A 57,671-nucleotide genomic window follows, 5' to 3' on the forward strand; every position below is an offset into this window, starting at 1 on the left:
ATGCTCGGCAGGGGCTCTAGCGGTAATGCCCCTGCCGAGCATGGCTCGGCACCACAGGTTTGGTTTTGCTGGTGAAGCCCCTGCCGAGCATGGCTCGGCACTACGGCTTCTGCCCCCTCACTTTCGCGCAGCGAAGGGGAGGGTTGGGGAGGGGTGCTTTTTTCCTGGTAACGCCCCTGCCGAGCATGGCTCGGCACTACAGATTGGCATTTCTGGTGAAGCTTCTGCCGAGCATGCCTCGGCACTACCGTGTTTTTCAGTGCTGCTTGCGGCTGTTCCAGCTGGCCAGGAATACTGCGGTGGCCGAGGCCACGTTGAGGCTTTCCACTGCGCCACTGCCCGGGATCGACAGGCGCAGATCGCAGCTGTGGGCGAAATCGCGGTCCATGCCTTCGCCTTCAGCGCCCATCACATACACCATGCGATCCGGCAACTCGGTGGTGAAAACATTGTCGCCATCGGCAACCAGGGTCGCAGCCAGCCCAAAGCCGGCATCACGCAGCTGCGCGACGGCCTGCGGCAAGGCCGGCAGGCGCACCAGCGGCACCGACTCGGCGCCACCTTCCGCCACGCGCGCGGCGGCGCCGGACAGGGCCAGCGTCGAGTCCGCCGGCAACAGGATTGCCTTGACCCCAAAATGCGCCGCCGAGCGCAGGATCGCGCCGAAGTTGTGGGGGTTACCTACGCCATCCAGCCACAAGGCCAACGCAGGACCGGCCTGCAACGAGGCCAGCCAGGTCGCCAAGGGCAGCGGCTCCTGCTTCTGCACATCGGCCACCAGGCCTTCGTGATGGGTGGTGGCGGCCAGCTTGTTGAGATCGCCGTCGCCGACCACGCGGTAACCCACGCGGTTGGCCACGCACCACTTCAGCACCGGCTGCAGGCGCGGGATCATGTCCTCGGCGAGGTACAGCTTGCGCAGCGCCTGCGGGCGCTTGGCAAACATCGCCTGCACGGCATTGAAGCCGTACAGGCGCATTTCATCGCCGCCGCGTACCGGTACACCGTCGCCTTCACGTGCGGCCGAGGGTGCAGCCGGAGTTGCGCGGGGTGGCCGCGAGGAAGGGCGACGGTTGTTCCAGGGGTTACTCACAGCGGTTCCTTTGGATTACTTGTTGCTACGCCAGAAATCGGCATTCTTGATGCCCAGTGCATCGGGGTCGAAGACCGGGTCCAGGCCCAGCTTCTTCTGCCGCTCATAGTCGGTCAGTGCAAGCATGGCAGGCTTTTGCAGGATCAGGATGGCGACCACGTTCAGCCAGGCCATCAAGCCCACGCCGATATCGCCCAGGGCCCAGGCCATTTTCGCATTGTGGTAGGCACCAAACACCACCATGCCCATGATGCCCAGGCGCAGCACCAGCATCGCCGCCGGATGCGTGCGGTTGCTGCCGGCCAGGTAGGTCAGGTTGGTTTCGGCCATGTAGTAATAGGCCATGATCGTGGTGAAGGCGAAGAAGAACAGCGCCAGTGCCACGAAGCCCGCGCCCCAACCCGGCAGCACCGATTCCACCGCCGCCTGGGTGAATAGGGCACCTTCGGAGGGCTGAACGCCCGGCACGCCGGTGACAATGGCCTCCAGCTTGGTCACGCCACCTTCGGTGACCGAACGGAACACGTTGTACATGCCGGTGGACAACAGCAGGAAGGCGGTCGAGGTGCAGACCAGCATGGTGTCGAAGTAGATGGCGAAGGCCTGCACATAACCCTGCTTGGCAGGGTGCGAGACCTCGGCGGCGGCGGCGGCATGCGGGCCGGTACCCTGGCCGGCTTCGTTGGCGTAGATGCCACGCTTCACGCCCCAGGCAATGGCCTGGCCGATGATGCCGCCGAAGGCCGCATGCGCACCGAAGGCACTGGAGAAGATGTCCGAGAACATCGCCGGCACCTTGCTGGCGTTGAGCATCATCACCACGATCGCCATCAGGATGAAGCCCAGCGCCATGAACGGCACGATCACTTCGGCGAAGCTGGCAATGCGCTTGACGCCACCAAAGATGATGATGCCAAGCAGCACCGCTACGCTCAGGCCGATCCACAGCTTCATGCTGGCGGCACCACCAACCGATGCGCAGGCATTGGCGCCGGTGCACAGCACGTTGACCGCGCTGTCGGCGATGGCATTGGCCTGCACGCCTGGCAGCAGGAAGCCTGCGGCGATCACGGTGGCCACGGCGAACACGGCCGCATACCACTTCAGGCCCATCGCTTTTTCAATGTAATAGGCCGGGCCACCGCGGTAGCGGCCTTCGGCATCCTTGGTCTTGTAGATCTGCGCCAGGGTCGATTCAACGTAGGAGGTGGAGGCGCCGAGGAAGCCCATCACCCACATCCAGAAGATCGCACCCGGGCCGCCGTAGGCAATGGCCGTGGCCACACCGGCGATGTTGCCGATACCCATGCGGCCGGCCATCGACATGGCAAGGGCCTGGAACGAGGACACGCCGGCCTCGGACTTCTCGCCGCGCACCGTCAGCCGGCACATTTCAGCGAAACCGCGGATCTGCATGAAGCGGGTGCGCAGGCTGAACCACAGGCCCGCCCCAAGACACATGAAGATGAGCGCATTGCTCCAGATGATGCCGTTTACGTATTCGACGATGGATTCCACGTAATTCCCCGGAAAGCTGAAAGGTAGCCAAAGCCCGGAATCCCGGGGCTGGCCGATTTTTCCACGATTGGGCCCGGTTGTGCAGGCTCCTACGTGGATTGCAGCCAAGTCCTGATAAGGGCGAAGCAGCGCATGTCATGCAACTGCCCGTCCTTGAGCACCGATTGGCGTTCGGTGCCCTCCTCCGCGAATCCATTCTTCAACAGCACCCGCGCCGAGGCCGGGTTCCCGGCCATCACCTGTGCGGACAGCCGTGCCAGTGCCAGGGTATCCATCACCCACGGCACATAGGCGCCGACCACCGTGGTCATGATGCCTTGCCCCCAGTAGCGCTGGCCCAGCCAATACCCCAGCGACGCCGAATGACGCCGTTCGTCCCTGCCCTGGGTTACCCCGATACCGCCACAGGCCAGGCCATCGATTTCCAGTGCGAATACCTGCCCCCGCAGGTCCAGCACCTGTCCCGCCAGAAAGGCCTCGCCATCGGCGCGGGTATACGGATAGGGAAAGCGCGTGCTCAGCCCCCGCGATACCGCTGCATCGTTGGCATGCTCGAGCAGCGCGTCCAGGTCCCCTGCCTGCCAGGGGCGCAACCGGACGCGACCGCCGAGCAGCGGCTCACGCATGGCCGCCAACCGCAGGTGTCTCGCGCTCGAGTTTCTCCAGCGCGTTGGCCACGGTTTCCGGCGACTTGGTATACGGCGCCAGCAAGGCATAGAACGCCGGCACCACGAACAGCGACAGGAAGGTGGACACGCTGACACCGAAGATCACCACGATGCCGATGGTGGCGCGGCTGGCCGAGCCCGGGCCACCGGCGACCACCAGCGGAACCGCACCAACCACGGTGGCGATCGAGGTCATCAGGATCGGTCGCAGCCGCACCATCGACGACTCGACGATGGCCTGGTGCACAGTACGGCCTTCGTCGCGCAGCTGGTTGGCGAACTCGACGATCAGGATGCCGTTCTTCGCCGCCAGGCCCACCAGCATGACGATGCCGATCTGGCTGAACAGGTTGAGGGTGCCGCCGCTGAGGTACAGGCCGACGAAGGCGCCAAGCACGCCCAGCGGCACGGTCAGCATGATCACCAGCGGATGGATGAAGCTCTCGAACTGTGCGGCCAGCACCAGGTAAACCACCAGCAAGGCCATGGCGAAGGTCAGCAGCACCGCACTGCCGGCACTCTGGTACTCGCGCGATTCGCCCTTCCAGTCGATCTGCGCGTACTCCGGCAGTTCCTCGGCGGCGACCTGTTTGGCCCAGTCGATGGTTTCGCCCAGCGTATGACCCGGCGCGACGTTGGCGCTGATGGTGATCGAGCGCAGGCGATTGAAACGGTTGAGGCTGCCGGCCTCGGCCACTTCACTGAGCGTGACCAGGTTGGACAGCGGCACCAGCTCACCCGAGCGTGCGCGCACCTGGATCGCCGACAGGTCGGCCGGCGACGCACGGCCTTCGCGACCGGCCTGCACCAATACGTCGTACTCCTCGCCGTTGTCGACGAAGGTGGTGACGCGGCGCGAGCCCATCATGGTTTCCAGCGCGCGGCCGATGTCGGTGACCGAGATGCCCAGGTCGGCCGCACGCTGGCGGTCGATGTTGACCCGCATCTGCGGGCGGGTTTCCTTGTAATCCGAATCGGCGCCGACCAGGCCGGGGTAATCGGCCATGCGTTCCAGCAGGCGATCACGCCACTGCGCGATTTCCGCGTACTCCGGACCACCCAGCACGATCTGGAACGGCTGGCCCATGCTGCGCACTAGACCTCCTCCGACCATGGTGCGCACACGCACGCCGCTGAGGTCGTTCAGTTCTTTCTGCAGGTCATTGGCCACATCCACCGTGGCCTCGCTGCGATTGCGCCAGGGCTGCAGGAACACGCTCATGCGGCCGGTATGCATTTCCTCGCTGTTGCCCCAACCACCGGGCACGCGCGGATTGGCGCGGACAATGGGTTCATCCGGGCCGACGAAACGCGAGACGATCTTCTCGACCTGCTGCACCTGCTCCACGGTGTAGTCGTAGCCCGCACCTTCCGGGCCATCGATCATGATCTGGAACGAGCCACGGTCTTCGGCCGGCGCAAGTTCGGAAGGAATCAGCTTGAACAGGCCCCAGCTGGCGCCGAGCGCGCCCAGCATCACCAGCCCGAATACCCAGCTGCGCTGCACGTGGCGATCCAGCACGCGGCCATAGGCTGCCGACAGCCGCTCCAACTGGCGGTTGATGAAGCCATGCAGGCGGCTGACCTTCTGCTCGCTGTGCGGCTTGAGCAGCTTGGACGCCATCATCGGCGTCAGCGTCAGTGCCACGAAGGCAGACAAGGCCACTGCTGCCGCCAGCGCCACTGCCAGCTCGCGGAACAGACGGCCGGTATTGCCCTCAAGGAAACCCACCGGCAGGAACACCGCCACCAGCACCGCCGTGGTCGCGATCACCGCGAACGCCACCTGCGCGGTACCGCGCTTGGCGGCCACCAACGGCGGCTCGCCCAGATCGATGCGTCGCTGCACGTTCTCGACCACGACGATGGCGTCATCCACCACCAGACCGATACACAGCACCAGCGCCAGCAGGGTGAACAGGTTGATCGAGAAGCCGAACGCGAACAGCGCGATGAAGGCCGCAACCAGACACACCGGCACCGTCACCGCCGGAATCACTGCTGCGCGCAGGCTGCCCAGGAACAGCCAGATCACGATCAGCACCAGGATCATCGCCTCGACCAGCGTGGCGTAAACGCGCTCCACGGCGGCTTCAATGAAGGTGGTGTTGTCGAAGGCGACGAAGATCTGCGTGCCTTTCGGCAAGGTCTGGGCGATGCGCTCGGCTTCGGCACGGGTATCACGCGCCACATCCAGCGCATTGGCCGTCGACGTCTTGACGATGCCCAGGCCGATACCCGGCTCGCCGTTGCTGCGGAAGTAGGCGCGACGCTCGGACGAGGCCAGTTCGACCTTGGCCACATCGCCCAAGCGCACCACGTAACCGTCATTGCCCTTGCCCAGCGGAATGCTGGCAAAGTCCGCCGGGGCCACGTAACTGCGCTCCACGCGCAGGGTGAAATCGCGGTCGGCCGATTCGATGCGGCCGGCCGGCAGCTCCACGTTTTCGTTGCGCAGCGCGGTTTCAACTTCGTTGACGGTCAGGCCGCGTGCGGCCAGCTGGTCGCGGTCCAGCCACACCCGCATCGCGTAACGCTGGCGGCCACCGATGCGGACCTGGGCCACACCGTCGATGCTGGAGAACCTGTCCACCACATAGCGGTCGGCGTAATCGCTGAGTTCCAGCGTATCCATCACCGAGGACGACATGTTGAACCAGATGATCGGGTCGGCGTCACTCTCGACCTTGGCGATTTCCGGCGGTCGCGCTTCCTCCGGCATGCGATCCGCGACGCGGCTGACCGCATCGCGCACGTCGTTGGCCGCGGCTTCGATGTCGCGATTGGCGTTGAACTCGATGCTGACCGAGGCACGGCCGTTGGTGCTGCGTGCATTGATGGTATCGATGCCTTCGATACCGGCCAGCGCGTCCTCCAGCACCTGGGTGACGCGGCTTTCAATCACTGCCGCCGAGGCGCCGGTGTAATCCACCGACACCGAGACGATGGGCGGATCGATGGCCGGCAGCTCGCGCAGGGTCAGGCGGGTAAACGACATGATGCCCAGCACCAGCAGCAACAGGCTCATCACCACGGCCAGTACCGGCCGCTTGATCGAAAGATCGGACAGCTTCATCCGGCGGTCGCCATCTTGGCCGGTACTGCAACATCGGCCGGCTTCAGCGGCGTGGCCGCGTCGGCGGCCTTGGCCGGCTTGTCATCCTGGATGCGGATGCCCGGGCGCAGCTTGCCGGTGCCATCGACGACGATGCGGTCACCGGCCTTCAGCCCTTCGACGATTTCCACCACACCGGCGCGGCGGGTGCCGGCCTTGATGTCGGCGCGCTCGACGCTTTCATCCTGCTTGACCCGGAACACGTAAGAGTCGCGTCCCACCTGCACCACCGCGATTTCCGGAATCACCAACGCATCGCGCTCGGGACGGTACAGGCGCACGTCCAGCAACATGCCCGGACGCAGCGCATGGTCGACGTTGTCGAAATCGGCGCGAACGGTAATCGCGCGGCTGCCCGGATCGACGCGGGCGTCGATGGTGCTGACCGTGCCTTCAAACGTGCGGCCCGGGTAGGCGATGCTGCTGCCGCTGACCTTGTCGCCGTTCTGCAGCGAGGCCAGCTGCGCTTCCGGCACCTGGAAATCAACGTGCATGCGGGAGATGTCGTCCAGCGTGGCGATCGCGGTGGTCGGGGTGACCAGCGAACCCGGGCTGACCTGGCGGATGCCCAATACGCCGGCGAATGGCGCGCGTACGCTGCGGTCGCCGATATCGGCGCGCATCTGCTGCACGCGGGCCTCGGCGGCATCACGGATCGACTGCTGGGTATCCAGGGTTGAATGCGCAACCAGCTGCTGTGCGGCCAGTTCGCGCTGGCGCTTGTACAGCCGGTCGGCCTCGGCGAACGTCGCCTGCGCCTGGGCCAGTGCGGCCTGCTGGGCCTGGCCGCGCAGGGTCACCAGCGGCGCACCGGCGGCAACCTGCTGGCCACTCTCGAAATGCACCTTGTCGATGATTTCGCTGACCTTGGCGGTGACGATGATGGATTCGCGTGCCTTGGCGGTGCCGTTGGCCTGCAGCGTATCGCTCCACGGAGCGGTTTCGACGACCTGCGTAGTGACCAGCACCGCGCCGGCGGCTTGCCGCGGCGCCTCAGCGTTCTTGCGGTTGCATCCGGCCAACGCCAGCGCCAAGACAGTGCCACCGACAACGGTGACGGCAAATCGCCCGAACATACGCAGTCCCATCTGATACACGATCAAGCAGTCTAGCGGTGTCAGATGACGGCCGGATGTGCCGTTAGGGGGGGAACGTCCCTATTGTGGGAACCGCTGTAGTGCCGAGCCATGCTCGGCAGGGGCCTTCACCCGTGATGCGAAGAGCCTACCCCTCCCCAACCCTCCCCTCCGCCTTCGGCGCAAGGGAGGGGGCGAAGCTGCAATTGCGGATGAATTCGGGGCTGACGGTGCGGTGGCTTCGCGGCCAATGCCGCTCCCACAGCCTGCCCCTGCGAACGCGCTGGCGACTCAGCGCAGCGCCTGCAACACCTGTTCGACCATCGCCGGCACACTGTCGGTGTCGGCATGCAGGTGCAGTTCCGGGGCCTCCGGGGCTTCATACGGCGAGTCGATGCCGGTGAAGTTGGGGATCTGTCCGGCCCGCGCCTTGCGGTACAGGCCCTTCACATCGCGCGCTTCGGCCACTCCCAGCGGCACATCGACGAATACCTCGATGAACTCGTCGTCCTCAAAGCGCTCGCGGGCCATCTGCCGCTCGGCACGGAAGGGCGAGATGAAGCTGACCAACACCACCAGCCCGGCATCGACCATCAGCCTTGCCACCTCGGCGACGCGGCGGATGTTCTCCACACGGTCCTCGTCGGTGAAGCCCAGGTCGCGGTTCAAGCCATGGCGGACGTTGTCGCCGTCCAACAGGAAGGTATGCACCCCCTGCGCATGCAGCCGCTTCTCCACCTGGTTGGCGACGGTGGACTTGCCCGCACCGGACAGGCCGGTGAACCACAGCACCCGGGGCTGCTGGCCCTTGATCCGTGCCCGCGCCGCCTTGTCCACGTCCAGATGCTGCCAATGCACGTTGCCGGCGCGGCGCAGGGCGAAATCCAGGGTGCCGGCGGCGACGGTGGCGTTGGTCTGGCGATCGATCAGGATGAAACCGCCCAATGCGCGGTTCTGCGCATAGGGAGCGAAGGCCACAGGCTCGTCCAGCGACAGGTTGCAGTAGCCAACCTCGTTCAACTCCAGTCGCTTGGCCGCCAGTCGCTCCTGCGTATTCACGTCAACGCGGTGCTTGATCTCACTGATATTGGCGGCCACGGTACGGCTGCCGATCTGCAGCCAATACGGCCGGCCCGGCAGCAAGGCCGCGTCGTCCATCCACAGCACATGGGCAGCGAACTGGTCCGCCACCTCCGGCGGATCACCTGCAGCGGCAATCACATCGCCGCGGCTGACGTCGACCTCGTCCTCCAGGGTCAGCGTCACTGCCTGCCCGGTGCCGGCAACTGCCAGCGGACCATCCGGGCCCAGCACCTGCTTGACCGTGGAGCGGCGTGCCGAGGGCAGCACCACCACTTCGTCACCCACGCGCACCTGGCCAGCAGCAATGGTGCCGGCAAAGCCACGGAAATCCTGGTTCGGGCGGTTGACCCACTGCACCGGCAGGCGAAGTCCGCTGACCGCGTCGTGCGCGCTCAGTTCGACCGTATCCAGGTGCTCGATCAGGCTGGGACCGCCATACCAGGACATTACCGTCGAACGCGTGGACAGGTTCTGCCCTTCCAGCGCCGACAACGGAATCGCCTGCACATTGGCAATACCCAACTGCGCCGCAAGCGCCTGATAGTCGGCGACGATGCGCTCGAATACGGCCTGGTCGTAATCGACCAGATCCATCTTGTTCACCGCCAGCACCACCTGGCCGATGCCCAGCAGCGAGATGATGTAGCTGTGCCTATGGGTCTGCGTGAGCAGGCCCTTGCGCGCATCCACCAGCACCACCGCCACATCCGCAGTCGAGGCGCCGGTAGCCATGTTGCGGGTGTACTGCTCATGCCCGGGGCAGTCGGCAACGATGTACTTGCGACGGTCGGTATCGAAGTAGCGGTAAGCCACGTCGATGGTGATGCCCTGCTCGCGCTCGGCGGCCAGGCCATCAAGCAGCAATGCGTAATCGATGCGCTCGCCCTGGGTGCCATGTCGACGGCTGTCTGCCTCCAGCGCGGACAGCTGGTCATCGAACAAGCGTTTGCTTTCGTACAGCAGGCGGCCAATCAACGTGCTCTTGCCATCGTCGACGCTGCCGCAGGTGATGAAGCGCAGCAGCGGCTTGGTTTCGTGGGTCTTTAGGTAGGCAGCAATATCTGAGGAAGTGGTCACGGCGCTCATCAGAAATACCCCTCCAACTTCTTCTTCTCCATGGACGCGGACTGGTCGTGGTCGATCAGGCGGCCCTGCCGTTCCGAGCTGGTGGAGACCAACATCTCGGCGATGATTTTCTCCAGGGTGTCGGCTTCGGACTCGATCGCGCCGGTCAGCGGGTAGCAGCCCAGCGTGCGGAAACGCACCTTGCGCAGCTGCGGCACTTCGCCCGGATGCAGCGGCAGGCGTTCGTCATCAACCATGATCAGGCTGCCATCGCGCTCGACGACCGGTCGTTCGGCAGCGAGGTATAGCGGCACCACCGGGATCTTCTCGCGGTAGATGTAGAGCCAGATATCCAGCTCGGTCCAGTTCGACAGCGGGAATACGCGCACGCTCTCGCCCTGGTGGATGCGGGCGTTGTACAGGTTCCACAGCTCTGGGCGCTGGTTCTTCGGGTCCCAGCGGTGGCGGTCATTGCGGAACGAGAACACCCGTTCCTTGGCCCGTGACTTCTCTTCGTCGCGGCGCGCGCCACCGATGGCGGCATCGAACTTCCATTTGTCCAAGGCCTGCTTCAGGCCCTGGGTCTTCATCACATCGGTGTGCACGCTGGGGCCATGGCTGATCGGGCCAATGTCGCGGGCGATACCGTCCGGGTTGATGTGCACCCGCAGCTCGGTGCCGGTCTCGGCAACGCGGCGGTCGCGGAAGGCGATCATCTCGCCGAACTTCCAGCGCGTATCCACATGCAGCAGCGGGATCGGCGGTACGCCCGGCGCGAACGCCTTCAGCAGCAGGTGCAGCAGTACCGAGCTGTCCTTGCCCACCGAGTACATCAGCACCGGGTTGTCAAAGGCGGCGGCAACTTCGCGCAGGATATGGATGCTCTCCGCTTCCAGGCGGTCAAGGTGTGACAGGGGTGCAGTGACGGTCATTGCGTGCCGAAATAAGGAAACGGGGCCCGAGGGCAAGAGTAACAGCGAAGCCGGGCGGGACTCCGGACTGTCCGCGGAGTCTGGAGGTGCCACTGCGCCGATTGAAATAAACGCAGGGCATGAAGCGATAACCGCTACTCCTTTCCCCTGATGGCGCGCTGTACCTAGCATCGGTCATCCCTACCTAGACCGGAATGGAAATGACCGCCGCCGCCACCGTGCCACCCAGCCCCTTGCCCGAAGACCGCAGGGACCTGCTGTCGCAACTGGTAGCCGGTCTGGATGGGAACAGTCTGTGGTGGCTGTCCGGGTTTGCCGCCGGGTTGGCGCAGGGTACCTCTCCCACTGCCCTTACCGTCATCTCCGGCGGCCAAGCCGCACAGCCAGCACAGACCCGGCTGACCGTGGTCTATGGCAGCCAGACCGGCAACGCCCGCCGCGCCGCCGAGCAGCTCGCTGCCGAGGCCGAAGCCGCCGGCCTGCCGGTGCGGGTAGTCCGCGCCGATGCCTACGCCACCCGCGAGCTGGCCAATGAGCGCCTGCTCTACATCGTCATCAGCACCCAGGGCGAGGGCGATCCGCCGGACGACGCCATCGGCCTGGTCGAGTTCATCGCCGGCAAGCGTGCGCCAAAGCTGCCAGAGCTGAAGTACGCCGTGCTCGGGCTGGGTGACTCCAGCTACGTGGAGTTCTGCGGCATCGCCCGCAAGCTCGACAGCCGCCTGGCCGAACTGGGCGCCACCCGCCTGCAGGCCGTGGGCGAGGCCGACCTGGACATCGATACCGTGGCGGCACCGTGGCAGGCACAGGCACTGCTCAATGCGCGCGACGTGATCGGCCAGACCGTGGTCGCCACGCCCAGCAATGTCACGCCGCTGCGGCATGCCGGTGCGTGGACCGCACAACATCCCTTCAGCGCAGAGCTGCTGTCGCGCCAGATCATCAGTGGCCGCGATTTCAAGGGCCCGGCGTATGCGAAGTACGGCAATGCAGCCAAGTCCGTGCATCACCTTGAGCTTTCGCTGGAAGGCAGCGGCCTGCACTACGAACCCGGCGATGCGCTGGGCATCGTCCACCGCAACCCTGCCGAACTGGTCGAAGCGGTGCTGGATGTCACCGGCCTGGATGGCACACTGCAGATCGAACACGACGGCCACAGCCGGCCGCTGGCGCAATGGCTGGGCGAGCACCGCGAGCTGACCCGCATCTCGCGTCCGCTGTTGGCCTCGGTGGCCGAGCGCAGCGCGCATCCGGAACTTGCCCGACTGCTCGATCCGGCACAGAAGACGGAACTGGCCTCGGTATTCGAAGATCATCAACTGGTCGACGTGCTGCGCCGTTGGCCGGCCGAGTGGAATGCCGAAACCCTGCTCGGCACCCTGCGCCCCGCCGCGCAGCGCCTGTACTCCATCGCCTCCAGCCGCAAGCGCGTCGGCGAAGAAGTGCACCTGACCGTCGACGAACTGCGTTATCACGCCCATGACAGCGAACACCTGGGCGCAGCCAGCGGCTTCCTGAGCGCACTGGAAGAAGGTGCGCAGCTGCCGGTCTACATCGAAGCCAATGAGCGCTTCCGGGTACCGGCTGACAGCAGCCGCGACATCATCATGATCGGCCCGGGCACCGGCGTCGCACCGTTCCGTGGCTTCGTGCAGGAGCGTGCCGAGACCGGCGCCACAGGCCGCAACTGGCTGTTCTTCGGCGCGCGCCATTTCAATACCGATTTCCTCTACCAGACCGAATGGCAGGACGCGCTGCGGCGCAAGGAACTCGATCGCCTGGACCTGGCGTTCTCGCGCGACCAGGCCGACAAGGTGTACGTGCAGCAGCGCCTGCGCACCCGCGGCCGTGATCTCTACGACTGGCTGCAGAACGGCGCACACCTATATGTGTGCGGCGCCATCGCCATGGGCAAGGACGTGCATGCAGCACTGCTGGATGTACTGCGCGAACACGGCGGGCTGGATGAAGACGATGCCCGCGATTATCTGACTCGACTGCACACGGAGGGGCGCTATGGACGGGATGTGTATTGAGGCTTGAACGCTGCGATGTGAACCAGCGCTGGCTTCGCGGCTGACGCCGCTCCCACAACTCCGACTCCTGACAGCGAACAGAATGAGCACCCACTCCGTTGAGAACATCAAGGCCGACAGCAACCGCTTGCGCGGATCCCTGCTGGAAAGCCTGGCCGATCCTGTCACCGGCGCATTGCGCGAAGACGACCAGACCCTGATCAAGTACCACGGCAGCTACCAGCAGGACGACCGCGACGTGCGCGATGAGCGCCGTCGGCAGAAGCTGGAGCCGGCCTACCAGTTCATGATCCGCACCCGCACTCCCGGCGGCGTGATCAGCCCCGAGCAGTGGCTGAAGCTGGACAGCATCGCCACCCGTTACGGCAACCATTCGCTGCGCATCACCACCCGCCAGGCGTTCCAGTTCCATGGCGTGATCAAGCGCGAGCTGAAGGCGACCATGCAGGCGATCAATGCCGCGTTGATCGACACCTTGGCCGCCTGCGGTGACGTCAACCGCAACGTCCTGGTTGCCGCCAACCCGCTGCTGTCCAGCGCACACGCCACCCTGTACGCCGACGCTGCGCGCACTTCCGAACACCTGTTGCCCAATACCCGCGCCTATTACGAAATCTGGCTGGACGAAGAGCGCGTGGCCGGCAGCGGCACCGAGGAAGAGCCGATCTACGGCGAGCGCTACCTGCCGCGCAAGTTCAAGATCGGCTTTGCACTGCCGCCGCTCAACGACGTCGACGTCTATGCCAATGACCTGGGCTTCATCGGCGTGTTTGATGCCGACGGCGAACTACTCGGCTATGACGTGACCATCGGCGGCGGCATGGGCGCCACCCACGGCGATGCAGAAACCTATCCGCGCATCGCCAACAACGTCGGCTTCATTCCGCGCGAAGCACTGCTCGATGTCGCCACCGCCACCGTCACCACCCAGCGCGACCTGGGCAACCGCGAACTGCGCAAGCGTGCGCGCTTCAAGTACACCATCGACGACCACGGCCTGGATACTGTTGTGGCCGAGATCGAACGCCGCGCCGGCATCCGCTTCGCGCCATCGCGTGCGCAGGCGTTCGCCCACAATGGCGACCGCTATGGCTGGGTTGAAGGCGACGACGGCCGCTGGCACCTGACCCTGTCGCTGCAGGCCGGGCGCATCGCCGATGTGGCCGGTGCCCCGCACCTGACCGCCCTGCGCGAAATCGCCCGCATCCTCGACGGCGAGTTCCGCATGACCGGCAACCAGAACCTGGTCATCGCCGGCGTGCCTGCCGCCCAGCGCGCGCAGATCGATGCGATCGTGCAAAACGCGGGACTGGACATCGGCAACCGCGCCCCGACCGCACTGGCGCGCGCCGCCATGGCCTGCGTCGCCCTGCCCACCTGCGGCCTGGCGATGGCCGAAGCCGAGCGTTACCTGCCCGAGTTCAGTGCCAAGCTGCAGCCGCTGCTGGAACAGCATCAGCTCACCGACGCACCGATCCTGCTGCGCATCTCCGGCTGCCCGAATGGCTGCTCGCGCCCCTACCTGGGCGAGATCGCCCTGGTCGGCAAGGCACCAGGCCGCTACAACCTGATGCTGGGCGCCGATCACCGCGGCCAACGCCTCAACACGCTGTACCGCGAGAACATCACCGAACCGGAGATCCTCGACGCACTGGCGCCACTGTTCGCCCGCTATTCCGGTGAGCGCGATGGCAGCGAAGGCTTCGGTGACTTCCTGCACCGGACCGGTATCGTCGCCCTTCCTCCCTACCCCACCCACCGCCAGATATCCGTGGAACTGCAAGCATGAGCGCCCTGCCCAAGACCTCTCACAACCCGTCGGTACCCCTGCCTGACGACCTGGGTCCGCTCAATACCCTGCTCGATTCGATGGATGCGCAGCAGCGCGTGGAATGGGCGCTGCACAACGCGCCCGGCGCGCATGTACTGTCGTCGAGTTTCGGCGCGCAGTCGGCGGTGACCCTGCACCTGCTCAGCAGCCAGCGCCCGGACATTCCGGTGATCCTGATCGACACCGGCTATCTGTTCCCGGAGACCTACCGCTTCGCCGACGAACTGACCGACAGGCTCAAGCTCAACCTCAAGGTCTACCGCCCGCAGGTGAGCCGCGCCTGGATGGAAGCACGCCATGGCCGCCTGTGGGAACAAGGCGTAGTCGGCATCGAGCAGTACAACAACCTGCGCAAGGTCGAGCCGATGAAGCGTGCACTGGACGACCTGCAGGTAGGCACCTGGTTCACCGGCCTGCGCCGCAGCCAGTCGGCAAGTCGTGCCAATACGCCGGTGCTGCAGCGCCGTGGCGAGCGCTTCAAGATCAACCCGATCGCCGATTGGAGCGATCGCGACGTGTGGAAATACCTGCAGGAGCACAAGCTGCCCTACCACCCGCTGTGGGAACAGGGCTACGTCTCCATCGGCGACTACCACACCACCCGCCGCTGGGAAGCGGGCATGCGCGAAGAAGACACCCGCTTCTTCGGCCTGAAGCGCGAATGCGGTCTGCACGAAGAGATTTGAGCCAATGTTGCGCGACTCACAGGTTTGTGGGAGCGGCGTAAGCCGCGAAGCCACTGCTGCATCCGGGCATGTGTGTAATTCGATCTGGATATTCAGCTTCGCGGCTCACGCCGCTCCCACAACAGCACTACAACAATCTCGACGCCCGCCTCAACGAGGCGGGCGTCCTCGCTTCAATACCGGTAATCCAGCTTCAACCAGAACGAGCGCCCCGGCTCATTGATCCGCACCGGATCAGCAGGAAACCCGAAATCCGCGCTACCGGCCAGATTCAGGTGTTCGGCATAGGCGCGGTCGAACAGATTGTCCACGCCCACACTGGCACGCAGCCCGTCATTGATCCGATAGGCACCATTGAGTGACAAGGTCGCAAAGCCCGCGCTCGGGCCCAGGTCCCGCGCCACCACATTGCCCTCATCCTGTGCCACCCGGCTCTGCCGGCTGACCGCGCGCAACAAGGCACCCACCGACCAGCGCGACTGTTCATAGGAGGCGGAGAAGCGCCCTTCCAACGGTGGAATCTGCGGCAACGGCCGGTTTTCGCTGCGGTTCTCGCCCCAGGCGTAAGCCAGCGTGCTGCCAAGCTTCCATGCCTGCGTCGGCCGCCATTCCAAGCCCGCCTCGGCCCCGGCGATGCGCGCATCCACATTGCGGGCCTCGGTGCTGCTGCCCATCATTCCGCCGCTGCGGTACTGGAACAGGATGTAATCCTGCAGGCGACCGGCATACGCCGACACCCACGCATCAAGCCGCTCACTGCGGAACTGCAAGCCCAGGTCCAACTGTGTGGTCTTTTCCGGCTTCACGCCCGAGAACGCATTGACGCTGCCGACCGGCCCGGCATTGGCTGAGAACAACTCCCAGTAATCCGGCATGCGCTCGCTGTGTCCGATACCTGCGTACCAGGTCCAGGCCTGGCCATGATCCCGCTCATAACGCACGAAGCCGCTGCCGAGATCCTCCTGACGCTGTTGCCCCGTAGTTGGATTCGGCATGCTCATCATGCCGGTCGTCGCCCGCCGATCCTTGACCTTCGCCTTGTCCAGACGCAGGCCGCTGATCCAGCGCTGTGGCGTGCCTTCGCCCAAGGTCAACTCAGTGAACACACCCTGGCTGCTGAAGTCGGCATCACGCTTCCACGCCGACTGCTGCCAGGTATTGCGTCCCATGCCATTGCGGCTGCGATGGCGACTGTCCTGCGCATCGAAGCCGGCGACGACTGCCACCTCCTGCCAGCGCCATTCGCTGCTGACACGGCCACCGGTGGTGCGCCGCTCAACATTCGAGGCCATCGGCATCGGCATGCTGCTGGCCGGGTTCGGCGTGCGCAGCGTGTAGTTGTCCATCAGGTGATCTGCGTTGTTGTAATACAGATTGGCCTGCAACTTGTCCCAGGCGCCGGGCAGGTTGTCGCGCTCGAAGCGCAGGCCATAACTATCGCGCTTGAACGCGGCGCCATCCATGCCACGGCCGGCATAGCGCGCAATCGCATCGCCTGTGCCGGCACTGAGCTCCACAACCGTGTCAGCATCCGGCGTCCAGCCGATGGCCGCATCGGCGTTCCACTTGCGCCAACGCGAAGGCACCACGTCGCCATTGCCGTCGCGGTAGTCATCGGATTCGGAACGGTTGCCGTTGACCCGCACATACCCGGGCGTGCTGCCGAACGTGGCATCGAGCATCTGGTCGTTGCGGTTGTTGGATCCGCCCAGTGCACTGGCTTTCAGCTCCATGCCAGGGCTGTCAAATCGCGGCGTCTCCCGCTCGAAGCGCACCGTTCCCGCGGAGGCGCCAGCGCCCCAACGCACGCTTTGCGGTCCCTTGATGACGGTCAAGCGGTCATAGGTTTCCGGCGCGATATACGACAGCGGATTGTCCATGCGTGACGGGCAGGCACCGATGAGGTTGCCGTCGTTGCTGAGAATGTTCAGTCGCGAGCCGGACATGCCGCGCAGTACCGGGTCGCCATTGGTGCCGCCGTTACGGATCGCCGAGAAACCCGGCACGGTCTTCAGGTAGTCGGCGCCGTCACTGGCCGGCACCGGTTGCCGTGGCAGGCGCGGATCGGTGACCCATTGCAGCGGCGAAGAGGGTGCCGCGGCGGTAACCACCAGCGTGTCCAGGGTTTGGGTCAGATCACGCTCGGCGGCATTGCCGATATGTGGGAACAGCGCCATGCAGACGCAGACAGACAGGCATGCCGGAGCACCCGGCATACGGGAAAGGGATTTCATTTGGTTCTCCAATACGACACGTCCGCGCACCGCCCAACGGCAGCGCACGGCAAACAGGAAAGGTGGCGTTATCTGGAGAGCATCGGCGGCCCGCGCGGCGGGTGCGCAGGCCAGCGCAGGCTGGCGCGAACAAGGGTCTTGCGGGGGGATTCAGGCGCCAGCCGATACAGCAACGGCGCCAGTACCAGGATCACCGCCAGCCAGGGCAGCAGGCGCGAGGCCATGGTGCAGTAGTCGCAGGCCTCACCGTGGGCAGCGTGGGGGTCGGCCGGCGGCGTTGGCTTCAGGTCGCTCGCCGCCAACGCGGGCGCGTCATGCGACATGTGCTGCATGTCGTGATGCCCAGCGTGCGCATCGGCAGACACCGGCATCGCTACTTCATGCGCAGCATGCCCCATTGCGCTCGTCGGCAGCTGCTGCTGCGATTGCAGCCAGCGGCTGACCACTGGCGCCACTGCCATCAGCAAGGCTGCGGCAAAGGCCAGCAGAAGCACAAAGGATTGGAAGCGAAGCGAACGCATGACCCGCGCATTTTATCGGCACGACAATGCCGACGTTGCCACGCAAGGTGCGACCGTTTGCCGCACATCCTGTTCACAGACGCAGACCGTAGTGCCGAGCCACGCTCGGCAGAGGCCTTCCCGGCAATGCCTCACCCACGCAGCGTTTGTAGGAGCGGCGCAAGCCGCGAAGCTGATGTCAATGAAATCGCCAAATAACCCGAAATCCGACGGACCATCAGCTTCGCGGCTTACGCCGCTCCCACAAGGTTGATCACGCTCCAAGGGTAAAGCGTCAGCGGAATCTGGCCGACTGCAGGCCTTCAACGAAATCGCGCACAGCCTGCGCCGCCAGTGAAGGACATGCCTGCAGGAGGAGATGGGGACCTGCAATACTCCTGACGGTCGCATGCTTGATAGCCGACATAATTAGCTCACCGGCACCCGGCATGATCAGGCGATCACCCTCTGCTCGCAGATACAACACCGGCAAGGTGACGCGTGTCAGCAATGCCGACACATCCGCCTGCATTGCAAGCGCCGCACGTTGCCGCAACACAGCTGGGTGCACTTCAAGCAAGGCCCGTTCGAGCGCATCGTTCAATGCCGGGGTTGCCCAGCGACCCAGCAACCACCAGGACAGCAAGGCCAGCGGCAACGCGCGGACAGGCGCAAAACGTGTCAGCGGTGCCAGTGGCGAGAAGAAGGGCAGCGGCGTGCGTGCGAAGGTTGTGGACAGCACCACGCCAACAAGATTGGCCGGTGGGTCAGCTGCGATCGACAGTGCTATCGGACCGGAAAAGGATTCACCCAACAGCACGAAAGGAACATCGCGGGGCAACCCAGCCCTGACCAGCACCTCCAGCGCCGCATAGTCCAACGCCTTATCCGGCGGATAGCGCAGCACCGTCACCGACCCAAACACATCACCCAAGCAGGCGACAAACTGTGCATGCAGTGCCGCTGTCCCATCGAGACCGGGCAGGATTACCAGTGCGGTCACCCAGCCCGTCTCATTCAGACCGTAATCGTCTGCGTCAACGATTCCCAGGTCGGCGGTACCGGCCAATCGGCCTGTTGGTTGCCGTCCAACACGCGGCGCAGATCACGCTTGTCGATCTGCGGTGCAAGCACGTGTACCAGCTCCAGGGCATAGTCGCGCAGCACGCGATCGCGCGGCAGCACCGCCCAGGCGATGCACTCGGGAATCGATGCCGGTGCCGGCCAGGCGCGCAGGTCGGTGTCGTTGGCGCTTACCGCCATTTCCGCGAGCAGGCCGACGCCCAGTCCAGTGCGCACATAGGTCTTGATCAGGTCCGCGTCCAGCGCGGTCAAGGTCAGGTCCGGTTCCAGATCCAGCGCAGCGAAGGCGCGGCGCAGCGATGAACTGGTGCGGGTGGAAGACTCGTAGCTGATCAAGGGATGGCTGGCCAATGCGGCCATGTCCGGCGTTACCCCGGCACGATCCAGCGGATGGCCCTTGGGCACCAACACCAGCCTGCGCCAGCGATACAGCGGCACGGCAATACCGGTGCTCGGTTCGCCACCTGCAGTGCTGATGATGGCGATGTCGGCATCGCCCTGGCTCAGCAGATCCAGTGCATCGCTTTCAGCGGCCTGCTGCAGGTGCACGCTCACTTGCGGATAAGCCAGCTTGATACGTGCAACCGCTGGTGGCAGCACGAAACGTGCCTGCGTATGGGTCGTGGTCAAGATCAACTGGCCGTGGCTCTCGCGGCGTTGGTTCGCAGCGTAGGTGCGAATGTTGTTGGCTTCGGCCAACACGCTGCGCGCACGGTTGATGACTTCTTCGCCTGCAGGCGTTACCGATTCAAGACTTCTTCCTTTTCTCACGAACAACAGAAAACCCAACTCGTCTTCAAGCTGTTTGAGCTGTTTCGACAACCCCGGCTGGGTGGCATGCACCCGTGTCGCGGCGAGCGTGATGTTCAGCTCGGCATCGGCAATAGCAACGAGGTAACGCAGTTGGGTAAGTGTCATCGCAGTGTTGGAGAGAGATCTTCGGTAAGGAACTGTGAAGAATGTAGGCCAAAACGGTCTCGATACTTATAACCTAAAGTTATCTGACGTTGGGCGCTTTTCATTTCCGGCGCTGCGGGGCCGGCGCTACGGTCACGGACCTAACTCCGACTACCTCCGTCATCGCCTTGGACAGCCCCTTGTTCCCCCTGTTTGCCGACCTCAAGGGTCGGGCCGTGCTGGTCGTTGGCGGGGGCGCGGTGGCCGAGCGAAAAACCGAGGCACTGCTGCGTGCCGGTGCCCTGCCCCGGGTCGGCGCACCGGCCTTGAGCCAGGCACTGCGGCAATTGGCCGATGCCGGACGCATCCAATGGCTGAATGGTCAGTTTGATCCAGCCTGGCTGGACCAGGCGATCTGGCTGGTGATTGCCGCCACCGACGACATCATCATCAACCGCGCGGTAGCCGAGGCCGCCGAAGCGCGCCGGCTGTTCGTCAACGTGGTCGATGACGCGGCGCTGTCCGGCTTCCACGTGCCGGCAGTGGTCGAACGCGGGCCGCTGCAGATCGCCATTTCCAGCGGCGGCGGTGCACCAATGGTGGCCCGCCATGTGCGCCGCCAGATCGAAGAACTGTTTGACCAGGCCTGGGGCCAACTGGCGCAGCTGGTCAGCCGCAAGCGCGGGCTGATACGCGAGCGCTTCCCCGAGCTGGCCGCGCGCCGTCGCTTCTTCGACCAGCTGATCGACGGTCCATTGCTTGGCCTGCTGCGCGCACGCCAGTCCATTGCTGCCGAAACCCAGCTGCTGCTGGACATGGGCGCCGAAGCGCCGGCTCATGCCGGCTCGGTGGTGCTGGTCGGTGCCGGCTCCGGTGACCCCGGCCTGCTCACCCTCAACGCCCTGCGCGCACTCAACCAGGCCGATGTGATCCTGCACGACCGTCTGGTCAGTGCCGAGGTGCTGCAGCTGGCGCGACGCGATGCCGACTTCATCGAGGTCGGCAAATCCGCACAGGGCCGCAGCACCGTGCAGGAGCACATCCACGCGCTGATGCTGGAGCATGCCCGCGCCGGCAAGCGCGTGGTGCGACTCAAGGGCGGCGATGCCTTCGTGTTCGGCCGCGGCGGCGAGGAACTGCAGTTCCTGCGCGCCCATGGCATCGCCTTTGAAGTGGTGCCCGGCATCACCGCCGCACTGGCCTGCGCCGCCTACGCCGGCGTCCCGCTGACCCACCGTGACCACGCCCAGCAGCTGCGGTTGGTCACCGCGCACTGCAAGGACTCGCTGGACACGCTGGATTGGCCGACGCTGGCAGAGCCGCGGCAGACGCTGGTGTTCTATATGGGCGTGGCCGCGCTGGCGCAGATCCGCAGCCACCTGCTCGGCGCCGGGCTGGCGCCCAGCACCCCATTCGCCCTGATCGAAAACGGCTCGCGCGCCGACCAACGGGTGGTCAGCGGGCAACTGCGCCAGCTGCCCGAGGCCGCTGCCCAGCACCAGGTGAAATCACCGGCGCTGCTGATCCTCGGCGACGTGGCGGCGCTGGCCGATGAACTGCATTGGTTCGGCGACGCGCCGCTGCACGCAACGCCTACTGTTTCCTCACTTTCCGCAAAGACGGCACCGCCCACACTGGCCGACGCCGCCTGACCACCTCCCCGGAGATTTCAATGGCCCTGTACAACAGCATCCTGGACACCATCGGCAATACCCCGGTGGTCAAGCTCAACCGCCTGGCCCCGGCCGGCGTCGACATCTACGTCAAGGTCGAGTCATTCAACCCGGCCGGCTCGGTCAAGGACCGCCTGGCCCTGGCCATCATCCTCGACGCCGAGAAGAAGGGCCTGCTCAAGCCCGGTGACACCATCGTCGAAGCCACCTCCGGCAACACCGGCGTCGCCCTGGCGATGGTGGCCGCCGCGCGCGGCTACAAGTTCGTCGCCACCATGGTGGAAACCTTCTCCATCGAGCGCCGCAAGCTGATGCGCGCCTATGGCGCCAAGGTCATCCTGACCCCGGCCGCCGAGCGTGGCAGCGGCATGGTGCGCAAGGCCAAGGAACTGGCGCAGCAGCACGGCTGGTTCCTGGCCAGCCAGTTCGCCAACCCGGCCAACCCGGCCTATCACCGCCAGACCACTGCCGCTGAGATCCTGCGCGACTTCGCCGGCAAGCGCCTGGACTACTTCGTCAGCGGTTGGGGCACCGGCGGCACCCTGACCGGCGTCGGCGAAGTGCTGAAGCTGGCCCGCCCGGAAACCCGCATCATCGCCACCGAGCCGGCCGGCGCCGCGCTGCTGGCCGGCAAGGACTTCACCCCGCACAAGATCCAGGGCTGGACCCCGGACTTCGTCCCGGAAGTACTCAACCGCAACGTCTACGATCAGTTGCTGTCGATCCAGGACGAACGTGCGATTGAGACCTCGCGCCGCCTGGCTGCCGAGGAAGGCATCTTCGTCGGCATCTCCTCCGGTGCCACGGTTGCCAGCGCGCTGGATGTGGCCGCCACGGCCGAGGCCGGCTCGGTGATCCTGGCGATGCTGCCCGACACCGGCGAACGCTACTTCTCCACGCCGCTGTTTGCCGACATCAACGATGGCTCCGACGACGACTGGCTGGCCGGCCTTCCGTAACAGCCGTTACTTAACCCGTCAGCAACGCGAAGGCCGCCCATGCGGCCTTCGTGCTTTTCCGTGCCCGTGAATCGCGCCAGATGAGACGCCATGGGCGCAGACTGCAGTTGTGTCCGGCCAGGCGGTAGCCGTCACATCTTTCTCATACATCGCAATGGAAGATCACGGCCATGAACATTGAAGTTTGGCAGGGCGACATCACCGAACTGGCCGTTGACGTCATCGTCAACGCGGCCAATGAAACCCTGCTTGGCGGCGGCGGCGTGGACGGCGCAATCCATCGGGCCGCAGGCCCCGGCCTGCTGCGCGAATGCGAGCAGCTACCCGAATTGCGCGCGGGCGTGCGCTGCCCTACCGGCGAAGTGCGCGCCACCGGCGGCCACAATCTGCCAGCCAAGCATGTGTTCCATACCGTCGGCCCGGTGTGGCGCGATGGTCGCCATGATGAAGCGGCGTTATTGGCCAATTGCTACTGGCAGTCACTGCGGCTGGCCGAGCAGATGGGCCTGGAGTCGATTGCGTTCCCGGCGATCAGCTGCGGGGTTTATGGCTACCCGCTGCACCAGGCGGCGGTCATAGCCGCGACCGAGACCATGACCTGGCAGAAGAGCCATGCGCGGCCTTCGCGGATCGTGCTGGTGGCTTACAACGCGGCGGCGTTCAAGATCTACCAGCAGGCCTTGGCCAGCGCTGGGCCGGCGCAGGAGCAGGCGGGCTCGGTATTGGCGTCGTTTGCGGGTGGGTTTGCGCCTGCGCATTGAGGTGTTTGGCTGTTCGAGCCGGGCAAAATCAAAACCTACCCCTCCCCAGCCCTCCCCTTGCCTGCGGCAAAGGGAGGGGGCCATTTGTGCAGGTCGGGCAGATCGCAGGTAACCGCTTTTGCCCCCTCCCTTTCGCGCAGCGAAGGGGAGGGTTGGGGAGGGGTAAGCTCTTGGCAGCAGGCCCACCACCCCCGCGCACCACCCACCCCATAAACCCAGGCATCAAAAAACCCCTGCAGCGAGCGCCCCGCCGCACGCTCCATCGCCTGCTGGAAATCCGCTGTCACCACCGAGCGCCCATCATTGGCCTGTGTGTACTCGCGCAACCCTCGCCAGAACAGCTCTTCGCCCAATTCCAAGCGCAAGCGGTGCAGCACGTACGCGCCCTTCTTGTAGACCACCGCACGATCATCGGCGCTGGGTTTGTTCCAATCCGGATACACCAACGGCCGATCAGCCCCCTTCTCGCGCAGCGCCAACACTCGCTGCTCCCAGCCCTGCACCATCGCCTGGTAGGCGGCTTCGCCCTGCGCCTGCTGTAACCACGCCGCCGTCATGAAGTTGGCGAAACCTTCGTTGAGCCAGAAATGCTCCCAGCTGGCACAGGTCACGCGTACTCCCCACCATTGATGCGCAGCTTCGTGGGCGATCAAGCCAGTCTGGGTGGGATCATCCAGCACGCCTTTGCCATAGGCCTCCGACATCACCGACAAACCAGCCATTTCCTGGCCGATGGTGTTGGCCACCAGCGCCTGCCGATAGCCGCCTTCATAGGCCAAGCCTGCGCGGGCGGCAAAGAACTCGAGCATGTCGTCGGTGGCCGCGAACATCTGCCGCAGTTCGGCCTCGGAGCGGTCCTTCGAGTAGAACTGCAAGCGCCCCTGCCGCGCGTGCTGATAAGGGCCGGCAGCAAAGCCATAGACAAACGCGGGCGTTGGTTTGCGCAGCTGCCAACGGTGTTCGATGCGCCCATCACCGAGCAGGCGCGATGGCAGTTCATCGCCAACCGCCGTCGCATGCAGGTCGTGAGGAAGGCGCAGCGCCAACTGCAGCGTAGCGCGCTCGTCCGGCGCATCCACCGACGGCATCCATTGGCTGGTGGAGAATATCGTGTAGACCTCGTTGCGTTCGGCGGCGAACTCCAGGCCAAAGCGCGGCTTGCCGCGGTAGTGCACGCGTACGCTGCTTTGCTGGCCTGCCGTCAGCATCGTTGCAAGACTGATGGTCAGCGTTCCATCGGCCTGCTGGAAGCCGAGCGGCTTGTCATCCTGCGTAACCGAATCGATGACCAGCTCACCACTGTCCAGGACAAGCTGTTGCAGTGGGCCTGTGGCGTCGAAACGCACCAGGGTCTCACCCTGCAGCTGACCGGCGACGATATCCAGATCCAGGGTGGTTGCGTAGTGCTGGATATCGAAATCGCGTGGTTCCGCAGCGAAGGCAGACACGGTCATGGTCGATGCAAACAGTGCCAGCGTGATTCTGAGGTGCATCGGATCATCCCTGAGGAAAAACCCGATTGTAGGTCGCCGAGCTTGTAGGAGCGGTGTAAGCCGCGAAGCTGGAAATGCACAGGCTGCCTGGAATGAATGCAATTGCAGCCACCCTGGCGGTTTTGTTTGCACCGGCTTCGCGGCTTACGCCGCTCCTACAAAAACACTGCAAAACAAAACGCCGGCTGTTGGCCGGCGCTTTGTTCAACTCACGCAGGTTGGCCTATCAGCCTTCCCACTTGCCCTGTGCAGCCAGGCCGTTTTCCTTGGCACGCTCGAACACGGTCTTCTGTGCGGCAGCGTAGTTGCCCTTCATGTCCTTGGCCCACAGCTTCAGTGCAGCCTGCTGCATGGCGCGGCCGTAGGAGAAGCTCAGCGGCCACGGCAAGGTGCCGACCTGGTTCATGGCATTGAGGTGAGCGGTGGACTGCTCGTCGCTCTGGCCACCGGACAGGAACACCACGCCCGGCAGGATCGCCGGCACGGTCGACTTCAAGCACATCACGGTGGACTCGGCCACTTCCTCGACATCCACCTGCTCGTCACAGGTCTTGCCCGGAATGACCATCGAGGCCTTCAGGATGGTGCCTTCCAGCACCACGTTCTGCTGGTACAGGGCGTCGAACAGCGAACGCAGGGTGGCTTCGGTGACTTCGTAGCAGGTCTCGATGTCGTGGTCGCCGTCCATGATCACTTCCGGCTCGACCATCGGCACCAGGCCGCATTCCTGGCACAGGGCGGCATAACGGGCCAGCGCGTGGGCGTTGGACTCGATGCAGGTGCCCGACGGCATGCTTTCGCCGATGTTGATCACCGCACGCCACTTGGCGAAACGGGCGCCCAGCTTGTAGTACTCCTGCAGACGCTCGCGCAGGCCGTCCAAGCCTTCGGTCACCAGCTCACCGGGGCAGCCGGCCAGCGGGTGTGCACCCTTGTCGACCTTGATGCCCGGGATCATGCCGTTGTCGGCCATGTACTTGGCGAACGGCACGCCGTCCTTGGTCGACTGGCGGATGGTTTCGTCGTACAGGATGGCGCCGGAGATGTGCTCGTTGAGCTTCGGCGTGGTCAGCAGCAGTTCGCGGTAGGCACGACGGTTTTCTTCCGTGTTCTCGATGCCGACGCTTGCGAAGCGCTTGGCAATCGTACCGGTGGATTCGTCAATGGCGATGATGCCCTTGCCCGGGGCGACCATGGCCTGGGCGGTTTCAGCCAGCAGTTCGATGCTCATGAGGTTCCTGTGACAGCGTGCGGGAAAACCCGGATTATAGCCCGGCACGCTCACCGGCTGGCTGCCCGCAAGGTCTGGAATCGGTTTCAGGCTGTCAGGTCAGGACAAAACCTGTCCGCTCCGATCAACTTCTGACCGGAGCGGTGGCTTGTTGCTGGCGTCGCTTACAGGTCGCCCAGACCGCTGGCGCGGCCGTCGTTACCCACTTCCAGCAGGCGCAAGGTGTTGGTGGCGCCATGGGTTTCCATGTGCTCGCCACTGGTGAACACCACGCGATCACCCGCCTGCAGCAGGTTGGACTCGACCAGCAGGCGGATGCTGCCGCGCGCGGCTTCGCGCGGGGTGAAACCACGGCTGTCGAAGTTGATCGGGAACACGTCACGCATCAACGCCATCTGCCGGCGCGCACCGTCATGGCGGGTGACCGCGTAGATCGGCGACTTGGCGCGGAAGCGCGACAGGTAACGCGCGGTACCACCGGATTCGGTCATCGCCACGATGGCGCGCACGCCCACGTGCTGGGACAGGAACATGGTGGCCATGGCAATGGCCTGGTCGGCGCGTTCCAGGTTGCGCGGCGAGGCATTGAAGTCGGTCTCGGTCTGGAACTGGCGCTCGGCACCCAGGCAGATGCGGGCCATCGCCTCGACCGCCTTGACCGGATAGGCACCGGCCGCGGTTTCGGCCGACAGCATCACCGCATCGGTACCGTCGATGACCGAGTTGGCCACGTCCAGCACTTCGGCGCGGGTCGGGATCGGGCTCTCGACCATCGACTGCAGCATCTGGGTGGCGGTGATGACCACTTTGTTCTGCGCCAGCGAGGCCTTGATGATCTTCTTCTGCAGGCCCGGCAGCTCGGCGTCGCCGATTTCCACGCCCAGGTCGCCACGCGCCACCATCACCACATCGCTGGCGTCGACGATCTCTTCCAGGTTCTCGATAGCTTCGGTGCGCTCGATCTTGGACACCAGCGCGGCGTAGCAGCCATGCGATTCGGCGATCTCACGCGCGTCATTCATATCCTGCGCATTGCGGCAGAACGAGACGGCGATGAAGTCGACGCCGATCTTGGCGACGATGCCGATCAGCTCCTTGTCGCGCTCGGTCAGCGCACCCAGCGACAGGCCACCGCCCTGCTTGTTCAACCCCTTGCGGTCGGACAGCACGCCATCGTTGAGCACGGTATTGATGATGCGCTCACCCTGCACTTCCACGACCTGCAGCTGCATCAGGCCATCGTCGAGCAGGAGCACGTCGCCCGGCGCCACGTCCTGCGGCAGGCCGAGGTAGCTCACGCCCACCTGGCTGGTGTCACCGGCCGGTGCCGAGGTGCTGGCGATCAGGTCGAAACGGTCGCCGGCCTTCAACGAGATCTTGCCTTCGGCAAAACGCTCGATGCGGATCTTCGGGCCCGGCAGGTCAGCCAGGATGCCGACTTCCACACCCACGCGCTGGGCGGCGGCGCGCACGTCGGCGGCACGCTTGGCCTGGCCGGACGGATCGCCGTGGGAGAAGTTCAAACGCACAACGTTGACGCCGGCGCGGAACAGATCGTCCAGCACCCCTGGCGCGTCAGTTGCCGGCCCGAGGGTGGCGAGGATCTTGGTGCGGCGCTGACGTTCAATCATTGTGCGTGGTCTCCCTAATAGACCGCCGAAAGTAGCACATCCATTGCATGACAACGATGTCGCATACGATTTCATACGACACTTTCTGCTGTGTCCCAAAGACAGGCCAGACAGTCGATCTGGACATACCGTACGGTATGACAACGCGGGACCTATAGCTGGCTTGCATAGGTCAATAAGCAGGAGAGATAGCTCAACATGCGAATGTTGCTGCTGCGTGTTGGCTTGAAGAGAAATCGTGCTGCTTTGCAGCAGAAAAAGCTGGCAGCGGAGACATGCCGAGGACATCGGGCGACAAGTGAAGCGGGTGGGCAGCGAAGGCCAGGAGGCTTTCCCAGAGACCCTTCAGATCGTCATTCCCGCGCAGGCGGGGTTTTCAACCGACGAATGTCGGGTCATCGCTCCCCGCTCTTCACCTTGAACTACGCCGCTCGTACCCAATCCACATCAAAGCCAAAAAGCCAAGAGCGATGACCCGACATTCGTCGGTTGAAAACCCCGCCTGCGCGGGAATGACGAATCAGCTTTTTATGTGTACTGGAACCATCGCGGCTCCGGCTGCAGGAGCCGCGAAAACCAAAGCCTTTCAATCAACCGCGCAACACCGCCGCCAACTCATCCGGCGTAGCCGCCAACGCGCCAGCCCCGGCAGCAACCAGCTCCTCACGACCACCAAAGCCCCACAACACACCGACATTGCGCATGCCGTGGTGACGCGCGCCTTCGATGTCCATGCGCCGGTCGCCGATCATCCAGCACTGCGGCGCCTGCAATTGCAGACGCTGCAAGGCCTCGGCGATCAACTCCGGCTTGTGGCTGCGCGACCCATCTTCGGTCGCACCGATGACGTCCTCGAAGCAGCCACCAAATGGCAGATGCTCGACGATGCGCCGTGCATGCGGCTCGTTCTTGGCGGTGACCACGGCCAGCCGATGGCCGGCCGCGTGCAGGCCCTGCACGACATCACCGATACCGGCATAGATGTCGTGCTCCTTCCAGCCATGCTCATCGAAACGCTCGCGGTACAACTCCACCGCCCGCTCCACGCGCAGGGCGTCGCCGAATACCGGAGTGAAGCTGGTACGCAGCGCCGGGCCGATCCACTTGCGCAGCTCGGCATCACCCGGCACCGGATGCTCCATCTGTTCCAGTGCATAGGCCACGCAGCGGGTGATGCCGACGGCCGAATCAATCAGCGTGCCGTCGAGATCGAAGAAGAAAACGTCGCGGCTCACTGGCCGCGAGCCTCCAACGCTGCCACCGCCGGCAAGGTCTTGCCTTCCAGGAACTCCAGGAACGCGCCGCCGCCGGTGGAGATGTAGCTCACCTGCTTGGCGATGCCGTACTTGTCGACCGCGGCCAGGGTGTCACCACCGCCGGCGATCGAGAACGCATTGGAGCTGGCGATGGCCTTGGCCAGTGCTTCCGTACCCTTGCCGAACGCATCGAACTCGAACACACCGACCGGACCGTTCCAGACCACGGTGCCAGCCTTCGCGATCAGTTCGGCGTACTGCGCGGCAGTCTGCGGGCCGATATCCAGAATCATGTCATCGGCGCCGACCGCATCGACCGCCTTGACCGTGGCCGGGGCGTCAGCCGCGAATGCGGGCGCCACCACCACGTCGGTCGGCAGCGGGATCTCGGCGCCGCGGGCCTTGGCGTCGGCATCGATCTTGCGCGCGGTGTCGAGCAGGTCGTTCTCGACCAGCGACTTGCCCACGCCATGGCCTTCGGCCGCGATGAAGGTGTTGGCGATGCCGCCACCGACGATCAGCTGGTCGACCTTGCTGACCAGGCTGGACAGCAGTTCCAGCTTGGTCGACACCTTGGAACCAGCCACGATCGCCAGCAGCGGGCGTGCCGGGTTGGCCAGCGCTTTGTCCAGCGCATCCAGCTCGGCCATCAGCAGCGGACCGCCAGCAGCAACCGGAGCAAAACGAATCACGCCATGGGTCGAGGCCTGTGCGCGGTGTGCGGTACCGAAGGCGTCCATCACGAACACGTCGCACAGCGCGGCGTACTTCTGCGACAGCGCCTCATCGTCCTTGCCCTCACCCACGTTCATGCGGCAGTTCTCCAGCAGCACGATCTGGCCCGGGGCCACGGCTACGCCGTCCACCCAGTCCTTGACCAGCGGCACATCCACGCCCAGCAGCTCGGACAGACGCTTGGCCACCGGCGCCAGCGAATCGGCTTCGCTCCACACGCCTTCCTTGGGACGGCCCAGGTGCGAGGTCACCAATACAGCGGCGCCCTTCTCCAGTGCCAGCTTCAGGGTCGGCAGCGAGGCGGTGATGCGCTGCTCGGAGGTGATCTTGCCCCTCTCGTCGATCGGCACGTTCAAATCCTGGCGGATCAGTACGCGCTTGCCGGAAAGGTCGAGGTCGGTCATGCGAACGATGGACATGGCAGGATCAGCTCCGCAAAGATGGGGGAAACCGCAATTCTCGCCCGCCCTGCCTGATGGGGCAAACCCAAGGTGCACCGGATGTCACCACGCCTGCCGCAACCCGAACTGTCCAGCCCCCGCCTGCGCCTGCGCGAAGTCCGGGATGGCGACGCTGCAGCGCAGTTCGCCATTCATGGCGATGCCCGGGTGATGCGCTACTGGAGCTACCCGGCCTGGACCGAACTGGAACAGGCCGAACAGAAGATCGCCGACATCCAGCGCCAGCGGCGTGAACTGGACATGCTGGTCTGGGCCATTGCCGACGCGGACAGCGACCTGTTGATAGGCAGCAGCGCCATCTTCCACATGGACCTGATACAGGCCCGTGCCGAGATCGGTTACAGCCTGCACCCCGACAGGCAGGGCCGCGGCCTGGCCAGCGAAGCCCTGCAGCTGGTGCTGGGCTACGTCTTCAACGATCTGGGGCTGCGCCGCATCGAGGCCGACATCGACCCGCGCAACCTGCCCTCCTGTCGCCTCGTCGAAAGGTTCGGCTTCGTCCGCGAAGGCCTGCTCCGTGAGCGCTGGCAGGTAAACGGCGAGATCTGCGACAGCGCCATCTACGGCCTGCTGCACCAGGATTTCAAACTGTAGCGCCGAGCCATGCTCGGCTGCAGGCCTCACCAGCAACCCACACTACTTGTGGGAGCGGCGTAAGCCGCGAAGCAGATAAATCAACAGCGCAAAAAGCAACCCCTCCCCGGCCCTCCCCTTCGCTTTGCGAAAGGGAGGGAGAGAAGCCTGCTGACTGCGCGTGTGAAGGCCTCTGCCGAGCATGGCTCGGCACTACGTCAGGTGTCTTTTTTTCCTGTGCGGCTGCTGCGGATCAGGCTGAATGCAAAACCCGCTACTGCTGCTGCACCGAGTACCAGCACCGACCACAACACGATGTTCTTCCAATCACGCGGGGCTTCGGCCTGCTGGTAGGCAGCATCACCGGCGCGCTGTGCGCCCGCGCCCAGCGTTGCCGCGACCGGCTGCCATTGCGCGCCGTTGTGCGCGCGCAAGGCTGCCAACATCGGATCCAATGCCGCCTGCGCCTTGCCCTCGTCCGCGCTGCCTGCGACCAGCAGGTAAGGCGCGCGACCCTGCGCAAGAAACACCACGCTGCCAGGGCGATAACCCAGCCGCAACGTTGGCGCGGCAGCAGGCACCGCGCCGGGCTCGGCCTGCAGGCGCCACTGTCTGTCATCGACGATGCCCGAGGTTTCCAACGGCGGTGAACGCTGCTGTTTTCCTGCCTGACTGAGGTTCCATGCATTCCAGCCCGTGGTCAGTGTCTGCCACACCGGTTCACCATCGGCAGCGCGCGCGCGATCTTCGTCGCGACTGGAGACCGTCCAGCTCACCGCGCTGTTCGGCGGCATCACCACATCCAGGCGCTGCACCGGGAATCGGCCCTGCAGGCGGTACAGATAGCCATCCTTGCCATTGCCGCCGGCAGCCGCCTGCAGTTCCTGCCATTGCCAATCGCCAACCTCGACCGCATCAGCGAACTCACCGCGCAGGCCCTGCAACTGCGGCGCGCCGCTGCGCTGCAGAGGTACCAGACGCAGATAGCGCAGCCCTGATTCAACCTTGATGCTGTTGCTGCGCAGCTCGTTGTCCTGGTTGCGCAGCTGCACCAGCCGCACCTGCGGATCCAGCACCTGCCAGCCACGCAGGTCATCGCTGCCTTCGAGGCGATAACCAAGATCCAGCGTCGCCGCGGTGTCACTCCAATCGACCAGCAGTTTGTGCAGCTTGCCCGCCTCGTCACCCAGGTCGACCAGCCATACCGGGTCAGCGCTCCCCGCCGCCCTTGCCGTGCCCACAGAATTGCGGATCGACACCACTTTGCCAGCGGTATCGCGTTCCACCACGACGCTCAGGTCGTCATCACCACCGGCGCTGGCCCCAGGCAATGCAAACCATTGCAAGGGTGCGATGCGCAGCGCGCCGCCCAGCGGCGTTGCAGCCGCGTACACCGCACTGGCCACCGGCTTGCCATCAGCATCGATCACCCGCACATCGCGCAGGTCACGCCAATGCACGGCGGCATACACCGATGCATCCAGCGGCACCCGGTAGGCGCCAGCATCGGGCAGGGACAACTGCAGCGGCCATTGGCGGGCGAAGTCATCGGCTGCAATTGCGCTGAAAGGCAACAAGGCCAGTACCAGCAGGCGCTTGATCATGCGGTTGTTTCCTCGTTGTTTGTTCCAGCACCCTGCCTTCGTGGCGGTGCCGGCGCCAGCCAGCCCACCAGGGTGCACAGCAGTCCGTAAGCGATGAAGGCGCCGATACCGAGCAGGTCACCCAGGTTGCCGCGATCGATCAGCAGCAGCTTGGCCAACACCACGCTCATCAGGATTGCGCCGGCCAACCACAACCCCCACTGGCCGCGACGCGAGCCGGAAATCCAGCCAACCACGCCCAGCAGGCTCCAGACCACGGTCAGGCTGGTCTGCGCCAGTTTCGTGCCAAGCAGACTGTCACTCCACGGCACATCACCCCAGTGATGCACCGCTCGCAGCGTCATCACCGTCACCAGCACCAGCGCAGCCACCGCCGTACCAACCAGTTGCATCGGCAACACCGCTGCGCCACCGCTCTGGCGCAGGCGCATCGCCAGCAAGGCAAGCACGGCGATCTCCGCCAGTTCCAGCGGGTTGAGTACGACGATCCACGGCAATGGCGCAGCCGAACCAGCACTGGCCAACGATGTCAGCCACCACAGGCCAAGTGCTGCGAACACAGCGATCTGCAAGGCCTTGCGATAGCCATCAAACGCCGCCCCCAAGGGCTGCGACAACCACGCCCAGCGATACATCGACAACACCGCCAGCAGCAGCCACGGCAGCGCCAGCAACATGCCCACCCAGCCCTCGGCCAGCGCGAAGCGGTCGCCGATATGCCAGGCCAACAGCGACAACACGGTCGGCCACAGCAACCACCAGGCCAACTGCGCCAAACCAGCAACCTTGCCGCTGCCAGCGCGCAGGCACATCAGGCTGCGCACACCCAAGGCAGCAAAGATCGCCCACGCAATCGCTCCGTAGCCTGCGAACGGCTGCCCGTACTCGGACACCTGCAGGAAGGCGACCGGGAAGGCCATCAACAAACCGCCCAGCGTGGTCAGGGACAGCGCCAACGCAGGCGCACGCCGCTGCACTTCCGCCGCCAGCCAACCGGTCACACCGAGTAGCAGCAAGACCGCGTGCAGGCGACTGTCGACCTCGACGAAATCACCGATCTCCAGGATCACGTTGCCCAGCCACCAGGCCAACGCCCACAGGTAGGCCACCGTCGCCACCTGCAGATTGCCTGCACTTCGGTACCACCATGCGGTGGCGAAGCCGGCCACGGCGATCAGCAAGGCACCCATGAAGGCGGCGTTGGCGATGGCAGTCGTCGCGCCGAGATGGCTGCCCGACACACCAATCGCCAAGGCCCCGGCAGCGGCCAGTTGCAGGCCAAGACCCGTCCAGCGGGCCAGACGACGGTCCTGGGTCAAGCCCAGCCAGACCAGACCCGCACCTTCCAGCGCGAATACCGATGCGGTTGCCTTGGCCGACAGGGCCAAAGGTACCGCCAAGGTGGCGAATCCGACTGCGAGAATCGCATAGCCACGTGCCAGCACATTCATGCGCTCGTTGTTGATCAACGCGCGCGCCAATACTGCGTACAACGCCGCCACGCCCAGTGCACAGAACGCCAAGGGCATGCGATCGCCGTGCAGCAATGCTGCCTGCAACGAGAATGCGACCAGCGGCGTACCGAACAACAGGCAGCCATCGATGCGCGCACTGCCAGCGCTGCTGGCCTTGCGGGCATACAACAAGGGCAACAACAGATAAAACACGAAGAACAACACCAGGAATGGCTCGGTGCTGTTGAAATTGGCCGGGGTGTACCTCAACACGCCCCAGGCCGTGCCAATGCCCCAGGTGAAGGCAAACCCCAGCAAGTTGAGGATGCGCCACGGCCGCACCCAGGCGATGGCGAAGATGCCGGCATTGAGCAGCGCGTAGTACGAGAACAGGGCCACATGATTGCCACTGCCGTCGGACAACCAGATCGGCGCCATGAAGCCAGCCAGTACACCGAGAATGGCCAGGGTTCTGCTTTCCTGCAGAACCGCCATCACCGACAGGCCGGCGATCAACACCACACTCAACGCAAATGCGGCGCCAGTGCCGATCATTCCGTAGTTCTTGCAGGCGGAGAACACCACCAGCAACAGGATGCCGATCATGCCGCCCTGCATCGCCAGGGCGAAGGTGCGATGGCTCTCGCGCTTGCGCCACGCGAATACCAGACCCGCCAGCGCAGCGGCACTGATGCCGGCCAAGCGCAGGCTCGGCGGCACCACGAACCAGCCCTGGTCGCTTGCGTACTTCAACAGTGCGGCAACACCGGCCAGCAGCACCAGCATGCCGACCTTGACCGGCACATTGCCACTGGTCAGCCACTGTTTGGCGTAGGCAAGCGCGCGTTCGACGAAGTTCGGTTCGGCAGGCTCAACCGGCGTCCAGGTCTGCTCCGGCGGCGGTTCGCGGCGGGCAGGAATGGGGCGGGGCGGCTCGCCTGCCAGTGGATCGAGCGGATCTGCCCTGGGCGGCAACGGCGGCGGTGCTGGCGACGCAGCGACGGGTTCGACCGGGTGCGGCGGCGATGCAACCGCCAGCGGCTCGACCACGGCTTCATCTGTCTCGGGCTCGGGGCCAGGCTCGGGCTCCGCCCAGGCGTAGGGCCTGATCGCCTCGGCGCGCTGCCTGCGTGGTGCTGCTTCCGTCTCGCCAGCATCCAACCGCTCCTCCAGCGCTGCCACGCGGCGCTTGAGCGAGGACACCGATACCAGGGCAGCCACCAGCAACACCGGCATCGCCAGTGCGGCCAGTACCAGCAGCACAATCAACAACACCCAACCCTCGTCCATTGATCATCCTTGTGCACCTGAACGTGCTGCATCACCTTATCCGCGCCACCTGAAAACGCAAGACGCCCCCAGTCAGCTTCAGCCCGCGCCTTGCCGCGCAATGCTTTCAGCCCGGGCGTTTGCGCCGCGTTGAGCCCCAGACTGCACTTTTGTGGGAGCTGCGTAAGCCGCGAAGCTGGTAGATCATCAGATGGCATGCATACCAAGGGTTTCAGCCGCCTCAGCTTCGCGGCTTGCGCCGCTCCCACACCGAACGCTGCTCGCGCAACACTGGCGTCGGCTCGATTGTCGGGTGGCGAGTGGACAGCGCCAGGCTTCCAGCGAGACTTCCCCGGCATCACCATCACGCTCAAGCCCGCGCAAGGTACGCGCCAGCAGCCTTCGGTCGTTCATCAGGCTGCACGCCACTGGCGTGCAAGCGGCCTTCTTCACCCCCTTTCGCCTGCGCTGAAAGGGAGGGCTTTGAATGCAGAGCGGGCGCCTTTCGGCGCCCGTTCTGCTTGCAGCTTTTGCGTGGATCAGGCGGCGACGACGCGCACCATTTCCAGGCACTTGTTGGAGTAGCCCCACTCGTTGTCGTACCAGCTGACCAGCTTGACGAAGGTGCCGTCCAGGGCGATGCCGGCTTCGGCGTCGAACACGGAGGTGTGGGTCTCGCCACGGAAGTCGGTGGCAACCACCTTGTCTTCGGTGTAACCGAGGATGCCCTTCAGCGCGCCCTCGCTCTGTGCCTTCACTTCGGCGCAGATTTCAGCGTAAGTGGCTTCCTTCTCCAGCTCGACGGTCAGGTCGACCACCGACACGTCCGAGGTCGGCACGCGGAAGCTCATGCCGGTCAGCTTCTTGTTCAATTCCGGGATCACCACGCCCACGGCCTTGGCAGCACCGGTGGAGGACGGAATGATGTTTTCCAGGATGCCGCGGCCGCCGCGCCAATCCTTGTTGGACGGACCATCAACGGTCTTCTGGGTAGCGGTGGCAGCGTGCACGGTGGTCATCAGGCCACGCTTGATGCCCCACTTGTCATTGATGACCTTGGCCAGCGGGGCCAGGCAGTTGGTGGTGCACGAGGCGTTGGAGACGATGCTCTGGCCAGCGTAGGTCTTGTGGTTCACGCCGAACACGAACATCGGCGTGTCGTCCTTGGACGGGGCCGACAGGATCACCTTCTTGGCGCCCGCGTCCAGGTGCTTCTGCGCGGTTTCCTTGGTCAGGAACAGGCCGGTGGACTCGATCACCACGTCCACGCCCACTTCGTCCCACTTCAGGTTGGCCGGGTCGCGTTCCTGGGTGAGGCGGATCTTCTTGCCGTTGACCAGCAGGTCGCTGCCCGACACTTCCACGTCGGCCTTGAAACGGCCGTGCACGGAGTCGTACTTGAGCATGTAGGCCAGGTAATCCGGCTCCAGCAGATCATTGATGGCCACGATCTCGATGTCGTTGCCGAAGTTCAACACTGCCGAACGCAGCACATTGCGCCCGATGCGACCGAAACCGTTGATGCCGACCTTGATTGCCATGTTCACAAGCTCCTGCAGCCGCAAAACCGTTGCGGCGGGGTGGAAAGGGGACGCCATTCTAACAGGACCCATGCCCGCCCCGTGGCCATCGGCCCTACCACCGCAGCTGAGCGCCAGCTGAGCGCAAACCCCTGTTTGATCAGGATCAAAGCGGTACCCGGGCGCTGACCGGACACTGGCGCCACCTCCACCAAGCAACGGAATTACACATGCGCAAGACCTCCGCCCTGCTGCTCTCCGCCATGGCCGCCGCCGTGTCCCTGGCTGCCGCCGCTCCCGCAATGGCCCAGTCCAAGGGCGATTGGACCCTGGGCGTCGGCGTCCACGCGGTTGACCCGACGTCCGATGCCGGCGATCTGAACGGCGCCGCATTGGGCCTGGGCAAGCTGTCCACCAAGGTCGACAGCGACGTCAAGCCGACCGTGACCTTTGAATACTTCGTCGCCGACAACGTGGGCATCGAAGTGCTGGCGGCGCTGCCGTTCAAGCACGACGTCAGCATCGACGGCGTCGGCAAGGTCGGCGAAACCAAGCAGCTGCCGCCGGTGGTCTCGCTGCAGTACCACTTCACCAACAGCAGCAAGGTCACTCCGTTTGTCGGCCTGGGCGTGAACTACACCAAGTTCTTCAGCACCGACAGCAAGGGCGCGCTGGCTGGCACCAAGCTCAAGCTGGAAGACTCGTGGGGCCTGGCTGCCCACGCCGGCCTGGACTTCGCCGTCAGCGACAAGGGCGCGTTGCGCGTTGACATGCGCTGGGCCGACATCGACACCAAGGTGAAGGTCAACGGCAACAAGCTGGGCACCGCCAAGATCGATCCGCTGGTGTACGGCGTGGCATACGTCTTCAAGTTCTGAGGCTGGCCGCAGTTGCTGGGCAAGTAGATATTGCCCTCCCCCAGCAAACACGCCCCCGGCCACAACCGGGGGCGTGTTTCGCCATCTGGCGCACGTAGCCGATGGCGGCGCAGCCGTTAGAATGGCGGCATGAACAAGCTCCACCGTCTCCTGATGCCGGCACTGGGCATCGCCATCGCTGTCTCCGCAACCCTCCCCGGCCAGGCACTGGCATGGGGCGCGCAAGGCCACCGCCTGGTCGCACGGGTCGCCGAAACCCGCCTGGATCCCCAGGCCAAGGCCGAAATCGATCGACTGTTGGCGAGCGAGCCCGGCGCCAGCCTCAGCAGCATCGCGCCGTGGGCAGACCAGCTGCGCGCGAACGACCCCGATCTGGGCAAGAAGTCGGCCGGCTGGCACTACGTCAACATGGCTGAAGACGGCTGCAACTTCTCCCCTACCAAGCACTGCCGCAACGGCAACTGCGTGGTGGGTGCCCTGCAGCAGCAAAGTGAAATCCTGGCCAACCGCCAGCTCAGCGACGCCGAACGCCTGCAGGCGCTCAAGTTCGTCGTTCACCTGGTCGGCGACCTGCACCAACCCCTGCACGCCGGCTATGGGCACGACCGCGGCGGCAACAACTACCAGCTGCAATTCAATGGCCGCGGTACCAACCTGCACTCGGTCTGGGACAGTGGCATGTTCTATCCGCTGCAGCTGAACGACGACCAGTTCCTGCAGCGCCTGCAGGCATTGCCCGCCCCCAGCGGTGTGCACGCGCCAGACCTGCAACGCGATCCCGCCCTGTGGGCCGAGCAGACCTGCCGCATCGCTACCCGCAAGGGCCTGTACCCGGACGGTCACAAGATCGACGAGCGTTATACCGCTGTGTGGGAGCCGGTTGCCGAAGCACAGCTTCGTCTGGGCGGCGAACAGCTGGCCGCCTTGTTGAACCGGCTGCTCGATACTCCCTGAGGGGAAACACGCCTGCACCGAAGCAGGCGTGCTTTCAGTGCAGGCTGTCCTGCCTCCGAACCTGCGCCCTGCCCTCCACCACTTCAAAGGTGAAGGCATAAGCCAGGGTTACCGGCACCGTCTCGATGCGTGAGGCAGTGCTGCAGTCCCCGTTCGACGGTGCCGTTACACCAGCCGCGTAGTAACAGACCGCAGCCGGCTCGAACAACCAACCGGAAGTGGCTGCCAGCGCCGCCTGCAGCAGGCCTGCGTTGGCCGCGTCACTTCCCGCGCCACAGGCCGAATGCGCCAACAGCGGCGCACTGCGTTCCACCCGCCCCTGCGCATCAAGGATGACATTCACGCATACCGTGGTGGCATCCAGCGAACGTTTTGCGTACTCCGACGGCAACACCGGATCATCGACACTTACGGCAACCGGCATGCGGAAGCTTTCCGTTGCGGCCAACTGATAGGGCTGTATCTCGCCCGCACCGCCGGATGACTCGGGCGACAGCATCTGCCGGTGCTGGTTGAGGTTGAAACTGCTGCTCGCCTGTTCTTTCGCTGGCTGCGTCGCACAACCTGCAAGCAGCAACACCACCAGCATCACCGCATGCCCGCGCACCTCAGCTCCTGCTCTGGGTTTCGGTGTAGTGCATTTCTTCTTCGTCCATATCAAACGAGATCGGCACCCGGATGAGGCCGGCGACCGGCTTGCCGTCCTTCATCGCCGGGGTGAAACGCCACTGCCTTGCAGCGGCAATCGACACTTCCTCGAACACTCCCTTGGGATGCGCCTCGGTGACGACGACGTCGGTCGCCCGGCCTTCGGCATCCACCGCGATACGCAGCACCACCTTGCCACTGGTGCCACTGTCGATCGCAGCGCGCGGATAACTGGGCGGCGGCATCCGCCCGGCATTCGGCAAGCCGACCTGCTCGGCCTTGCCGGAAGCTGCCGATACGATGGCGGGGTCCCCCGCCGCCAAGGCGATCGAACGCAGCTCCAGTGCCCAGGTCGAGCGCCCGTCGGCGGTGGATACTTCGATGCCTGCGGCCACATCGGGCTTGATCAGCAAGGTCGGCGACGAAATCAGGTCCCCGTTTGCCTTCAGCGTGCCTTTCAGCGTGAGCATGCCGTCGGCGGCCGGCTGCAGGGTGAACTCCGCTGCCCACTGCACGCCCTTGTCCGAGCTGGCACTGAAGGAAAACGGCGTGCCTGCCGATTGCTGCAGCTCGAAGCGCTGCCTGGTGCCTTCCAGCGTCGCTTCCACGAAGGTTGCGTACACCGTGCCCTTGCCGGTCGTTGTGGATGTCGATGAAGAAGAAGACGTGGACGTCGACGAGGACGAGGACACTGCCTTGCCCGGCTGCGCGGCCCAGGCGGCATAGCCGAAAGCGGTCGACAAGCCCAACGACAGCACCAACATGGCACACCACTGCTTCCTGCCCGGTACGGGACGCTTCAACATGGCAATACGCTCCTTCAATGGATGATGGTTCTGCCAGTGACACCCCACCGGCAACGGGGACGCGGCCAGTCCGGTCTTGAGCATGGCCTCGCCGTAACTGCGGCGTGCACCCGACACCCGGGCAATCACGCGTTCATCGCAGGACAATTCCTGGTCTTCGCGGCAGCAACGCAGTGCGAACAACAACAGCGGGTTGAACCAGTACAGGCACTGCAACAACGCCAGCAACGCGTTGATCGCGATGTCGCCGCGTTGCAGATGCACGCGTTCGTGCAACAGCACCAGTTGCTGCTCGATCGGCAGATAGCGTTGCTCGAAGCCAGCGGGCAACACGATCCGCGGTCGCAACAAACCCATCGCCGCAGGCAAGCCCGCCACTGCCTGCGCCTGCCACAGGCCGTCATCGCGTTGGCTGAGCAGCCCCAGCCCGCGCTGGAAACTCCTCTGCTGGCGATACAGATGCACCGCCATCAACAGCCCTCCGGCCAACCATGCGCAGCACAGCCACAGCGGCCAATGCGCAATCTCGGCAGGACCAGCAACTACTGCCTGCCCGACCTGTACCGCCACCTCGCTGACCCGCATCGGCACCGCCGCAACCCGTGGTGCCGGCAACAGCACCGCCAGCAGCGTCGCCGGCAACAGCAACCACAGCAGGTAAGCAGCACTTGCCCCGAGCCAGCGCCGCAGCGGCCGGCGCAGGATCAGCGCCAGCGCAACCGCCGCACTGCTGGCCAAGGTGGTCTTCAGCAGCAGCGCAAGGATCTCAGTGCTGCTCATCGTCGAGCCCCTCCAGCAGTTTGCGCAGCTCGGCCACGTCCTCGCGGCTGAGCCGCTGGTGCTGGCTGAAATGGGCGACCAGCGGCGCAACCCGGCCATCAAACAGGCGCTCGATCAGGCTGCTGCTCTCCTCCAGCAACCAGGCATCGCGCTGCACCAGCGGCGTGTACAGGAAGCGCCGCCCTTCCTTGGTTGCACTGATCGCCGCCTTGTTGAGCAGGCGGTTGAGCAGGGTCTTGACCGTGGCCTCGGCCCAGTCATTGCCGCCGGGCAGTCGCGCGATGACCTCGTCTGCAGACAGCGGGTGCTGCCCCCAGAGGACTTCCATGACAACGGCCTCGGCCTCGCTGATACGGATCATCGTTTACGCCTGTAATTTTTTACGATTACACGAGTAAACGAAAGCCCTGTCAAGCCCTCACCAAGTGATTCAGGGGGGACATGCTGTAATGCCGATATCCCCGCAGATACCGGACACCATGCCCCATCACGTGACCGACCTCGACGCCGCCGTGGACTGGCTGCTGAGCAACATCCAAGGCCCACTGCGCATCGGCGCCCCACTGGCGCTGGGCAAACCGCACCGTTTGCTCAATGCCTTGTACGCGCGTATCGAACACGACCCGGCGCGGCCCCTGCAGCTGTATACCGCGCTGTCACTGAACCCGCCGCAGGCCAAAGGCGATGGCTTGGAAGCACGCTTCATGCGCCCGTTCGTCGAGCGCCACTTCGGCGCCGACTTCCCGCGCCTTGCCTACTCCGACGCTATCGCCCGCGATGCGTTGCCTGCACATGTGCAGGTGGAAGAGTTCTACATGCAATCCGGCGCGCTCTTGCGGTCGACGCAGGCGCAGCGCTACTACACCAGCCTCAACTACACGCATGCCGCCGATGCGGTGGCGCAACGCGCGCCGAATGCGATCGTGCAGAAAGTGGCCTACCGCGAAGGCAGCAACCAGCTGTCGCTGTCGTGCAACAACGACATCACCCAGGACACACTGGATGCCATCGCCAAGCGCGGCCTGCCCAAGCCCTTGTTGATTGCCGAGATTGATCCGCAACTGCCGTGGCTGGGCGGCACCGCCGCCGTTGATCCGGACTTCTTCGATCTGGTGATCACCCCGCCCGGTCCCTACCCACGGCTGTTTGGCCTGCCGCGGCAGCCGGTCAGCGATGCCGACTACGCCATCGGCCTGTACGCCAGCACCCTGGTGCGCGACGGCGGCACCTTGCAGATCGGTATCGGCACGCTGGCCGACGCACTCAGCCATGCGCTGGTGCTGCGGCATACCGACAACGCACGCTATCGGCAGATCCTGCACGCGCTCGATCCGCAGATCGCCGAGCACCCATTGGTGCACGAAGCGGGTGGGCTGGGGCCGTTCGAGATCGGCCTGTATGGCTGCAGCGAGATGCTCAACGAAGGCTTCCGCAAGCTGGTGCAGACCGGCGTGATCTGGCGCAAGGTGCATGACGATCTTGGCCTGATGCAGCGCCTGGCCGACGGCACTGCCAGCAATGGTGACCGCGGCCGGCTTGCACGCGAAGGCGAGTACCTGCACGGCGCCTTCTACCTGGGCTCAGCCGAGTTCTACGACTGGCTGCGCAATCTCCCCGATGCCGAACGCGCTGCCATCGGCATGCGCCGCATCAGCGAGATCAACCAGCTCTACGGCGGCAACGAGGCCTTGGAACGCCTGCAGCGCCGCGATGCGCGCTTCTTCAACTCCTGCATGATCGCCAGCGCGCTTGGCGCAGCGGCATCGGATGCATTGGAAGATGGCCGCGTGGTCTCCGGCGTCGGTGGCCAGTACAACTTCGTGGCGATGGCGCATGCCCTGCCCGATGCACGCAGCGTGTTGATGTTCCGTGCCGTGCGCGAGGATGGCGGCAAGCCACAATCCAATGTGCGCTGGAACTACGGACACACCACCATTCCGCGCCACCTGCGCGATGTCTTCGTCAACGAGTACGGCATTGCCGACCTGCGCAACCTGACCGACGAGGATTGCGTGGTCGCGATGACCAGCATCACCGATGCAGCATTCCAGCCGGCGCTGTTGGAGCAGGCCAAGGCCTCGAAGAAACTCGCTGCCAACTTCAGCGCGCCAGCACAGTGGCAACAGAACCGCGCCGAGGCGCTGCGCGCGAAACTTGCCCCATTCCGTGCCGATGGCAGTCTGCCGGACTACCCGCTGGGCAGTGACTTTGATGCCGTTGAACAGGATCTGGTACGCGCCTTGGGCTGGCTGAAATCAGCGACTGCGACGCCGATAGGCAAGCTGCGTACCGTCGTCGCAGCCTTGCGGCAAGCGCCCGCCGAGAACGATGCAATGTACATGCAGCGGATGGGACTGGAGCGGCCGGCCAATTTTGGCGAGCGGCTCAATGCCGGTTTGCTGCGGGTTGGTCTGGCGCGGAGTGCCGGGAAAGCTTGATGGTGTGCATCGCAATTTGATCGCACGCCGGGAAGCCTGGGTTTTGTAGGAGCGGTGTAAGCCGCGAAGCTGACAATCGGCAAAGGCCGTCGATAGCCAAAGGGTTCTCAGCTTCGCGGCTTACGCCGCTCCCACATTGGTCGGAATACCGGGAAAGCTCCTGCCGAGCATGGCTCGGCACTACAGATCTGCCCCCTCCCTTTCGCGCAGCGAAGGGGAGGGTTGGGGAGGGGTTGCCTTTCGCTGGGAAAGCCCCTGCCGAGCATGGCTCGGCACTACAGTTTTGCTCCCTCCTTTTCGCGCAGCGAAGGGGAGGGTTGGGGAGGGGTTGCCTTTCGCTGGGAAAGCCCCTTGCCGAGCATGGCTCGGCACTACAGATCTGCCCCCTCCCTTTCGCGCAGCGAAGGGGAGGGTTGGGGAGGGGTTGCCTTTCGCTGGGAAAGCCCCCTGCCGAGCATGGCTCGGCACTACAGTTGGGGCGAAGCCAAAACAAAGGCCGGGTTTCCCCGGCCTCTGTCCAATCTTGTGATGTAGGACTATCAGCCTGCGATCTGCGCCTTGGCCGCTGCCACAACCGCTTCGGTGGTGATGCCGAAGTGCTTGTACAGCTTGTCGGCCGGGGCCGATGCGCCGAAGGTGTCCAGACCGATGACTGCACCGTCCAGGCCCACGTACTGGCGCCAGAAACCGGTGACGCCGGCTTCGACGGCAACACGCTTGCGCACGGCGTTCGGCAGCACGGACTCGCGGTAAGCAGCGTCCTGGCGGTCGAACACGTCGGTGCACGGCATCGACACCACGCGGGTCTTGATGCCGGCAGCGTCCAGCTCGGCCTTGGCAGCCACGGCCAGACCCACTTCCGAACCGGTGCCGATCAGGATCACGTCCGGGGTACCGGCGGCGTCAGCCAACACGTAACCACCGCGTTCAATCTGCTGCACCTGCTCGGCCGTACGCGGCTGCGGGGCCAGGTTCTGGCGGCTGAAGATCAGGCAGCTCGGGCCGTCCTTGCGGACGATGGCAGCCTTCCAGCTGACCGCCGATTCGGCCGCATCACACGGACGCCACACATCGTTGTTGGGGATGTAGCGCAGCGAGGACACGTGTTCCACCGGCTGGTGGGTCGGGCCGTCTTCGCCCAGGCCGATCGAGTCGTGGGTAAACACGTGGATGACATGCGCCGGGATCAGCGCGCTCATGCGCAGCGCGTTGCGGGCGTAGTCGCTGAACACCAGGAAGGTGGCGTCGAACGGCAGGAAACCACCGTGCAGGGCCAGGCCATTGGCAATCGCGCTCATGCCGAACTCACGCACGCCGTAGTGCACGTAGTTGGCATGCGGGTCTTCGCCGACCACGGTCTGCGCCCCCTTCCACAGGGTCAGGTTGGAGCCGGCCAGGTCAGCCGAGCCGCCGATGATTTCCGGCAGCAGCGGTGCGAAAGCCTGGATGGCGTTCTGCGAGGCCTTGCGCGAGGCGATATTCGGCGCTTCGGCCTGCACCTGGGCGATGTAGGCATCGGCCTGGGCAATGAAGTCAGCCGGCAGCTCGCCGTGCGAACGGCGGGTCAGTTCGTCGGCATCGGCCGGGAACTGTGCAGCGTACTTGTCGAACAGCTGCTCCCACTCGGCCTGACGCAGGGTGCCGGTGCCGCCAGCGCGCCAGCCGGCGTAGATTTCTTCCGGGATCTCGAACGGACCGTAGGCCCAGTTCAGTGCCTTGCGGGTAGCTTCCAGTTCGTCCTTGCCCAGCGGTGCGCCGTGGCTGGATTCCTGGCCGGCCTTGTTCGGCGAACCAAAACCAATGGTGGTCTTGCAGCAGATCAGGGTCGGCTTGTCGAACTGCGACAGCGCCTGCTCGATGCCGGCCTTGATGCTTTCCGGATCGTGGCCGTCGACACCGCGCACCACGTTCCAGCCATAGGACTCGAAGCGTGCCGGGGTGTCGTCGGTGAACCAGCCTTCCACTTCACCGTCGATGGAGATGTTGTTGTCGTCCCAGAAGCAGACCAGTTTGTTCAGGCCCCAGGTACCGGCCAGCGATGCGGCTTCGTGCGAGATGCCTTCCATCAGGCAGCCGTCGCCCATGAACACCCAGGTGCGGTGGTCGACGACTTCGAATTCCGGGCGGTTGTAGCGCTGCGACAGCAGCTTTTCCGCCAGCGCGAAGCCCACGGCGTTGGCCAGGCCCTGACCCAGCGGACCGGTGGTGGTTTCCACGCCCGGGGTTTCATGACGCTCCGGGTGGCCGGCGGTCTTGCTGCCCAGCTGGCGGAAGGCCTTCAGTTCTTCGATCGGCAGGTCGTAGCCGCTCAGGTGCAGCAGCGCGTAGTGCAGCATCGAGCCGTGGCCGTTGGACAGCACGAAACGGTCACGGTTGAACCACTTCGGGTTGTTCGGGTTGTGACGGAGATAGTCGTTCCAGAGCACTTCGGCGATATCGGCCATGCCCATCGGCATGCCGGGATGACCGGACTTGGCGGCTTCTACCGCATCAGCGGCAAGGAAACGGATGGCGTTCGCCAACTGGCGGCGGGTGGGCTGCGTCATGGGTCGTCAGAATCAGGAGGCTCCCGCGGAACTGCGGGCGGCCTATTGTCCCACAAGCGACTGCCGGGATCAGTCCGTAAAAGCTGACGGTAGTTTGGATTGGTTTCGCCTGACAGGAACATGCCCAAGCAAAACGGCCACCCTGAACAGGGCGGCCGTTTCTCACTACAACTACCGGGAGACAATCACTCCTGCGGATGATGCCTTCCAATGCTGTCATCACTCTCGCCGCGCGCCACCAGGGTGGTCAGGGCCAGGTCACCGGTCACGTTCAGCGCGGTACGGCACATGTCCAGGAAGTGGTTCACGCCCAGGATCAGGCCGATACCGGCAGGGTTGACGCCGACCATGGCACAGATCAGCGCCACCACCGGCAGCGAGCCCGAGGGCACACCGGCGGTACCGATACCACCGAGGATGCAGACCACCATCACCATGAACTGCTGGCCGATGCTCAGGTCCACGCCGAAGAACTGCGCCAGGAAGATCACCGTCACGCCCTCGAACAGCGCGGTGCCGTTCTGGTTGGCAGTAGCGCCGACGGTCAGCACGAAGCGCGAGACCTTGTGCGGGAAGCCCATCTGGTCGGCCACGCGCAGCGCGGTCGGCAGGGTCGCATTGGAGGACGCGGTGGAGAACGCCATCACCGTGGCTTCCTGGGTCTGCCGGAAGAACTGGATGGGCGAACGTCCGGCCAGCTTCACCGCGATGCCGTAGCTGACGAACATGTGGGTGGCCAGTGCCAGCACCACCACGCCCACATAGGCGCCCAGCTTGATCAACAGATCGAAGCCAAAGATGGCCGCCAGGTTGAACATGAAGCAGGCCACGGCATACGGCGCCAGGCGGATGACCAGGTTGATCAGGGTCATCGAGATCTCGAACAGGCCCTCGATGCCCTTGCGCAGCGTAGCCACCTTTTCCGCAGGCGACAGCACCATGCCGATGCCCAGCATCAGCGCGAAGAACATCAGCGACAGGATCTTGCCGTTGTCCGATGCCGCGTCGAGCACGTTGTCGGGAACGATCGACAGTAGCATGTCCAGGCCCTTGGGCGCGGTGCCGGCGCCAGCCACGATCGCCTTGCTGCGCTCGGCGTTCTCGGCCAGCAGCTTGGCGGCTACTGCCGGGTCAACACCGGCGCCGGGCTGGAACAGATTGACCAGCACGAGGCCGATCAGGACGGCCACGCCAGACAGCACGATCGTGTATGCCAGTGACTTCCAGCCAATACGGCCCAGCGAGCGGATATCGCCCATCTCCGACACGCCCATCACCAGCGCCGAGAAGATCAGCGGGACGATCAGCATGAAGATCAGGCTCAGGAACAGCCCGGAAACCGGCGTGGTCAGATAGGTGGTCACCGTGTGCACCCAGTCCGCGTCAGGGCTGACGAGGTGCACGATCAGGCCCAGCAGCAGACCGAAGCCGAAGCCGATCCCTATCTTCCAGTGGAACGGCATTTTGGCGGTGGTCTTGGCGGCATTGGCCATAAGTGGGTTTCCCTCCAGAGAATGGGTCAGCTTAACAGACGATGTACAGCCGCCTTTTTCAGCCTTGTCCTGGATAGAGAGGGTCCAACAACGGTTTTTCCACCACTGTGGTTTGCCGCCAGCGCGGACCGGCCTTGAATACCTCGCGCAACTGCGCTCGCGCGGCGCTCACGTCGCCCTCGCCGCCCCAGCGGGCACGCTGCATGCGTTGCAGCGCATCGCGTTGTGCCGGGTCATCCAGTTTCTGCAGCACCGCGTCGAGACCATCCACTCCGCCCATCGCGGCAAGTATGTGTGCCACCTCGTCCAGGCTGCCCGCATCCAGGGCGCGGCGCAGGTCTGCCGTGCTGTAACGCGAACCAGCGCTGGCCGTTTGCGCTGCAGGCCCGCCGCGGGCCACCGCTGGAGCATGCCGGCGCGACAGCCCCCAGATCAGCGTGGCCAGCCACAACAAGGCGAAACCGGCCGCCAGCGCCGGCCACAGCCACGTGCTCCCGCCGTCCGGCGACGCCGCCAGCGCGTTGCCTGCAGCCACTGCGGCAGACCCGGCCACTGCCGGCTGCACCAGTGGCGGCGCGACCATGCCGCTGCTGCTGCCTTGGGCAACCTGCAACGACAACGCAGGCAGCGAGGTGCTGCGCGCCTGTCCTGCCGCCACGTCCCACCATTGCATCTGTATCCCCGGCACGCTCAGCACGCCGGCCTGCTGCGGCACGATCGAATAGCGCCGGGTCAACTTCAACTGCGGGCTGGAACCCTCGAAGGTTTCATCGTACTGCGGTGGTTCGGCGAACACCTGCGCGTTGTCGCCCAGCGACGGCACCGGCAACTCCGGGAACTGTGCCTTGGTGGCACCGCTGGCGATTGCCTCCACTTCGATCGCAATCGCCTCACCGGTACGCCCGCTGTTGGGCGCGGCGGTATAGCGCAGTTGCAGGTTCTTCAGCGGCAGCCACGGTTGCGCTGCACCGGCGGGCGTCGCGCGCACCTGCAAGGTCTGGTCGGGACCACGGGCGCTGAGCTGGCCATTGTCGCGGCCGAAGAAATCGTCAAAGAAGCCACCTGCGCCCTGCCCGCTGAAACGGGCGCCGGCCACCTGCAAGGGGCCGCTGCGTTCGGGAATCAACAGGAAACGGCGCTCGACCACGTTGTAACGGCGTCCGCCGACTTCGCGCACGGAAGTGCGGTCATCGCCAACGCGCTGCAACGACGCCGCAGCCGGGGTATCCAGCACCAGTTCACCAGATGCCAGCTGGGTGGCGAAGTACAGCCGCACCACCACACCCACGCTCTGCTGCACGTAGGGCTGCTTGTCATCGACCTCGGTCTCGATGAAAGCCACTGCATTGCCGTCACGGCTGGCGACCGGTGCCTCCTCAACCTTCACCAACAAAGGCGTGGTGCTGCCGCCCCCCACGCGCAGCGCCGGGATGTCGAGCATGCCGGTGCGGCGCGGTGTCAGCGCCACCGCGTACTGGGCGTAGTTGCGCGAAGCGCCACCGCCCATCTGCAGCTGGCGGCTGCTGTTCTGTGCACCCAGCACGAAGTCGGCTTCCAGTGGCGCATAGTCCGGGCTGCCGGACTGGTCGGTTTCGATGGTCAGCGTGACCGACTCATTCTGCTTGATGCTGTCGCGGTCCAACCAGGCACGTGTCTGCGCCTGCAACAGTCCGGTGACAGCCAGCAGGCCGAGCAACAGCCACAGCTGCATGCCACTGCCGGTGTGATTCTTTCTCATCGCTTTTCCCGCATCCGCCGCTCGTATTCGAGCTGGAATTTCGCTTTCAACAAATCGCCCGGCTCATCCGGCACGCGCTGCATCCACGCCTCCACGGCCTGTTGCTGCTCACGCTGCGCAGGTGTCATTGCCGCCAGTGCGGCCGCGTTCTGCTGCTCACCTTCGCGCGCCTGTTGTTGACGCATGGCCTCGGCCATGCGCTGACTCTGCGCTTGATCGGCCTGCTCCTGCCTGCCTGCATCTTCGCCCTGTGGCGGCGACTGATCCTTGCCGGATGACGATTTGGCATCCGCCTGCGGATTGCGCTCAGGGGACTGCTGGCCCTGTTGCGGCGGGTTCGATTGCTGACCCTGCTGCGGCTGACCCTGCTGCCCTTGCTGTTGGCCTTGTTGATTCTGCTGCGAAGGATCCTGCTGCCCGTTCTGTGGCGGACTCTGCTGCCCGGGCTGGTCCTTGCCCTGCTGCGGCTTGGACGGATTCTGCTGATTGCCTTGCTGGCCCTGCTGCGATTTGCGCTTGCGCGCGGCATCCACCGCGGCACGGTTGGCCACCGCGTCCTGCATCCCGGGATGCGCCTTCAGTGCGCGATCGTAAGCAGCGATGGCTTCGTCGTACTTGCCTTGGCGGGCAAGCGCGTTGCCAAGGTTGTACCAGCCCTGCTCGTTGTCGATACCTTCGAATTTTTTCTGTGCGGTGGCGAAATCACCAAGCCGGTACGCTTCCACACCTTCACCCAGACGCTGGTGCTGGCGCTGGTCGGCGCGCTGCCACCAGCCGCCCTGCTCGGCCGCGTGTGCAGGCTGCAGCACCGGCAGCATCAGGCATAGCGCAAGTACCGGCAGCACCCGGCGTGGACGACGGAACGCGAACACCGCCAGCAACAGCAGCGGCGGCAACAACCAATAGCCCTCGTCCTGCCACTGCTTGCCAGCACTGGCCAGCTGCTCACGATCCTGCGCACCGTCCGTTGGTTCCAGCACGCCCAAGGCCTGCAGGTCCGCCGAGGTGCTTGCAATGCGCTGGTAGCCGCCACCGCCGGCTGCCGTCAACGCACGCAATGACGCTTCATCCAGATGCGCCTGTTCTATGGCCCCACGCGGATCCCGATAAGACGCGCCCTGCAGGCTGCCGAGACCGATCGCCGATACCCGGTAACCGGCGACGCGCAGTTTGCCGGCCTCCGCCACCGCCGCTGCATCAGCGTGATCGCTCAGCAGCAGGATCTCGCCGTTGCGCGCGCCGGACCGCTTCAACAGATCGCCAGCCCAGCGCAATGCCTTGTCCGGACGCTGGCCATCAGCCGGCATCACTTCCGGCGCCAAGGCGTCCAGGAACAGGGCGACATTGGCCGCGTCATCGGTCAGCGGTGCCACGGTGAATGGCTCATAGGCGAAAGCGACCAAGGCCACTTCGCCGCCCTTGCGCTCACGTAGCAGGCTGGCCAGCTTCGCCCGCGCCTGCAGCAAGCGCGACGGCGGCAGGTCGGTGGCGCGGATGCTGCTGGACAGGTCAAGCACGATCACCAGCGGCGTCTTCGATTCCCAGAGTGGTTGCTCCAGCTGGCGCCAACTCGGGCCGGCAAGCGCGAGCACCGCCAACGTCAAGCCAAGTGCCAACGCCGCGCTACCCCACCATCCGCGCTTGCCGCCATCAGCCAGCAGGTGGGCCAGCAGGTGCGGGTCCACCGCCTCGTGCCAACGCGCACTGCGCCGACGCCGCCACCAGCTGCCCAGCAAGGCTGCCGGCACCAGCAACAAAGCCCACAGCCACTCCGGGCGCAGAAAGTGCAGATCCTGCCAATTGATCATGACCGCAGCCCCCGCCAGGCCAATGCCACCACCCCCAGCAACAAGGAAAACGCCAACGGCCAGGGATAGCGTTCGATGCGTGGTCGCACTGCCGGGCCAGCGTCCTTCACCGGCTCCAGCCGGTCCAGTTCGGCATAGATGTTGACCAGTTCATCGGTGTCGCGGGCGCGGAAGAAGCGACCGCCGGTTTCATCAGCCACCTTTGTCAAGGTGGCTTCGTCCACCTGGTCATCGGCACCGGGCAACTGCACGCCGAACAACGACATGCCGCCGCTGCCGCCAAAGGCGATGGTGTAGACGCGCACGCCTTCGGCCTTGGCCAGCTCGGCCGCCTTCAGCGGCTCCAGCACGCCGGCGGTATTGACGCCATCGGTCAACACGATCAGCACGCGCTGCCCCTGCGGTTGTTCGCGCAGGCGCTTGACCGACAGCGCGATCGCATCGCCCAATGCGGTCTCACGCCCGGCCAGGCCAACCACGCTGTCACGAAGTTGATCACGCACGGTGGCACGGTCGGCGGTCAACGGCGTCAATGCGTAGGCACGCTGGCCGAACACCAGCAGGCCGATGCGATCGCCTTCACGGCGGTCGAGAAAATCCGCCAGCACGGCCTTGGCAGCCGTCAGGCGGTCCACAACCTGGCCGCCAAGCTGCATGTCCGGCTCGCTCATGCTGCCGGACAAGTCCACCGCCAGCATCATCTGCCGCCCCTGTCGCGGCGGCTCAATCGGCTCACCCAGCTGCTGCGGGCGCGCCACTGCAGCACACAGGCACAACCAGGCCAGCCACAGCAGCAGCGCCTGCAGTACTGCACCGCCACGCGAGGACGACTGGCCCTGCAACCGCGATGGTTCGTAGGGCACGCGCAAGGCAGCACCACTTTGTTCACGCAGCGGCCAAAGTCGCATCAACAGCGGCAATGGCAGCGCGAGCCATGCCCACGGCCACGCAAAATCCGGCAACAGGCCCGCCCATTGGGAGATCATGTCCTGCATCAGCGCCGCCCGGCCATCAACTGCAGGAAGCGGCTCCGAGCCAACTGGCAGGCACGTTCAACCTGCGCAGCCTCAAGCTGTGGACGGAAGCCTCCGTCCAGCAGCAGACGTCCGTCGCCGCCGCTGAAGTCATTGCCCTTGGCTCCATCGAGGAAACGCAGCCACGCATCGCCCTGCAGCTGCACCGCCTGCGAATCGAGCCGCCGCGCTGCGCGACGCAGCAACTCCGAGGCTGCGGCAAGCTTGGCAGGCCCCTGCGGCGCCGCCTGTAGCTGACGGTCAAACAGGGCCATCCAGCGCTGCAACCGGCGCCGACGAATGAGATAAACAGCAAGCACTGCGACGGCAACCAGCACCACCGCGCCGATCAGCAGCCACCAACCCGGCGCCAACGGCCACCAACCCGGCGCAGTCGGCAAGTGCACATCACGCAGCGGCAATTGCGCAGCCATCAACCCACGCTCCGGTTTGGCGCCGCGCCCAGCCAGGCATCGCTGGCATCGTCACTCACCAGGGTACTGACGCGGATACGGCGACCCGGCAGTTGCCGGCACAGCTCTTCTACCGGGGCGACCAGGGCATCGTGCCAAGCGTCGCGCACGGCGGCTGAAGCCAGGTCCAGCCGCATTCGACCGGACTGTGTTGCAAGCGGCAATACGCAGTGCGGCGGTGAAATTTCCAGGGGATCAAGCAACAACACCAACTCCACTTCAACATGCATCGACAGCGCCGACCAGGTAACGGCCGGTACGGCCTGCGCGCTGGCTGGATCAGCCAGTACCACCGCGCGCGCGCCTGGGTGCAATACGCGCGCAGCCTGCTCCAGCGCCAACTGCAATCCGCCATCATCAGCGGGCCGTTCACCGTACCAGCGCACCAGTGCATCCAGCGCTCGCAATACACCACGCGTTCCGCCTGCCGGTGGCACCAGCGCTTGCTGCGCGGAACCCCGCAACGCTGCGATCCTGTCGCCATCGCGCAACGCCGACCACGCAGCCACCGCACCAGCCCGCGCAGCCTGCACCGACTTGAAACGCACGCGCGTGCCGAAGTACAGCGGCGCAGCCGTATCGGCAATCAACAAGGTGACCCGTTCGCGCTCGGTCTGGAACGTCTTGGTATGGGTGGCATCGGTGCGTGCGGTCAGTTTCCAATCAATATGTCGCGCGTCGTCGCCGGGCACGTACTCACGCGACTCGGCGTATTCCATGCCACGGCCACGCAGCATCGAGGCGGCGCGTCCGCTGACCGCGTAGTGCCCGCGGCGAGCCTTGCGGCCGCCGTTGGCAGCGCCGCGCAGCGCGATCAGTTCGGCCAACTGCGGACGTATGCCACCTTCGGCGGTCGCACTCGTCTGCGCTTGCCGGGCTGTGGACGCAGTCATCGCTGACCCGCGTGCAAACGCGGCCTCGTGATCATCCGATCATCGGCATCCGTCATCACACCCAGCCTCAGGGCAGGGGCACGCAGTCAAGCAGCGCCGCCACCAGGCGCTCGCCATCCCAGCCCTCGGCCGCAGCCTCGTAGCTGGGCAGCACGCGGTGGCGCAGCACATCGGCTGCCACCGCCCGGATGTCGTCAGGGGTGACGTAATCGCGACCGGCCAACCAGGCGCGCGCACGTGCGCAGCGTTCCAGCGCAATCGAACCGCGTGGGCTTGCGCCCCAAGCAATGCGTCTGGCCAGCTGTCCGTCATACGCGCTGGCATCACGTGAGGCCAGTACCAGCGCAATCAAGTAGCGCTCCAGCTGCGGTGCCATATGCAGCTCCAGGACTTCGCGGCGCGCCTGCTCGATCTTCTGCAGCGAGATCTTCTCGATGGTCACGTGCTGCGGCCGCATCGCGCGCAAGGCGCGCTCACGTGCCAGCCGCAGGATCTCGGTCTCGGCGCTAGCATCCGGGTAACCGATGCGCACATGCATCAGGAAGCGGTCCAACTGCGCCTCGGGCAGTGGGAAGGTCCCTTCCTGCTCGATCGGGTTCTGCGTGGCCATCACCAGGAACACCTCTGGCAGCGGATAGGTGTTGCGTCCGACTGTCACCTGGCGCTCACCCATCGCTTCAAGCAACGCCGACTGCACCTTGGCCGGGGCACGGTTGATTTCGTCGGCAAGCAGGATCGGGTGAAAAATCGGCCCAGCCTGGAACTCGAAGCGACCTTCCTGGGAGCGCCAGATATCGGTACCGGTAAGGTCCGCAGGCAGCAGGTCCGGGGTGAACTGGATACGCGCGAAGCTGGCGTCGATCCGCGAGGCCAAGGCACGGATGGCGGTGGTCTTGGCCAGGCCAGGCGCCCCTTCCACCAGCAGGTGGCCGTCCGCCAACAGCGCGGTCAGCAACCGGTCGACCAACAACGACTGGCCGACGATCTCGCCGGCGAGGGCGTCACGCAGCGCGGTGAATTCCTGATGCAGGCCGCTGTCGCGGACCGGCGCATCGTCTTGATTGGGCAGCACGGGAGGCAGGTTCATAGGCGCAGTTTGACTGATCTGCGATGAAATGGTTCCAAACGCCGTCCTGCAAACGGAAAAGGGCCGCAATAGCGGCCCTTTTCCTTAGACGTAACAAGCGCTTACCTGGCAGCCTTGGCTACACGCAGGATCTTCGGGGTCACGAACACCAGCAGCTCAGCCTTGTCCTTGGAGCGACCGCGCTTCTTGAACAGGTTGCCAAGGAACGGGATGTCACCCAGGAACGGCACCTTGCTGATGCTGGTCCGGTCATTGAACTCATACACGCCGCCGACCACAACTGTCTGGCCGTCATCCACCAACACCGCGGTGTTGATTTCGCGACGATTGATGATCGGGACAACACCAAAATCCGCCACTTCCAGATAGGAGTCGATTTCGTCCTTCTTCACATTCATGTTGAGAAAGACACGATTGTCCTGGGTGATGGTCGGCGTGACCTTTAGCTCCAGCAGCACTTCCTTGAACTGGACGTTCGGCGTTGCCGCAGCACCACCGGTACCACCGGTAATAGTGACATAGCCGATCTCCTTACCCTGCTTGATGACGCCTTCGCGCTGGTTGGCGGTGACGATACGCGGATTGGAAATGACTTCACCACGACCTTCTTCCTGCAACGCGGAAAGCTCCAGGTCCAGGTTGAAATTCGCGCCCAGCAGCGTATAGGCGATGCTCGGAGCCTCACCCGCCTTGACGCTGGTGAAGGTGCCGGCGGGCAAGCTGACATTGAGCCCACGGCTTGCGTTGCCAGTACCACTGGTGCCGCTGCCGATCGTGCCGACGTTGCTGCCATTGTTGTAGCTGCGGGTGCCACCGATGCCGAACTTGGCACCCAGGTCACGGGCGAAGGTATCGGTTGCGATCACGATACGGCCTTCGATCAGCACCTGATCCACGGGTCGATCGATCACCCCGATCAGTTCACGCATCTGCGCGACCTTCTTCGGGATGTCACTGATCATCAGCGTATTGGTGCGTTCATCGGCTACCAGACGGCCGCGCGGCGACAGGAAGCCGTTCTCCTGCTCGGTGCTGTTACCGTTACCACCACCGCCGCCATTGTTATTGTTGTTGCCGATCCCCTTGGCCTCGGTCAGCGCTTTGAAGATCGCCTCGGCACTGTGGTAGTTGATCTGCACGTAGTCGGTGATCAGGTCAACGCGGTTATCGATGGCGATACGCGCGTCTTCCTTGTCCTGTTCGAACTTGGCCAGCTCGGGCTGCGGTGCAACCCAGATCACGCCACCATCACGACGCTTGTCCAGGCCCTTGGCGCGCAGCACGATGTCCAGTGCCTGGTCCCACGGCACGTTGACCAGGCGCAGGGTCACATTGCCCTGCACCGTGTCGGAGGCGACCACGTTGAGATTGGACTCCTCGGCGATCAACTGCAGCACGGTGCGCACCGGCACGTCCTGGAAGTTGAAGGTCACCGGACGGCCACTGTAGCCACGTGCCGCGACGGTAGCGGCCGCTTGCGCAACCGTCCTGGACGTCACCGCACCGGTAGCCACCTCGGCCTGGCGCGGAGTGATCTCGACCACGTACTCATTGCCGGACTGATAGGCCAGCGAATCGAATGCGCCATTGGTGCTGAGCACCAGCTGCGAGCCCTGCCCGGACGGCTTGGCATCGATACGCTGCACCGGCGTGGCGAAATCAACAACATTGAGCGGGCGTTGCAGCTCGGCTGGCAACACGGCGTTGCCAACGTCGATAACGACGTTGTTGCCCTGGTTGCGCAGGTCCGGGCTTGCGCCCTGGCCGTCGAACTGCATGATCAGCCGCCCGGCACCATCATCGCCGCGCTTGAAGTCGATCTTGGTTACGGAAACCGCCTTCACCGCCTGCTGGGTGGCTGCGGCTGCGCCGCCTACACCCGCAACAGGCTGTGCTGCGTAGGAAGAGCCGCACACCGCTGCCAGCGCCACTCCCAGGGCGCAGACGCGGACCAGTGCATGGCGCCGGATGGGACGCAGGCTCAGGGCTTTGGTAAAAGTCATCGTGCTATCCCCTAATCAATCAACGATCGTCCAGTGCAAGCGAAGCTGGGCGTTCCAGCCAGCCACCTGCACCGTCCGGCACTAGTTCAATCAACTCGATCCCGTCTTCGCGTACGCCAGTCACACGGCCATCGCTCTGACCCATGTACACCCCAGGACGTACACGGTAGGTGACCTTGTCCGGCCCCATCACCAGTGCCACGGCACCCGCGCCGCTACCGATCGTGCCAACCATGTCCAGGCTGTCCAGCGGGAACCCTTCGAGCGGTTCCTTGCGGCGGTTCGGATCCGGCCGCAACTGGCTGTTGCCATCATCGGATACCCAGGCATCACTGAACGGATCGCGCAGGCCTTGCGCCGAATATTCAAAGGTTTCGAACTGCTGCATCACCGGCAGAGGCTGCAAGGGCTCGGCCGGACGTGCACGCACGTCGGCCATCCACTTTTCAAGATTGGGCGCTTCGCCAGGCGTGCTGGTGATGCCGCGGGCGCAACCGCCCAGCAGCACCACGCAAGCCATACCCAACGCCAGGGAGGAAATACCACGCATGATCACTTCCCTCCCTTTTTCTTGGCTTCGGCAGCCGCGTCGGCGGCCGCCTTTTGCTGGTCAGCCAACTCGGTGTCATCCAGGTACCGATAGGTCTTGACCGTACCGGACAGCTCCAGCGCGCCACCGGGCGTGATCACGCCCTGTCCGCCCTTGGGCTGCAGATTGATGTCATGCATGGTCAGGATGACGACGCGCGGCAATGAGGCCACGCCGCTGACGAACGCACCAAACTGGTGATAGCTGCCAACAAGGCGCAGCGCGATCGGCTTTTCGGCATAGAACTCTTTCAAGGTCTCGTCACCGGGCTTGAACAACTCGTTGTTCAAGCCGCTGGACAACGCGGTCTGCGAAACGTCGATGATCAGATCCGGCATCTCGGTCTTGCTGGGCAACTGGCGCAGCATCTGCTGCAACACCTGCTCCATCTGAGCCAGCTGCTGCTTCAAAGGCTCCAGGTTGACCGCACGTTTCTGCTCGGTCTCGAAACTCTGGCGCAAGGTCGCTTCCTTGTTCACCAGGTTTTCCAGCTCCCCTCTCTGCCCACTGATGATCAGCAGGTAAGACAGGCCGAGGATCAGCAAGGACAGCAACACGCAGAACACGACTTTCGCGTTGCGCGGCCAGGCGCCGATATTGTTGAAATCCAGCTCTTTGGCGTTGAATTTCTTGCTCACGAACGGGCCTCCTTCTGCGCCGGCGCTGCTGGCGCTGTCTCGCCCTTTGGCTTCTCCGCCCCGCTTGCCGGTGCAGCCGGCGCTGCAGCAGCGGGAGCTCCAGGCGCAGCACCAGTAGCCGGTGCAACCGCCGCGGCATCAGCTGCGGTCAGCGCGGCATCAGCTTCGGCCTGACCATCGCTGGGTGCAGGCAGCTGCACTTTCAGCGTGAACACGTACGGCAGGGACTTGATGTCGACAACCGCACCACCCTTCTGCTGCGGATCCTGCGCACGCGCCTCAATGATGGTCAGCTCCGGGTTTCTCATCCAGCCCGAGGTCTCGAGATTGCGCATATAGGCACTGACACGGGCGTTGGACTGCGTACGGCCTTCCAGCGTCAGGGTCTCACCTTCCTGCTTCAGCGCGGTCAGTACCACGCCATCGGGAATGGTGCGCACCAACGAATC

44 protein-coding genes (1 of these 44 running past the window's edge) are annotated in these 57,671 nt (G+C 64.7%); 10 read left to right on the top strand and 34 right to left on the bottom strand.

The genetic code is table 11. From position 1 onward, the window contains the following. Nucleotides 1-256: 256 nt before the first annotated feature. From AC1VWL_RS07335 to cysD, 7 genes are all read right to left on the bottom strand, one after another. Nucleotides 257-1,093, bottom strand: coding sequence for a TrmH family RNA methyltransferase (locus AC1VWL_RS07335; RefSeq protein ID WP_482986257.1), 837 nt, complete (start codon nucleotides 1,091-1,093; stop codon nucleotides 257-259). 15 nt (nucleotides 1,094-1,108) lie between these two features. After that, the gene (locus AC1VWL_RS07340) at nucleotides 1,109-2,554 is read right to left on the bottom strand and encodes an alanine/glycine:cation symporter family protein (protein WP_481509631.1); all 1,446 of its coding nucleotides are present in this window, start codon (nucleotides 2,552-2,554) and stop codon (nucleotides 1,109-1,111) included. A gap of 146 nt (nucleotides 2,555-2,700) precedes the next feature. Then, the gene (locus AC1VWL_RS07345; RefSeq protein ID WP_482986258.1) at nucleotides 2,701-3,237 is read right to left on the bottom strand and encodes a GNAT family N-acetyltransferase; all 537 of its coding nucleotides are present in this window, start codon (nucleotides 3,235-3,237) and stop codon (nucleotides 2,701-2,703) included. Next, nucleotides 3,230-6,355: an efflux RND transporter permease subunit gene (locus tag AC1VWL_RS07350; protein WP_296247074.1), complete on the bottom strand. Its 3,126-nt coding sequence runs from the start codon at nucleotides 6,353-6,355 to the stop codon at nucleotides 3,230-3,232. Before AC1VWL_RS07350 ends, AC1VWL_RS07345 begins: the two co-directional genes overlap by 8 nt. Further along, on the bottom strand, nucleotides 6,352-7,470 hold the full coding sequence (locus tag AC1VWL_RS07355) for an efflux RND transporter periplasmic adaptor subunit (protein ID WP_296247121.1): 1,119 nt from the start codon (nucleotides 7,468-7,470) through the stop codon (nucleotides 6,352-6,354). Before AC1VWL_RS07355 ends, AC1VWL_RS07350 begins: the two co-directional genes overlap by 4 nt. A 291-nt stretch (nucleotides 7,471-7,761) precedes the next feature. Continuing rightward, nucleotides 7,762-9,630 (bottom strand): sulfate adenylyltransferase subunit CysN, encoded by a 1,869-nt coding sequence (cysN, locus tag AC1VWL_RS07360; protein ID WP_482986259.1) that lies wholly within the window; start codon nucleotides 9,628-9,630, stop codon nucleotides 7,762-7,764. A gap of 8 nt (nucleotides 9,631-9,638) precedes the next feature. Beyond that, a complete protein-coding gene (gene cysD / locus AC1VWL_RS07365; protein WP_482986260.1) occupies nucleotides 9,639-10,550 on the bottom strand; it encodes a sulfate adenylyltransferase subunit CysD in 912 nt (303 codons plus the stop codon). A gap of 200 nt (nucleotides 10,551-10,750) precedes the next feature. Between cysD and AC1VWL_RS07370 the strand changes: the two genes are divergently transcribed. The 3 genes from AC1VWL_RS07370 (at nucleotide 10,751) to AC1VWL_RS07380 (ending at nucleotide 15,103) form a co-directional block, all read left to right on the top strand. After that, complete coding sequence (locus AC1VWL_RS07370; protein WP_482986261.1) at nucleotides 10,751-12,586, top strand: assimilatory sulfite reductase (NADPH) flavoprotein subunit; 1,836 nt, start codon at nucleotides 10,751-10,753, stop codon at nucleotides 12,584-12,586. An 82-nt stretch (nucleotides 12,587-12,668) separates the two neighbouring features. After that, a complete protein-coding gene (cysI, locus tag AC1VWL_RS07375; RefSeq protein ID WP_482986262.1) occupies nucleotides 12,669-14,375 on the top strand; it encodes an assimilatory sulfite reductase (NADPH) hemoprotein subunit in 1,707 nt (568 codons plus the stop codon). Further along, nucleotides 14,372-15,103: a phosphoadenylyl-sulfate reductase gene (locus tag AC1VWL_RS07380; RefSeq protein ID WP_482986263.1), complete on the top strand. Its 732-nt coding sequence runs from the start codon at nucleotides 14,372-14,374 to the stop codon at nucleotides 15,101-15,103. The genes cysI and AC1VWL_RS07380 overlap by 4 nt, the downstream gene beginning before the upstream one ends. A gap of 173 nt (nucleotides 15,104-15,276) precedes the next feature. Here the strand turns inward: AC1VWL_RS07380 and AC1VWL_RS07385 are convergent, their stop codons facing one another. The 4 genes from AC1VWL_RS07385 to AC1VWL_RS07400 form a co-directional block, all read right to left on the bottom strand. Further along, nucleotides 15,277-17,337, bottom strand: a complete 2,061-nt coding sequence (locus AC1VWL_RS07385) for a TonB-dependent copper receptor (RefSeq protein ID WP_482986264.1) — start codon at nucleotides 17,335-17,337, stop codon at nucleotides 15,277-15,279. Nucleotides 17,338-17,405: 68 nt separating this feature from the next. Beyond that, complete coding sequence (locus tag AC1VWL_RS07390; RefSeq protein WP_482986265.1) at nucleotides 17,406-17,858, bottom strand: DUF2946 family protein; 453 nt, start codon at nucleotides 17,856-17,858, stop codon at nucleotides 17,406-17,408. A gap of 274 nt (nucleotides 17,859-18,132) precedes the next feature. Continuing rightward, nucleotides 18,133-18,840 (bottom strand): serine aminopeptidase domain-containing protein, encoded by a 708-nt coding sequence (locus AC1VWL_RS07395; protein ID WP_482986266.1) that lies wholly within the window; start codon nucleotides 18,838-18,840, stop codon nucleotides 18,133-18,135. A 14-nt stretch (nucleotides 18,841-18,854) separates the two neighbouring features. Next, nucleotides 18,855-19,838 (bottom strand): LysR family transcriptional regulator, encoded by a 984-nt coding sequence (locus tag AC1VWL_RS07400; protein ID WP_481509618.1) that lies wholly within the window; start codon nucleotides 19,836-19,838, stop codon nucleotides 18,855-18,857. A 179-nt stretch (nucleotides 19,839-20,017) separates the two neighbouring features. On the opposite strand from AC1VWL_RS07400, the gene cysG reads away from it, so the two are divergent. The 3 genes from cysG (at nucleotide 20,018) to AC1VWL_RS07415 (ending at nucleotide 23,210) form a co-directional block, all read left to right on the top strand. Further along, nucleotides 20,018-21,469 (top strand): siroheme synthase CysG, encoded by a 1,452-nt coding sequence (cysG, locus tag AC1VWL_RS07405; RefSeq protein ID WP_482986267.1) that lies wholly within the window; start codon nucleotides 20,018-20,020, stop codon nucleotides 21,467-21,469. A 20-nt stretch (nucleotides 21,470-21,489) separates the two neighbouring features. Continuing rightward, nucleotides 21,490-22,449: a cysteine synthase A gene (gene cysK, locus AC1VWL_RS07410; RefSeq protein ID WP_282271954.1), complete on the top strand. Its 960-nt coding sequence runs from the start codon at nucleotides 21,490-21,492 to the stop codon at nucleotides 22,447-22,449. 170 nt (nucleotides 22,450-22,619) lie between these two features. Then, complete coding sequence (locus AC1VWL_RS07415) at nucleotides 22,620-23,210, top strand: O-acetyl-ADP-ribose deacetylase (protein ID WP_296247103.1); 591 nt, start codon at nucleotides 22,620-22,622, stop codon at nucleotides 23,208-23,210. 35 nt (nucleotides 23,211-23,245) lie between these two features. On the opposite strand, the gene AC1VWL_RS07420 is transcribed toward AC1VWL_RS07415, so the two are convergent. From AC1VWL_RS07420 to AC1VWL_RS07440, 5 genes are all read right to left on the bottom strand, one after another. Beyond that, nucleotides 23,246-24,703 (bottom strand): M1 family metallopeptidase, encoded by a 1,458-nt coding sequence (locus AC1VWL_RS07420; protein ID WP_482986268.1) that lies wholly within the window; start codon nucleotides 24,701-24,703, stop codon nucleotides 23,246-23,248. Between the two features lie 226 nt (nucleotides 24,704-24,929). Continuing rightward, the gene (locus AC1VWL_RS07425; protein ID WP_282271310.1) at nucleotides 24,930-25,934 is read right to left on the bottom strand and encodes a class I fructose-bisphosphate aldolase; all 1,005 of its coding nucleotides are present in this window, start codon (nucleotides 25,932-25,934) and stop codon (nucleotides 24,930-24,932) included. Between the two features lie 164 nt (nucleotides 25,935-26,098). Beyond that, nucleotides 26,099-27,565 carry a pyruvate kinase gene (pyk, locus tag AC1VWL_RS07430; protein ID WP_282271308.1) on the bottom strand — a complete coding sequence of 489 codons (1,467 nt, stop codon included), beginning with the start codon at nucleotides 27,563-27,565 and terminating at the stop codon, nucleotides 26,099-26,101. A 590-nt stretch (nucleotides 27,566-28,155) separates the two neighbouring features. Then, nucleotides 28,156-28,800 carry an HAD-IA family hydrolase gene (locus AC1VWL_RS07435; RefSeq protein ID WP_482986269.1) on the bottom strand — a complete coding sequence of 215 codons (645 nt, stop codon included), beginning with the start codon at nucleotides 28,798-28,800 and terminating at the stop codon, nucleotides 28,156-28,158. After that, nucleotides 28,797-29,975: a phosphoglycerate kinase gene (locus tag AC1VWL_RS07440; protein ID WP_482986270.1), complete on the bottom strand. Its 1,179-nt coding sequence runs from the start codon at nucleotides 29,973-29,975 to the stop codon at nucleotides 28,797-28,799. Before AC1VWL_RS07440 ends, AC1VWL_RS07435 begins: the two co-directional genes overlap by 4 nt. Nucleotides 29,976-30,056: 81 nt before the next feature. On the opposite strand from AC1VWL_RS07440, the gene AC1VWL_RS07445 reads away from it, so the two are divergent. Further along, nucleotides 30,057-30,611 carry a GNAT family N-acetyltransferase gene (locus AC1VWL_RS07445; RefSeq protein WP_482986271.1) on the top strand — a complete coding sequence of 185 codons (555 nt, stop codon included), beginning with the start codon at nucleotides 30,057-30,059 and terminating at the stop codon, nucleotides 30,609-30,611. A gap of 197 nt (nucleotides 30,612-30,808) precedes the next feature. Here the strand turns inward: AC1VWL_RS07445 and AC1VWL_RS07450 are convergent, their stop codons facing one another. The 3 genes from AC1VWL_RS07450 to gap all read right to left on the bottom strand — a co-directional run bounded on the left by AC1VWL_RS07450 (nucleotide 30,809) and on the right by gap (nucleotide 36,458). After that, nucleotides 30,809-32,194 (bottom strand): DUF3999 domain-containing protein, encoded by a 1,386-nt coding sequence (locus tag AC1VWL_RS07450; protein ID WP_482986272.1) that lies wholly within the window; start codon nucleotides 32,192-32,194, stop codon nucleotides 30,809-30,811. Beyond that, nucleotides 32,191-34,938: a DUF2339 domain-containing protein gene (locus AC1VWL_RS07455; RefSeq protein WP_482986273.1), complete on the bottom strand. Its 2,748-nt coding sequence runs from the start codon at nucleotides 34,936-34,938 to the stop codon at nucleotides 32,191-32,193. Before AC1VWL_RS07455 ends, AC1VWL_RS07450 begins: the two co-directional genes overlap by 4 nt. A gap of 518 nt (nucleotides 34,939-35,456) precedes the next feature. Further along, nucleotides 35,457-36,458, bottom strand: a complete 1,002-nt coding sequence (gap, locus tag AC1VWL_RS07460) for a type I glyceraldehyde-3-phosphate dehydrogenase (protein WP_282268943.1) — start codon at nucleotides 36,456-36,458, stop codon at nucleotides 35,457-35,459. A gap of 209 nt (nucleotides 36,459-36,667) precedes the next feature. Here gap and AC1VWL_RS07465 point away from each other — a divergent pair, with 209 nt between their 5' ends. Together AC1VWL_RS07465 and AC1VWL_RS07470 are read left to right on the top strand one after the other, a co-directional pair. Next, nucleotides 36,668-37,315, top strand: coding sequence for an OmpW/AlkL family protein (locus AC1VWL_RS07465; RefSeq protein ID WP_481534086.1), 648 nt, complete (start codon nucleotides 36,668-36,670; stop codon nucleotides 37,313-37,315). Nucleotides 37,316-37,444: 129 nt separating this feature from the next. Then, nucleotides 37,445-38,269, top strand: a complete 825-nt coding sequence (locus AC1VWL_RS07470; protein WP_481534085.1) for a S1/P1 nuclease — start codon at nucleotides 37,445-37,447, stop codon at nucleotides 38,267-38,269. 34 nt (nucleotides 38,270-38,303) lie between these two features. Here AC1VWL_RS07470 and AC1VWL_RS07475 read toward each other — a convergent pair whose 3' ends face one another. The 3 genes from AC1VWL_RS07475 to AC1VWL_RS07485 are packed head-to-tail and all read right to left on the bottom strand — an operon-like array spanning nucleotide 38,304 to nucleotide 40,864. Continuing rightward, nucleotides 38,304-38,876, bottom strand: coding sequence for a hypothetical protein (locus AC1VWL_RS07475; protein WP_482986274.1), 573 nt, complete (start codon nucleotides 38,874-38,876; stop codon nucleotides 38,304-38,306). Nucleotide 38,877: 1 nt separating this feature from the next. After that, nucleotides 38,878-40,503, bottom strand: a complete 1,626-nt coding sequence (locus AC1VWL_RS07480; RefSeq protein ID WP_482986275.1) for a TonB family protein — start codon at nucleotides 40,501-40,503, stop codon at nucleotides 38,878-38,880. Further along, nucleotides 40,490-40,864, bottom strand: coding sequence for a BlaI/MecI/CopY family transcriptional regulator (locus tag AC1VWL_RS07485; RefSeq protein ID WP_282268950.1), 375 nt, complete (start codon nucleotides 40,862-40,864; stop codon nucleotides 40,490-40,492). The genes AC1VWL_RS07480 and AC1VWL_RS07485 overlap by 14 nt, the downstream gene beginning before the upstream one ends. Before the next feature lie 118 nt (nucleotides 40,865-40,982). Here AC1VWL_RS07485 and AC1VWL_RS07490 point away from each other — a divergent pair, with 118 nt between their 5' ends. Beyond that, a complete protein-coding gene (locus tag AC1VWL_RS07490; RefSeq protein ID WP_482986285.1) occupies nucleotides 40,983-42,941 on the top strand; it encodes an acetyl-CoA hydrolase/transferase C-terminal domain-containing protein in 1,959 nt (652 codons plus the stop codon). Nucleotides 42,942-43,480: 539 nt separating this feature from the next. On the opposite strand, the gene tkt is transcribed toward AC1VWL_RS07490, so the two are convergent. From tkt to AC1VWL_RS07550, 12 genes are all read right to left on the bottom strand, one after another. Beyond that, a complete protein-coding gene (gene tkt, locus AC1VWL_RS07495; protein WP_482986276.1) occupies nucleotides 43,481-45,487 on the bottom strand; it encodes a transketolase in 2,007 nt (668 codons plus the stop codon). A gap of 185 nt (nucleotides 45,488-45,672) precedes the next feature. Beyond that, nucleotides 45,673-46,980, bottom strand: coding sequence for a dicarboxylate/amino acid:cation symporter (locus tag AC1VWL_RS07500; protein ID WP_482986277.1), 1,308 nt, complete (start codon nucleotides 46,978-46,980; stop codon nucleotides 45,673-45,675). 58 nt (nucleotides 46,981-47,038) lie between these two features. After that, on the bottom strand, nucleotides 47,039-48,718 hold the full coding sequence (locus tag AC1VWL_RS07505) for a BatD family protein (protein WP_482986278.1): 1,680 nt from the start codon (nucleotides 48,716-48,718) through the stop codon (nucleotides 47,039-47,041). Then, nucleotides 48,715-50,544 (bottom strand): vWA domain-containing protein, encoded by a 1,830-nt coding sequence (locus AC1VWL_RS07510; RefSeq protein ID WP_482986286.1) that lies wholly within the window; start codon nucleotides 50,542-50,544, stop codon nucleotides 48,715-48,717. Before AC1VWL_RS07510 ends, AC1VWL_RS07505 begins: the two co-directional genes overlap by 4 nt. Further along, nucleotides 50,523-51,521, bottom strand: coding sequence for a vWA domain-containing protein (locus tag AC1VWL_RS07515; protein ID WP_482986279.1), 999 nt, complete (start codon nucleotides 51,519-51,521; stop codon nucleotides 50,523-50,525). Before AC1VWL_RS07515 ends, AC1VWL_RS07510 begins: the two co-directional genes overlap by 22 nt. Further along, entirely contained in the window at nucleotides 51,521-51,973 is a 453-nt protein-coding gene (locus tag AC1VWL_RS07520) for a DUF4381 domain-containing protein (RefSeq protein ID WP_482986280.1), read from the bottom strand. The genes AC1VWL_RS07515 and AC1VWL_RS07520 overlap by 1 nt, the downstream gene beginning before the upstream one ends. Next, nucleotides 51,973-52,905: a DUF58 domain-containing protein gene (locus tag AC1VWL_RS07525; protein WP_482986281.1), complete on the bottom strand. Its 933-nt coding sequence runs from the start codon at nucleotides 52,903-52,905 to the stop codon at nucleotides 51,973-51,975. Before AC1VWL_RS07525 ends, AC1VWL_RS07520 begins: the two co-directional genes overlap by 1 nt. Before the next feature lie 67 nt (nucleotides 52,906-52,972). After that, on the bottom strand, nucleotides 52,973-53,992 hold the full coding sequence (locus AC1VWL_RS07530) for an AAA family ATPase (protein ID WP_482986282.1): 1,020 nt from the start codon (nucleotides 53,990-53,992) through the stop codon (nucleotides 52,973-52,975). A gap of 101 nt (nucleotides 53,993-54,093) precedes the next feature. Then, nucleotides 54,094-55,995, bottom strand: coding sequence for a type IV pilus secretin PilQ (locus AC1VWL_RS07535; protein WP_482986283.1), 1,902 nt, complete (start codon nucleotides 55,993-55,995; stop codon nucleotides 54,094-54,096). Nucleotides 55,996-56,014: 19 nt separating this feature from the next. After that, nucleotides 56,015-56,545 (bottom strand): pilus assembly protein PilP, encoded by a 531-nt coding sequence (locus tag AC1VWL_RS07540; protein WP_481534074.1) that lies wholly within the window; start codon nucleotides 56,543-56,545, stop codon nucleotides 56,015-56,017. A gap of 2 nt (nucleotides 56,546-56,547) precedes the next feature. After that, nucleotides 56,548-57,222 carry a type IV pilus inner membrane component PilO gene (locus tag AC1VWL_RS07545; protein WP_481534073.1) on the bottom strand — a complete coding sequence of 225 codons (675 nt, stop codon included), beginning with the start codon at nucleotides 57,220-57,222 and terminating at the stop codon, nucleotides 56,548-56,550. Next, nucleotides 57,219-57,671: the 3' portion of a PilN domain-containing protein gene (locus tag AC1VWL_RS07550; RefSeq protein WP_481534072.1), read on the bottom strand. Its footprint extends 306 nt past the window's final position; the window shows 453 of its 759 coding nt (coding positions 307-759); its start codon lies beyond the right edge, outside the window — the gene reads right to left on this strand; the stop codon is at nucleotides 57,219-57,221. The genes AC1VWL_RS07545 and AC1VWL_RS07550 overlap by 4 nt, the downstream gene beginning before the upstream one ends.

It is taken from the genome of Stenotrophomonas sp. STEN063, assembly GCF_056854515.1.

Bases quoted from the DNA above. Each gene is read 5' to 3' on its own strand.
- pyk (WP_282271308.1), bottom strand. From the start codon at position 27,565: ATGATTGAACGTCAGCGCCGCACCAAGATCCTCGCCACCCTCGGGCCG.
- AC1VWL_RS07355 (WP_296247121.1), bottom strand. From the start codon at position 7,470: ATGTTCGGGCGATTTGCCGTCACCGTTGTCGGTGGCACTGTCTTGGCG.
- AC1VWL_RS07530 (WP_482986282.1), bottom strand. From the start codon at position 53,992: ATGAACCTGCCTCCCGTGCTGCCCAATCAAGACGATGCGCCGGTCCGC.
- AC1VWL_RS07485 (WP_282268950.1), bottom strand. From the start codon at position 40,864: ATGATCCGTATCAGCGAGGCCGAGGCCGTTGTCATGGAAGTCCTCTGG.
- AC1VWL_RS07440 (WP_482986270.1), bottom strand. From the start codon at position 29,975: ATGTCCATCGTTCGCATGACCGACCTCGACCTTTCCGGCAAGCGCGTA.
- AC1VWL_RS07500 (WP_482986277.1), bottom strand. From the start codon at position 46,980: ATGGCCAATGCCGCCAAGACCACCGCCAAAATGCCGTTCCACTGGAAG.
- AC1VWL_RS07540 (WP_481534074.1), bottom strand. From the start codon at position 56,545: ATGCGTGGTATTTCCTCCCTGGCGTTGGGTATGGCTTGCGTGGTGCTG.
- AC1VWL_RS07380 (WP_482986263.1), top strand. From the start codon at position 14,372: ATGAGCGCCCTGCCCAAGACCTCTCACAACCCGTCGGTACCCCTGCCT.
- AC1VWL_RS07505 (WP_482986278.1), bottom strand. From the start codon at position 48,718: ATGAGAAAGAATCACACCGGCAGTGGCATGCAGCTGTGGCTGTTGCTC.
- AC1VWL_RS07345 (WP_482986258.1), bottom strand. From the start codon at position 3,237: ATGCGTGAGCCGCTGCTCGGCGGTCGCGTCCGGTTGCGCCCCTGGCAG.
- AC1VWL_RS07340 (WP_481509631.1), bottom strand. From the start codon at position 2,554: ATGTGTCTTGGGGCGGGCCTGTGGTTCAGCCTGCGCACCCGCTTCATG.
- cysD (WP_482986260.1), bottom strand. From the start codon at position 10,550: ATGACCGTCACTGCACCCCTGTCACACCTTGACCGCCTGGAAGCGGAG.
- AC1VWL_RS07480 (WP_482986275.1), bottom strand. From the start codon at position 40,503: ATGAGCAGCACTGAGATCCTTGCGCTGCTGCTGAAGACCACCTTGGCC.
- cysI (WP_482986262.1), top strand. From the start codon at position 12,669: ATGAGCACCCACTCCGTTGAGAACATCAAGGCCGACAGCAACCGCTTG.
- AC1VWL_RS07400 (WP_481509618.1), bottom strand. From the start codon at position 19,838: ATGACACTTACCCAACTGCGTTACCTCGTTGCTATTGCCGATGCCGAG.
- AC1VWL_RS07425 (WP_282271310.1), bottom strand. From the start codon at position 25,934: ATGAGCATCGAACTGCTGGCTGAAACCGCCCAGGCCATGGTCGCCCCG.
- AC1VWL_RS07515 (WP_482986279.1), bottom strand. From the start codon at position 51,521: ATGCAGGACATGATCTCCCAATGGGCGGGCCTGTTGCCGGATTTTGCG.
- AC1VWL_RS07465 (WP_481534086.1), top strand. From the start codon at position 36,668: ATGCGCAAGACCTCCGCCCTGCTGCTCTCCGCCATGGCCGCCGCCGTG.
- AC1VWL_RS07525 (WP_482986281.1), bottom strand. From the start codon at position 52,905: ATGACTGCGTCCACAGCCCGGCAAGCGCAGACGAGTGCGACCGCCGAA.
- AC1VWL_RS07520 (WP_482986280.1), bottom strand. From the start codon at position 51,973: ATGGCTGCGCAATTGCCGCTGCGTGATGTGCACTTGCCGACTGCGCCG.
- AC1VWL_RS07350 (WP_296247074.1), bottom strand. From the start codon at position 6,355: ATGAAGCTGTCCGATCTTTCGATCAAGCGGCCGGTACTGGCCGTGGTG.
- AC1VWL_RS07450 (WP_482986272.1), bottom strand. From the start codon at position 32,194: ATGATCAAGCGCCTGCTGGTACTGGCCTTGTTGCCTTTCAGCGCAATT.
- AC1VWL_RS07415 (WP_296247103.1), top strand. From the start codon at position 22,620: ATGAACATTGAAGTTTGGCAGGGCGACATCACCGAACTGGCCGTTGAC.
- AC1VWL_RS07385 (WP_482986264.1), bottom strand. From the start codon at position 17,337: ATGAAATCCCTTTCCCGTATGCCGGGTGCTCCGGCATGCCTGTCTGTC.
- AC1VWL_RS07490 (WP_482986285.1), top strand. From the start codon at position 40,983: ATGCCCCATCACGTGACCGACCTCGACGCCGCCGTGGACTGGCTGCTG.
- AC1VWL_RS07535 (WP_482986283.1), bottom strand. From the start codon at position 55,995: ATGACTTTTACCAAAGCCCTGAGCCTGCGTCCCATCCGGCGCCATGCA.
- cysK (WP_282271954.1), top strand. From the start codon at position 21,490: ATGGCCCTGTACAACAGCATCCTGGACACCATCGGCAATACCCCGGTG.
- gap (WP_282268943.1), bottom strand. From the start codon at position 36,458: ATGGCAATCAAGGTCGGCATCAACGGTTTCGGTCGCATCGGGCGCAAT.
- tkt (WP_482986276.1), bottom strand. From the start codon at position 45,487: ATGACGCAGCCCACCCGCCGCCAGTTGGCGAACGCCATCCGTTTCCTT.
- AC1VWL_RS07470 (WP_481534085.1), top strand. From the start codon at position 37,445: ATGAACAAGCTCCACCGTCTCCTGATGCCGGCACTGGGCATCGCCATC.
- AC1VWL_RS07390 (WP_482986265.1), bottom strand. From the start codon at position 17,858: ATGCGTTCGCTTCGCTTCCAATCCTTTGTGCTTCTGCTGGCCTTTGCC.
- AC1VWL_RS07420 (WP_482986268.1), bottom strand. From the start codon at position 24,703: ATGCACCTCAGAATCACGCTGGCACTGTTTGCATCGACCATGACCGTG.
- AC1VWL_RS07445 (WP_482986271.1), top strand. From the start codon at position 30,057: ATGTCACCACGCCTGCCGCAACCCGAACTGTCCAGCCCCCGCCTGCGC.
- AC1VWL_RS07370 (WP_482986261.1), top strand. From the start codon at position 10,751: ATGACCGCCGCCGCCACCGTGCCACCCAGCCCCTTGCCCGAAGACCGC.
- AC1VWL_RS07455 (WP_482986273.1), bottom strand. From the start codon at position 34,938: ATGGACGAGGGTTGGGTGTTGTTGATTGTGCTGCTGGTACTGGCCGCA.